Source organism: Paenibacillus rhizoplanae (genome assembly GCF_042684125.1).
GTDB classification, from domain to species: Bacteria; Bacillota; Bacilli; order Paenibacillales; family Paenibacillaceae; genus Paenibacillus_AQ; species Paenibacillus_AQ rhizoplanae.
This window is the reverse complement of record NZ_JBHUKY010000019.1, coordinates 230,687-286,790: the sequence shown is the minus strand read 5'-3', so window position 1 is coordinate 286,790 and position 56,104 is coordinate 230,687. Positions and strand designations below refer to the sequence as shown.

General features: G+C 52.7%; 54 protein-coding genes, 2 pseudogenes and 1 riboswitch (2 of these 57 cut by a window edge). Of the genes and pseudogenes, 27 read left to right on the top strand and 29 right to left on the bottom strand.

Annotated elements, in window-relative coordinates; translation table 11 throughout:
• Positions 1–561 carry the 5' portion of a TetR/AcrR family transcriptional regulator gene (locus tag ACFSX3_RS09045; RefSeq protein WP_036722827.1) on the bottom strand. It extends 24 nt beyond the left edge of the window, so the window shows 561 of its 585 coding nt (coding positions 1–561); the start codon lies at positions 559–561; its stop codon lies off the left edge, out of view.
• A 218-nt stretch (positions 562–779) separates the two neighbouring features.
• On the opposite strand from ACFSX3_RS09045, the pseudogene ACFSX3_RS09040 reads away from it, so the two are divergent.
• Positions 780–1,888 (top strand): annotated as a pseudogene (locus ACFSX3_RS09040) (NADH:flavin oxidoreductase).
• Between the two features lie 112 nt (positions 1,889–2,000).
• On the opposite strand, the gene ACFSX3_RS09035 reads toward ACFSX3_RS09040, so the two are convergent.
• Together ACFSX3_RS09035 and ACFSX3_RS09030 are read right to left on the bottom strand one after the other, a co-directional pair.
• Positions 2,001–2,747, bottom strand: a complete 747-nt coding sequence (locus ACFSX3_RS09035) for a nucleotidyltransferase family protein (RefSeq protein WP_209986811.1) — start codon at positions 2,745–2,747, stop codon at positions 2,001–2,003.
• 15 nt (positions 2,748–2,762) lie between these two features.
• The gene (locus tag ACFSX3_RS09030) at positions 2,763–3,440 is read right to left on the bottom strand and encodes a TetR/AcrR family transcriptional regulator (RefSeq protein WP_209986812.1); all 678 of its coding nucleotides are present in this window, start codon (positions 3,438–3,440) and stop codon (positions 2,763–2,765) included.
• Positions 3,441–3,636: 196 nt separating this feature from the next.
• On the opposite strand from ACFSX3_RS09030, the gene ACFSX3_RS09025 reads away from it, so the two are divergent.
• Complete coding sequence (locus ACFSX3_RS09025; RefSeq protein ID WP_209986815.1) at positions 3,637–4,437, top strand: SDR family NAD(P)-dependent oxidoreductase; 801 nt, start codon at positions 3,637–3,639, stop codon at positions 4,435–4,437.
• Positions 4,437–5,570 (top strand): SMP-30/gluconolactonase/LRE family protein, encoded by a 1,134-nt coding sequence (locus tag ACFSX3_RS09020; RefSeq protein ID WP_209986818.1) that lies wholly within the window; start codon positions 4,437–4,439, stop codon positions 5,568–5,570. The genes ACFSX3_RS09025 and ACFSX3_RS09020 overlap by 1 nt, the downstream gene beginning before the upstream one ends.
• Positions 5,571–5,649: 79 nt before the next feature.
• Here ACFSX3_RS09020 and ACFSX3_RS09015 read toward each other — a convergent pair.
• Together ACFSX3_RS09015 and ACFSX3_RS09010 are read right to left on the bottom strand one after the other, a co-directional pair.
• A pseudogene (locus ACFSX3_RS09015) lies at positions 5,650–5,830 on the bottom strand (helix-turn-helix domain-containing protein); the annotation flags it as partial.
• Positions 5,831–6,099: 269 nt separating this feature from the next.
• The gene (locus ACFSX3_RS09010; protein WP_209986821.1) at positions 6,100–6,915 is read right to left on the bottom strand and encodes a DNA-binding protein; all 816 of its coding nucleotides are present in this window, start codon (positions 6,913–6,915) and stop codon (positions 6,100–6,102) included.
• 165 nt (positions 6,916–7,080) lie between these two features.
• On the opposite strand from ACFSX3_RS09010, the gene ACFSX3_RS09005 reads away from it, so the two are divergent.
• Positions 7,081–7,431: a helix-turn-helix domain-containing protein gene (locus tag ACFSX3_RS09005; RefSeq protein ID WP_209986825.1), complete on the top strand. Its 351-nt coding sequence runs from the start codon at positions 7,081–7,083 to the stop codon at positions 7,429–7,431.
• The gene (locus ACFSX3_RS09000; RefSeq protein ID WP_209986827.1) at positions 7,421–7,780 is read left to right on the top strand and encodes a helix-turn-helix domain-containing protein; all 360 of its coding nucleotides are present in this window, start codon (positions 7,421–7,423) and stop codon (positions 7,778–7,780) included. Before ACFSX3_RS09005 ends, ACFSX3_RS09000 begins: the two co-directional genes overlap by 11 nt.
• A 131-nt stretch (positions 7,781–7,911) precedes the next feature.
• Here the strand turns inward: ACFSX3_RS09000 and ACFSX3_RS08995 are convergent, their stop codons facing one another.
• From ACFSX3_RS08995 to ACFSX3_RS08975, 5 genes are all read right to left on the bottom strand, one after another.
• Complete coding sequence (locus ACFSX3_RS08995) at positions 7,912–8,841, bottom strand: copper amine oxidase N-terminal domain-containing protein (protein WP_379254435.1); 930 nt, start codon at positions 8,839–8,841, stop codon at positions 7,912–7,914.
• 65 nt (positions 8,842–8,906) lie between these two features.
• On the bottom strand, positions 8,907–10,634 hold the full coding sequence (locus tag ACFSX3_RS08990; protein ID WP_209986829.1) for an Imm51 family immunity protein: 1,728 nt from the start codon (positions 10,632–10,634) through the stop codon (positions 8,907–8,909).
• Between the two features lie 234 nt (positions 10,635–10,868).
• On the bottom strand, positions 10,869–11,378 hold the full coding sequence (locus tag ACFSX3_RS08985; protein WP_173134092.1) for an SRPBCC domain-containing protein: 510 nt from the start codon (positions 11,376–11,378) through the stop codon (positions 10,869–10,871).
• Positions 11,379–11,401: 23 nt separating this feature from the next.
• Positions 11,402–11,722 carry an ArsR/SmtB family transcription factor gene (locus ACFSX3_RS08980; protein ID WP_209987492.1) on the bottom strand — a complete coding sequence of 107 codons (321 nt, stop codon included), beginning with the start codon at positions 11,720–11,722 and terminating at the stop codon, positions 11,402–11,404.
• A 104-nt stretch (positions 11,723–11,826) separates the two neighbouring features.
• Complete coding sequence (locus ACFSX3_RS08975) at positions 11,827–12,285, bottom strand: Lrp/AsnC family transcriptional regulator (protein WP_209986833.1); 459 nt, start codon at positions 12,283–12,285, stop codon at positions 11,827–11,829.
• Between the two features lie 177 nt (positions 12,286–12,462).
• On the opposite strand from ACFSX3_RS08975, the gene ACFSX3_RS08970 reads away from it, so the two are divergent.
• Complete coding sequence (locus tag ACFSX3_RS08970) at positions 12,463–13,635, top strand: serine hydrolase domain-containing protein (protein ID WP_209986836.1); 1,173 nt, start codon at positions 12,463–12,465, stop codon at positions 13,633–13,635.
• A 23-nt stretch (positions 13,636–13,658) separates the two neighbouring features.
• Positions 13,659–14,885, top strand: coding sequence for an MFS transporter (locus tag ACFSX3_RS08965; RefSeq protein ID WP_209987495.1), 1,227 nt, complete (start codon positions 13,659–13,661; stop codon positions 14,883–14,885).
• A 797-nt stretch (positions 14,886–15,682) separates the two neighbouring features.
• Here ACFSX3_RS08965 and ACFSX3_RS08960 read toward each other — a convergent pair.
• Together ACFSX3_RS08960 and ACFSX3_RS08955 are read right to left on the bottom strand one after the other, a co-directional pair.
• Positions 15,683–16,528 carry an anti-sigma factor gene (locus ACFSX3_RS08960; RefSeq protein WP_209986839.1) on the bottom strand — a complete coding sequence of 282 codons (846 nt, stop codon included), beginning with the start codon at positions 16,526–16,528 and terminating at the stop codon, positions 15,683–15,685.
• Entirely contained in the window at positions 16,521–17,102 is a 582-nt protein-coding gene (locus ACFSX3_RS08955; RefSeq protein ID WP_209986842.1) for an RNA polymerase sigma factor, read from the bottom strand. The genes ACFSX3_RS08960 and ACFSX3_RS08955 overlap by 8 nt, the downstream gene beginning before the upstream one ends.
• Before the next feature lie 202 nt (positions 17,103–17,304).
• On the opposite strand from ACFSX3_RS08955, the gene infC reads away from it, so the two are divergent.
• Positions 17,305–17,820: a translation initiation factor IF-3 gene (gene infC, locus ACFSX3_RS08950; protein ID WP_209986845.1), complete on the top strand. Its 516-nt coding sequence runs from the start codon at positions 17,305–17,307 to the stop codon at positions 17,818–17,820.
• A 458-nt stretch (positions 17,821–18,278) separates the two neighbouring features.
• Here infC and ACFSX3_RS08945 read toward each other — a convergent pair whose 3' ends face one another.
• The 4 genes from ACFSX3_RS08945 to ACFSX3_RS08930 form a co-directional block, all read right to left on the bottom strand.
• Positions 18,279–18,860 (bottom strand): GNAT family N-acetyltransferase, encoded by a 582-nt coding sequence (locus ACFSX3_RS08945; RefSeq protein ID WP_209986848.1) that lies wholly within the window; start codon positions 18,858–18,860, stop codon positions 18,279–18,281.
• An 82-nt stretch (positions 18,861–18,942) separates the two neighbouring features.
• Positions 18,943–20,649 carry an ABC transporter ATP-binding protein gene (locus ACFSX3_RS08940; protein ID WP_209986851.1) on the bottom strand — a complete coding sequence of 569 codons (1,707 nt, stop codon included), beginning with the start codon at positions 20,647–20,649 and terminating at the stop codon, positions 18,943–18,945.
• Between the two features lie 324 nt (positions 20,650–20,973).
• Positions 20,974–21,441: a tetratricopeptide repeat protein gene (locus ACFSX3_RS08935; protein WP_209986855.1), complete on the bottom strand. Its 468-nt coding sequence runs from the start codon at positions 21,439–21,441 to the stop codon at positions 20,974–20,976.
• An 86-nt stretch (positions 21,442–21,527) separates the two neighbouring features.
• Positions 21,528–22,766: an ATP-binding protein gene (locus tag ACFSX3_RS08930; protein WP_209986859.1), complete on the bottom strand. Its 1,239-nt coding sequence runs from the start codon at positions 22,764–22,766 to the stop codon at positions 21,528–21,530.
• A gap of 225 nt (positions 22,767–22,991) precedes the next feature.
• Between ACFSX3_RS08930 and ACFSX3_RS08925 the strand changes: the two genes are divergently transcribed.
• The 3 genes from ACFSX3_RS08925 (at position 22,992) to ACFSX3_RS08915 (ending at position 25,501) form a co-directional block, all read left to right on the top strand.
• Complete coding sequence (locus tag ACFSX3_RS08925; protein WP_209986862.1) at positions 22,992–23,789, top strand: AIM24 family protein; 798 nt, start codon at positions 22,992–22,994, stop codon at positions 23,787–23,789.
• 184 nt (positions 23,790–23,973) lie between these two features.
• Positions 23,974–24,582, top strand: a complete 609-nt coding sequence (locus ACFSX3_RS08920) for a type IV toxin-antitoxin system AbiEi family antitoxin domain-containing protein (protein WP_209986863.1) — start codon at positions 23,974–23,976, stop codon at positions 24,580–24,582.
• 121 nt (positions 24,583–24,703) lie between these two features.
• The gene (locus ACFSX3_RS08915) at positions 24,704–25,501 is read left to right on the top strand and encodes a nucleotidyl transferase AbiEii/AbiGii toxin family protein (RefSeq protein WP_379312811.1); all 798 of its coding nucleotides are present in this window, start codon (positions 24,704–24,706) and stop codon (positions 25,499–25,501) included.
• Between the two features lie 83 nt (positions 25,502–25,584).
• Here the strand turns inward: ACFSX3_RS08915 and ACFSX3_RS08910 are convergent, their stop codons facing one another.
• Together ACFSX3_RS08910 and hprK are read right to left on the bottom strand one after the other, a co-directional pair.
• The gene (locus tag ACFSX3_RS08910; RefSeq protein WP_209986866.1) at positions 25,585–25,869 is read right to left on the bottom strand and encodes an alpha/beta-type small acid-soluble spore protein; all 285 of its coding nucleotides are present in this window, start codon (positions 25,867–25,869) and stop codon (positions 25,585–25,587) included.
• A gap of 72 nt (positions 25,870–25,941) precedes the next feature.
• On the bottom strand, positions 25,942–26,859 hold the full coding sequence (gene hprK / locus ACFSX3_RS08905; protein ID WP_209986869.1) for an HPr(Ser) kinase/phosphatase: 918 nt from the start codon (positions 26,857–26,859) through the stop codon (positions 25,942–25,944).
• A gap of 148 nt (positions 26,860–27,007) precedes the next feature.
• Here hprK and ACFSX3_RS08900 point away from each other — a divergent pair, with 148 nt between their 5' ends.
• From ACFSX3_RS08900 to ACFSX3_RS08890, 3 genes are all read left to right on the top strand, one after another.
• Complete coding sequence (locus ACFSX3_RS08900) at positions 27,008–28,669, top strand: histidine kinase N-terminal 7TM domain-containing diguanylate cyclase (RefSeq protein ID WP_209986872.1); 1,662 nt, start codon at positions 27,008–27,010, stop codon at positions 28,667–28,669.
• A gap of 89 nt (positions 28,670–28,758) precedes the next feature.
• The gene (locus ACFSX3_RS08895; protein WP_209986874.1) at positions 28,759–29,688 is read left to right on the top strand and encodes a phosphotransferase enzyme family protein; all 930 of its coding nucleotides are present in this window, start codon (positions 28,759–28,761) and stop codon (positions 29,686–29,688) included.
• A 123-nt stretch (positions 29,689–29,811) separates the two neighbouring features.
• Positions 29,812–30,843 (top strand): S-layer homology domain-containing protein, encoded by a 1,032-nt coding sequence (locus ACFSX3_RS08890; protein ID WP_209986877.1) that lies wholly within the window; start codon positions 29,812–29,814, stop codon positions 30,841–30,843.
• Between the two features lie 61 nt (positions 30,844–30,904).
• Here ACFSX3_RS08890 and ACFSX3_RS08885 read toward each other — a convergent pair whose 3' ends face one another.
• Positions 30,905–31,411: a GNAT family N-acetyltransferase gene (locus tag ACFSX3_RS08885; protein WP_209986879.1), complete on the bottom strand. Its 507-nt coding sequence runs from the start codon at positions 31,409–31,411 to the stop codon at positions 30,905–30,907.
• Between the two features lie 131 nt (positions 31,412–31,542).
• On the opposite strand from ACFSX3_RS08885, the gene ACFSX3_RS08880 reads away from it, so the two are divergent.
• Positions 31,543–31,911, top strand: a complete 369-nt coding sequence (locus tag ACFSX3_RS08880) for a DUF1304 domain-containing protein (protein WP_173134153.1) — start codon at positions 31,543–31,545, stop codon at positions 31,909–31,911.
• Positions 31,912–31,948: 37 nt separating this feature from the next.
• Here ACFSX3_RS08880 and ACFSX3_RS08875 read toward each other — a convergent pair whose 3' ends face one another.
• The gene (locus ACFSX3_RS08875) at positions 31,949–32,770 is read right to left on the bottom strand and encodes a methyl-accepting chemotaxis protein (protein ID WP_209986882.1); all 822 of its coding nucleotides are present in this window, start codon (positions 32,768–32,770) and stop codon (positions 31,949–31,951) included.
• A gap of 204 nt (positions 32,771–32,974) precedes the next feature.
• On the opposite strand from ACFSX3_RS08875, the gene ACFSX3_RS08870 reads away from it, so the two are divergent.
• The gene (locus ACFSX3_RS08870) at positions 32,975–33,682 is read left to right on the top strand and encodes a DUF4386 domain-containing protein (protein WP_209986885.1); all 708 of its coding nucleotides are present in this window, start codon (positions 32,975–32,977) and stop codon (positions 33,680–33,682) included.
• Here ACFSX3_RS08870 and ACFSX3_RS08865 read toward each other — a convergent pair.
• The 3 genes from ACFSX3_RS08865 to ACFSX3_RS08855 form a co-directional block, all read right to left on the bottom strand.
• Positions 33,639–34,235 carry a Crp/Fnr family transcriptional regulator gene (locus tag ACFSX3_RS08865; RefSeq protein ID WP_209986887.1) on the bottom strand — a complete coding sequence of 199 codons (597 nt, stop codon included), beginning with the start codon at positions 34,233–34,235 and terminating at the stop codon, positions 33,639–33,641. The genes ACFSX3_RS08870 and ACFSX3_RS08865 overlap by 44 nt on opposite strands.
• Positions 34,236–34,318: 83 nt before the next feature.
• Entirely contained in the window at positions 34,319–35,266 is a 948-nt protein-coding gene (locus tag ACFSX3_RS08860; RefSeq protein ID WP_209986890.1) for a helix-turn-helix transcriptional regulator, read from the bottom strand.
• Positions 35,267–35,300: 34 nt separating this feature from the next.
• A complete protein-coding gene (locus ACFSX3_RS08855; RefSeq protein ID WP_209986894.1) occupies positions 35,301–36,677 on the bottom strand; it encodes an amino acid permease in 1,377 nt (458 codons plus the stop codon).
• A 134-nt stretch (positions 36,678–36,811) separates the two neighbouring features.
• Positions 36,812–36,891: riboswitch (glycine riboswitch) on the bottom strand.
• A gap of 252 nt (positions 36,892–37,143) precedes the next feature.
• Between ACFSX3_RS08855 and ACFSX3_RS08850 the strand changes: the two genes are divergently transcribed.
• The 5 genes from ACFSX3_RS08850 (at position 37,144) to ACFSX3_RS08830 (ending at position 44,272) form a co-directional block, all read left to right on the top strand.
• The gene (locus ACFSX3_RS08850; RefSeq protein WP_379254415.1) at positions 37,144–38,121 is read left to right on the top strand and encodes an ABC transporter permease; all 978 of its coding nucleotides are present in this window, start codon (positions 37,144–37,146) and stop codon (positions 38,119–38,121) included.
• Between the two features lie 15 nt (positions 38,122–38,136).
• A complete protein-coding gene (locus ACFSX3_RS08845) occupies positions 38,137–39,051 on the top strand; it encodes a carbohydrate ABC transporter permease (RefSeq protein WP_209986896.1) in 915 nt (304 codons plus the stop codon).
• Between the two features lie 70 nt (positions 39,052–39,121).
• The gene (locus ACFSX3_RS08840) at positions 39,122–40,717 is read left to right on the top strand and encodes an ABC transporter substrate-binding protein (RefSeq protein WP_209986899.1); all 1,596 of its coding nucleotides are present in this window, start codon (positions 39,122–39,124) and stop codon (positions 40,715–40,717) included.
• Between the two features lie 186 nt (positions 40,718–40,903).
• Complete coding sequence (locus ACFSX3_RS08835) at positions 40,904–42,640, top strand: sensor histidine kinase (protein ID WP_209986902.1); 1,737 nt, start codon at positions 40,904–40,906, stop codon at positions 42,638–42,640.
• A 6-nt stretch (positions 42,641–42,646) separates the two neighbouring features.
• On the top strand, positions 42,647–44,272 hold the full coding sequence (locus ACFSX3_RS08830; RefSeq protein WP_209986905.1) for a helix-turn-helix domain-containing protein: 1,626 nt from the start codon (positions 42,647–42,649) through the stop codon (positions 44,270–44,272).
• A gap of 213 nt (positions 44,273–44,485) precedes the next feature.
• Here ACFSX3_RS08830 and araA read toward each other — a convergent pair whose 3' ends face one another.
• Genes araA through ACFSX3_RS08815 form a run of 3 tightly spaced genes read right to left on the bottom strand, consistent with a single transcriptional unit; the run spans position 44,486 to position 48,262 of the window.
• On the bottom strand, positions 44,486–45,910 hold the full coding sequence (araA, locus tag ACFSX3_RS08825; protein ID WP_209986908.1) for an L-arabinose isomerase: 1,425 nt from the start codon (positions 45,908–45,910) through the stop codon (positions 44,486–44,488).
• A 39-nt stretch (positions 45,911–45,949) separates the two neighbouring features.
• A complete protein-coding gene (locus ACFSX3_RS08820; protein WP_036722865.1) occupies positions 45,950–46,645 on the bottom strand; it encodes an L-ribulose-5-phosphate 4-epimerase in 696 nt (231 codons plus the stop codon).
• 3 nt (positions 46,646–46,648) lie between these two features.
• A complete protein-coding gene (locus ACFSX3_RS08815) occupies positions 46,649–48,262 on the bottom strand; it encodes a xylulokinase (protein ID WP_209986911.1) in 1,614 nt (537 codons plus the stop codon).
• A gap of 281 nt (positions 48,263–48,543) precedes the next feature.
• Between ACFSX3_RS08815 and ACFSX3_RS08810 the strand changes: the two genes are divergently transcribed.
• A complete protein-coding gene (locus tag ACFSX3_RS08810; protein WP_209987499.1) occupies positions 48,544–49,644 on the top strand; it encodes a GntR family transcriptional regulator in 1,101 nt (366 codons plus the stop codon).
• A gap of 125 nt (positions 49,645–49,769) precedes the next feature.
• Here ACFSX3_RS08810 and ACFSX3_RS08805 read toward each other — a convergent pair whose 3' ends face one another.
• The 3 genes from ACFSX3_RS08805 to ACFSX3_RS08795 all read right to left on the bottom strand — a co-directional run bounded on the left by ACFSX3_RS08805 (position 49,770) and on the right by ACFSX3_RS08795 (position 52,720).
• Positions 49,770–50,513, bottom strand: a complete 744-nt coding sequence (locus ACFSX3_RS08805; protein WP_209986914.1) for a hypothetical protein — start codon at positions 50,511–50,513, stop codon at positions 49,770–49,772.
• 111 nt (positions 50,514–50,624) lie between these two features.
• Complete coding sequence (locus ACFSX3_RS08800) at positions 50,625–51,998, bottom strand: sensor histidine kinase (RefSeq protein ID WP_379258529.1); 1,374 nt, start codon at positions 51,996–51,998, stop codon at positions 50,625–50,627.
• Positions 51,999–52,021: 23 nt separating this feature from the next.
• On the bottom strand, positions 52,022–52,720 hold the full coding sequence (locus ACFSX3_RS08795; RefSeq protein ID WP_209986917.1) for a response regulator transcription factor: 699 nt from the start codon (positions 52,718–52,720) through the stop codon (positions 52,022–52,024).
• A 197-nt stretch (positions 52,721–52,917) separates the two neighbouring features.
• Between ACFSX3_RS08795 and ACFSX3_RS08790 the strand changes: the two genes are divergently transcribed.
• The 5 genes from ACFSX3_RS08790 to ACFSX3_RS08770 form a co-directional block, all read left to right on the top strand.
• Positions 52,918–53,175: a GlsB/YeaQ/YmgE family stress response membrane protein gene (locus ACFSX3_RS08790; protein ID WP_173134188.1), complete on the top strand. Its 258-nt coding sequence runs from the start codon at positions 52,918–52,920 to the stop codon at positions 53,173–53,175.
• Positions 53,176–53,307: 132 nt separating this feature from the next.
• Positions 53,308–54,024, top strand: coding sequence for a lantibiotic protection ABC transporter ATP-binding protein (locus ACFSX3_RS08785; RefSeq protein ID WP_209986920.1), 717 nt, complete (start codon positions 53,308–53,310; stop codon positions 54,022–54,024).
• Positions 54,017–54,745: a lantibiotic immunity ABC transporter MutE/EpiE family permease subunit gene (locus tag ACFSX3_RS08780; RefSeq protein WP_209986923.1), complete on the top strand. Its 729-nt coding sequence runs from the start codon at positions 54,017–54,019 to the stop codon at positions 54,743–54,745. Before ACFSX3_RS08785 ends, ACFSX3_RS08780 begins: the two co-directional genes overlap by 8 nt.
• A 1-nt stretch (position 54,746) precedes the next feature.
• Positions 54,747–55,505: a lantibiotic immunity ABC transporter MutG family permease subunit gene (locus ACFSX3_RS08775; protein ID WP_209986926.1), complete on the top strand. Its 759-nt coding sequence runs from the start codon at positions 54,747–54,749 to the stop codon at positions 55,503–55,505.
• A 29-nt stretch (positions 55,506–55,534) separates the two neighbouring features.
• Positions 55,535–56,104, top strand: the 5' portion of a protein-coding gene (locus ACFSX3_RS08770) for a response regulator transcription factor (protein WP_209986929.1). Its footprint extends 93 nt past the window's final position; only the first 570 of its 663 coding nucleotides appear in the window; the start codon lies at positions 55,535–55,537; its stop codon lies beyond the right edge, outside the window.

The following is a 56,104-nucleotide window of genomic DNA, read 5'->3' as shown; positions in this document are numbered from 1 at the left end:
GCCCGTGATCAGCGGCATTACCCGCTCCGCCAGTTCGGAGGAAGACTCTGATCTTCCCTCCAGATTCCAGCGGTAGGTTACGCCATATAAGGACCAGCTTAGCAGGGTGGCGGCAGTTGCAAGCGGCTTCGAATCTGTAGCCGCAGCTGATCCGGAGATCAGCTGCAGGATAAGTTTCTCGAGATGCAGCTTAATATTCTCCTCAAGCAAGAGAGCTACAGAATCATATCTTTTGAAACAGCGGTGGCTGTTTTCATGATAATTACATAATGCTACTATCAGCTCTTGAAGCGTCTTCTCGGTCAATGGTCCTTTGGCATCGACTTTATGGAGGACCATATTCGTAAAGGCATCTAACAAAAAGGCTTCGAACAGCGCATATTTATCCTGGAAATGGGCATAAAAGGTGGTCCTGTTAATCGTAGCTGCTTTGGTAATGTCGCCGACGGTTATCGAGTTGAAGTCCATGATATTCAATTGCCGGACGAAGGCATCCAGAATTAATTGACGGGTCCGAATCACCCGCGGGTCGTTCGGATTGGGGGGAAGTATGCCAGCCATCCAAGGAGCGCCCCTTTCAGAAGAGATTATAATCCTCTTATTATAAACATGTGCTCTGTACACAACAAATAGGATCTGCCAATACGACAGTTTTTCCGGCTTCTAGCTTAAGCAACAACTTGGGCAGTTTGTTGGTTGAAGGGAGGATTGGAGCTTGTTACTATTGCATTCATACCCCGCTTTGAGAATAATCATTCAACCTACAGGAGGCGTTAACCATGGCTAAACAACAGGAGCAAATCCATTCACTGGAGACCTTATTTGAACCGTACACGGTTCAACAATTAACTATACCCAACCGGATTGTAATGTCACCGATGGCGCGTGCTTTTTCACCGGAGGGAGTACCGGGTGAGGATATGGCAGCGTATTACCGCCGCCGTGCTGAGAATGGGGTGGGGCTAATCATCACCGTTGGTATGATTGACCATCCGGCAGCAAGCAGTGATCCGGGACTGGCTAATCTCTTTGGTGAAGCCGCTCTGAACGGCTGGCGTGAAGTCGTCAGACAGGTTCATGAGGCCGGCGGTATCATTTTTCCGCAGTTGTCACATATGGGAATGATTCGGTCCATGGGTTCCCAGCCTCACCCGGATGCACCATCAATCGGGCCATCAGGACTCGACATGCAGGGGAACAAGATAAGCGGGCCGATGACAGAAGAAGAAATTGCCGGGGTCATTCAGGCCTATGCCGATGCGGCAGTGAATGCACAGCAAGCTGGCTTCGACGGAATAGAGCTCTCCGGCGGTCACGGCTGTTGATTGACCAGTTCTTCTGGGAAATAACCAATCAGCGGACGGACCGCTATGGCGGCGATTTCCTGAAGCGTACCCGGTTTGCAGCCGAAGTTGTCCAGGCCGTCCGCGCTGTAGTCGGACCGGATTATCCGATTTCCATCCGGTTGTCCCAGTGGAAGATGGCGGATTACACGGCGAAGCTGGTGGATACACCGGAGCAGCTGGAGCAATTCCTGGATGTGCTGGTACAGGCAGGGGTGGATATTTTCCACATCTCGACCCGCAGGTTCTGGGACCCGGAATTCGCGGGCTCGGAGCTGGGTCTCGCCGGATGGGTGAAGAAGCTTACCGGGAAGCCGACGATTGCCGTTGGTTCCGTAGGCATGGACAATGATCCCGCTGAAGGCGGGGATGCAGACCATCAAGGGATGGAGGAGCTGCTGAAGCGGCTGGACCACCAGGAGTTCGATCTGGTAGCGGTTGGACGCGCACTTCTGGGTGATCCGGCATGGGCGAAGAAAATCCGTGAAGGCAGGTTGGAGGAAATTCAAGCCTTTACTCCAGAGGCGGCGGCCCAATTGTACTGAATCATAGATAATCTCCAAGAACTGCTCTACTCCCCTTGCTCTGCCAAATAAAACGCACGGGAATGAGAAATTCTCTCTGTACCCGTGCGTTTTTTTTGATTATTAACCCAGATCACTCTGCCTGTTTCCCCAGCCTGGCCCGCATCTGCGCATAGGCCTCCGGGGTGCCGACATCATCAATCGTCCCCTCCGTATAATAGGCCCGCATCTCCTGGCGGGAATGCAGCCACTCGGGGAAATAACTCGGCGCATCCGGGTTGCCCCCCTCAGCCAGATAACGGGAGAACAGCGGCAGCGTAGACCGTTTGTAGATGTACAGCGCGAATACGCCAATGTTCGAGCGGGGCGCCTGCGGCTTTTCCTCTAGAGATAAGACCCGCATCTGCGCATCCAGCTCCGCCACACCGATACTGCGAAGCTCAGCCGGATCATCCACCTTACGGACAAGAATACAGTCGGTACCCACCTGATGAAAATACTCCAAATACCCCGCAAGGCCGAATCCCAGCACATTATCGCCTGCCAGAACCAGCAGATCCTCCTGCGGCTGTTCCCGCTCCAGCACAAACTGGATATCGCCAATCGCGCCTAACCGGCCCTCAGGAGAAGAAGTGCCATCGTTCAGCACCCGAACCGGCTTCAAGCCCTGATACTGCTGCTGCCACTGTTCAAAAGCATGGAAGAAGCGGTCATTCGTCACAATGAGAATCTCCGAAATCTCCTCCAGCACCTCCAGCCGGGCGGCCAGCAGATCCAGGATCGTCCGGCTCCCCTGAACAGGCAGCAGCGGCTTGGGGGTATCCCGGGTTAACGGATAGAGGCGGGTGGCATATCCCGCTGCCAAGATTAGTGCAATCATCCCTTGTTCGCTCCTCTACTCTGGCTTGGATGCGGCAAACAAGGACTCGGACAGCAGCCTCATTGTTTGTCTGTATATGGTATGGGCCGCCTCCACATCACCCAGGAACCCTCCCATATACAGGTGGATTACACCGTGCAGCGATGCCCATATGGTGCTGACGAGGGTCCCGGTCTCTTCCTGATCCGAGATCTGTCCTTGCTCCTGGGCAGTGCTGATTAGAACCAGCAGGCGGTGTATGGCGGTCATCGTCCCCTGCATACTCTCCGCATCCGGCTTGAACTCGGCAAAAGCCCCTCCGAACATCAGCTTATAGTAGCTAGTATAGTCCTGTCCGAACTGCCAGAACGCTTCGCCCAGATCCAGCAGATGCCGCAGCAGATCTGGCGACGGCGGCACCTCTTCGAAGCGCTGGGCCAGCAGCTTGCAGCCTTCCAGATACAATTGCTGGGCCAGACCCTCTTTATTGACAAACAAACTGTAAATGATCTTGGTGGAACAGCCCATTCTTTGCGATACTCTGCGCACAGTGACGGCCTCCGGCCCCTCTTCCTGCAGAATCGCAGCGGCCGCATCCACCACAAGCTTACGGAGATTCTCCGTATTTTGCAGACGGGCTTCCTGATATGTTTTTAATACCCGCTCCGTTGAGGGTGCAGGTTTGTCTTCGCTACTGATAAGAATCACCTTCATTCGGTTATCATGTTATGGACCAGCAACAGAGTTGCCGGGTTCTAACAGGAATTCTAAACATTTGAACATAGGTTGTCAATTGAACCCTCGCGCTGAAAAAAAAGGAGTTGACACAGGCGCGTCCTTTTGGTTACTATGATTCACATAGGAAACAGTGTTACCAAAACAAAACATTGTACCAGAAGGAGTAGAACTTATGAATATTAAAGGAAAATGGTCGTTGATCACCGGGGCCTCTTCGGGAATCGGCGAACAGTTCGCAAGACAGTTAGCCAAGGAAGGCAGTCATCTGGTGCTGGTAGCCCGAACCAAAAGCAAACTTGAGGCGCTCGCATCCGAGTTGACGCGCAGCCATGGAGTCCAGTGCCGGGTTATTCCCCTGGATCTATCGCTCGAAGGCGCTGCCGGAGAGCTGTACCGTCAATGCCAGCAGCTTGGCCTGAGTATAGATCTGCTGGTTAACAATGCGGGCTTTGCCACCCACGGCCTATTCGAGGAGGTCTCCGGCGAACGGCAGCATGAAGAAGTGATGCTCAACGTCACCGCTGTAGTCGATATGACACATTTATTCCTTCCCGGCATGCTCCACAGAGGGGCAGGCGCGGTGATCAATGTCTCGTCCACCGCAGGCTTTCAGCCGCTGCCTTATATGGCTGTGTACGGGGCGACCAAAGCCTTCGTCTTGTCCTTTACCGACGCCCTGTGGTGGGAGAATCGTAATCGCGGCGTTCAATTCTTCGCCCTGTGTCCAGGCTCGACGGAGACTAACTTCTTCAACGTGGTGGGTACGGAGGATGCCTCTGTCGGCGGCGCGAAGGATTCGCCGGAGCGGGTAGTAGCCCTTACCCTGCGCGCTATGGCCAGAGGGAAACAGTACGTGGTTCCGGGACTCCGCAATTACCTGAGTGCCCAGATTACCCGGTTCATGACCCGCAGACAAAGTCTGCGGCTGGTCGGAGGTATGCTTCGCCCCACACAATCTAAGGAGGATCTATAATGTCCACAGTAACCAATCCACGTAAACGTTCCACCGGTCAACACATCCGCAGATGGAGCTTTGTCCTGCTCGGGGTCATTGTGCTGGGAATCGCCGGATTCCTGCTGATTCCTGCCCCGGTGGAGCCCGCTGTATGGTCTGCACCTGCCGCGCCTTCTTTTGAGACGGAGGGTCCCTGGAAAGAGAACCCTAAGCTTAGCTCCGCAGAGCTTGTGACAGACCGCGCGAAGTTCCCGGAATTTATCACTTTTGATGCTACGGGGCGGATTTATACAGGCGACTCTGACGGCACAATCTACCGGGTGGCCTTCGATGCGGAAGGCAAAGCGCAGCCGGCCGAAGTGTTCGCCGAGACCCAGGGAACCCCTAACGGGCTGAAATTCGATGCGGATGGAAATTTGATTGTGGCGGATATTCAGAAGGGGCTGCTGTCGATTGACAAGGATGGAAAGATTGAAGTGTTGGCCACTGAAGTAGATGGAGGACCGATCTATCTGGCGAATGAGCTGGACATCGCGCAAGACGGATCGATCTATTTCTCCGATACCTCTAACTATGGGAAGGTCATGTTCAAAGAGATCGCCGAGAACAAACCGCATGGACGATTGTTGAAATATGATCCGCAGACCAAGCAGACAACCGTTCTGCTGAAGGATTTGTATTTCGCCAACGGAGTCGCATTGTCTGCCGATGAAGATTTCGTGCTTGTTGCTGAATCGTACCATTACCAGCTGACCCGCTATTGGCTGAAGGGGCCCAAGCAAGGCACCTCTGATCTTTTTGCGGAGAATCTGGCGGGGTTCCCGGACAATATCACCCGGGATGCTCAGGGACACTTCTGGGTAGGGGTATTCACGACCCGTCTGGCTTTTGCCGATTACATGCATAGTCACCCCTGGGTAGCAGCAACGATGTCCAAAGTTCCGCAGTCCCTGTTGAATGGAGCAAGTGCCCCGGTGAAGCACGGACTAGTCGCAGAATACGGACCCGAAGGAGAGCTGGTGAACAGCTGGCATGATCCGGAAGGAACCTTGTATGGCATCACCACTGCCGTAAGCCACGGGGAGTACTTATATCTCGGAACCGCACCAGGCGGCAGCCAGGGAGTTCACCGGGTGCTTTTGAAGCCGTAAGATTGTTACATTAATCCACTCTGCTGCCGGGTTTGAGGCAGTCCAAATAGCAGCCCTCTCCGGCAGGAGGGGCTGCTTTTTATGTAGAGTTACCTTTTAAAATTTCTCTTAACACATTTGTAGCTAATCGAACGTTATCGCTGTTGGACTCACGAAGCATGAATCAGATTAACGCCTAAGGTCTCAGCAATTTTGGATAAATTCAATAGCGATACATTCTTTTTGCCCCGTTCGATTTGTCCTATATAGGAAAAATGAAATTTTTTAGGATAATTATGGTAGAATCGAAGGTGAACGGAGGAGAACCATGAAACGATTCCTTGCCTCAAAAACTTTTCTAATCACATCTATTCTGTTCAGTCTGCTATTCATTGTGAATCTGACTGCAACACCTGACGACACATCCATAGATATTGTACTCAGCATCCTCAAATCTGTCTTAGCAGGAGTGATAAGCGGATTCTTGATTGGCGGATTGATCTTTCTTTTACGGAAGAAGAACAAGATTTGAACCTAACTCCACATGCACTCAAACAATTTGACCAAGGCACTCCTGTAACAATCCATGATATCCCCCGGCCTGTTCGTCTGTCAGCCCTTCCCGCAGTGCTTCGAACAACGCCAGACAGCGCTTGAAATTCCCGTCATGCCTGGACTGGTGGGCCAGCCTTAAAGATTGCATTGTCCAGTCCAGCCCCTCCTGCAGTCTGCCTGCCCGTCTATGATATAGAGCCAAATGATAACAATAGCTGAAATAATGCGAGAGATTATCTGCATCTTCATAGTCCCCAAATCCGGCACTCTGCTCCGCGAACCTATGCAGCAGATCGTCCACATCCAGCCTATAATGCACCGCAGCCTGCACAATAGTCCCTAATCCCGGCAACAGCTCTTCAGGATTATCCTGCAAGAACTGGGTATACCCCTCCAGAAACTCCATCCTGCCGGACAAAATCTCCACGATATACAGGTTGGCACGGGCCAAATACCTGAATTCCTCGGCAATCTCCTCCCCTTCTCCCCCTAACTCCTCCATCCAGCCAAGCTCGGCATAGCAGTATATCGTCTCTCTTGCCTCGTCATACTTCTGCTGTTTCTGATAGGCAATGCCCTGCATCAGATGACTGAACCCGAAGTAATACACAAGCGGACGCTGCGTATCCACAAGTGGTACCGGAAGCCCTTTAGCCTTGTGATACTGCCGCTCCTCATAGATACACTGCGCGAAACTGTAAAGAATACCCGCCGTGTTCAGCATCTTGTCCCAGTCCTCTAAACGATATGCCATTTCCAGCATTTCAACGATAATGTCCGGGTTAAGTAATTTCAGAATGGAAGGGCGCATGGATGGGGCCTCCTTTTATATCCATTTCCAATTAATTGTATAGCCGAATATATATTTGGTCAATATAAATAGTACATTTAAGTACTAATATTATATAAATTACTTTGTCTTTGATTATCTGTAATGGTTAACATACCTCTTCTAACCTTAAGTGGAGGTGATCCCATGAATTTACCAGAAAGTGTTGGAAGTCGGATACGTGAGCTTAGAAAAGCAAAAGAATGGACCCAAGAACAGCTGGCGGAAGCTGCATCACTTCACTATAGCTATATAGGCGGGGTTGAACGTGGAGACCGTAATATTTCTTTGGAGACACTGGAGAAAATAATAGCTGCCTTCCAAATTCCCGCTGAAGAAATTTTCCGTTTCGAGGATCATACCGACCGCCGTAAGGCGTTAGATGAACATATGACTCTGATTAGCGGTAGGAGTACATACGAAATCGAAGCGCTCACCAAGATCAATCGGGAAGTGATGGCTACACTGGATAGCTCTGAAAAAAAAGATGACAGATGAGTCCAAATCCGAGCTTGTAAAAAGAATCGGAGAGCGCATTCGGAAAATACGCAAAGAAATGAACCTATCGCAAGAGCAGCTTGCCGAACGGTCAGGTTTACATACGAATTATGTGGGACAAGTTGAACGTGGAGAGAAGAACCTCACGCTTGAGACTCTGGAGAAGGTAGTTGGCGGGTTACACATATCGTTGGAGGAATTGTTCCGCTATATTGGACCCATGGAGCAAAAGGATGCTCTTAGTCAGATTATAGAGTTGCTTGTTGAACGTTCGTCAGTAGATCAGGAGATGGTACTCCGTATATTAATCTCTATTTTGGAGTGGGAGGACAAGAAGCATACTCTTTAAAAACACTACTCGGACTTTAACGCAATGCCATAAAGTGTTCCTTTCTCAGTTGGCTGGGCGTCGCAGACACCCAGCCTTACATTCCCCCTGGAGTCAAGGCAATCTCAGGACGGCCACCATAGAATCACCCATTATTGTTCCTCTGGAATATCCACAATAATATAATTTTCCTTCAGCTTAGGTTGAGGAACCTCGGCTTCTTTATAAATAACCTCATTCCAATTCTCCTTATTCATCAAACCATACCCCGTGGAAGTGATATGAGGCATCCAGCGAAAGCCTGCGAATGTCGTAGCTGTAAAATCCGGTAAGGAACCATTCTCCTGCGTAAGGGAGCGGTTGATGAAATACAGGTTCTCTTGCTTGCTGGCCTTGTCGCCAGTAAGAGCTTGCCACTTAAGGTAAGCTGTATTCTTCGTCAATTGATAATAACGGATTACATTATTATTGACCTCGATGAACCGGTCTTTGGTCTTTGCCGGAAAATAATATTGGAGACTGGCGGTCTCCACAGAGGGTTCAAAGTCCTCCGTGAGCTGTGACACTCTGGGAAGATTAATCGCAGCATTCCTTGCCGTGCTTAACTCGCTGCTCTTCAGATCAGCCAACAATTTCGCGCCTGGTTTTGACACAAATGCCGTTTGGGTGTTGGGATTCCAAGTTACGGAACCGTCCAGAGCTTCGGCAACAAAACGTAAAGGAATCATGGTCTTGCCATTATGAATAAATGGAGCAGCGCTTAAGGACACAGAGGCTCCATTTTTCAGTGCTGTTCTATTATTTATGGTCAACTGCAGGCTGGTGCCGCTCCCCTTCACCGTTACCTGCTTAGTCGTATTATTCCAGGCAAACGTTAACCCGCCCAAGCTTTGGAGTGAAGTCAGGCTAAAAAACACCTGATTATTCTTATTAAGAATATCTTTGGTCTCTAAATCGTTATTATTCACAACTACTTGTGTTCCTTTTGGAGCCGGACCCGCTGCGGACGCCGTATGCGCTACCGGTGCCAGCAGCGCAGCACATAGAATAACAGATGAACCTAGGAGTAACTTCCTCATCATCACAACCTCCTGAATTTTACATTCCTTTATAGTAGAGACGCAAAAAAATCCAAAAAGTTCCTAGTCTAATCCAGCTCCGCACGTGAGAACAGATCGCGGATGAGCGCGTCATCCTCGCAAGCCTGCTTGAAGGCAGTCGCAAAGGCGACAAGTGCATCACTGTCGGAAGAATAGGCGCAGAACATACCCGCCTCCGGGTCAAAGTGGATTATGCCTGCCATCTCAGGCATCTTTTCCACCAGGAATACCGCTGCCAGCGAACCCCAATCATACCCGTTGCCCTCGAAGCCTTCCTCTTCCCGCGCTGCAAAAACCTCGGCCTTGTAGCTGCCGGCGTTCAGGATTACCGACTTCCCGCTATCCTGCTCTACTATAATGAAAGGCTTCAGATCCACAGCATCCGCGATTTCTGCCTGCTTCAGCTTCTTCAGCAATTGTTCCTTCGCCTCATCCGTGAACCGGAGCGCCCCCTCCGTCTCCACGATCATTCCCTGCCGGACCTGGTCATCCAGCCAGTCCGAGATGAAGCCCGGGGCATATCCGCCTGTGCTGAATTCACCGCCGAACGCGATCATTTTGGAATACACCTCAAGATACTGGTCACGGCTCGTATTCGGGTAAGCGCTGGTATAGAGCCAGAACTGGAGATCATACATCAAGGTGGAGCGTTCGTCCATGTGAAGAGAGAAATGGCCCTTCTCCTCTACGATGGCGGTGCAGATCTTGCGGATAATCCCTTCTATACCGTCCACTTCCGTAACCTTATCGCACAGCTCCTGAAGCAGCGGAGAGAACGGCGCGGACGCTACCTTCTGCAGATCCTCCTGCTTATCCTCCTCCGAGGTATCATAGACCTCCTCGTTCACCAGCCCGCGAATGAAAGTCTCATAGTCCGGGGCCAGGAAAGTAATCTCATAGTTGCTCTCCTGGTCCACATGAATCACCTCAGGTTCCCCTTCCGGGCCGCAGTGACGGTAATCCAGCATGATGACATCATGTCCCGCGGAAGGACAGTCGCCGAAAACCACGCCGATATCGGGGTAGCCCCACTCCTCAATCATGAAGCGGCTGCCCAGCTCCCCGCAGAGGGAATAGCTTTTGTCACGGCCGATCCCGGCAATTCCCGAAATGGCGACATGATCTGCTGACCAGGAAGTGGGTTCATTCACCGGAAAACACGTATTGAGCGGAATCCCGCCGTTATGCTGCTTCATCATGGCGATGTAAGAGGCCGGCAGCTTATAACCCAGTTCCTGCTCCACAGAGGCAATCAGATCGTCACTGGGCAGCGGGGACACATACTCCTTCAAGGCATAATCACTGTCCTCCCAGAAGTCCGCGCAATAGTCGAGGAATGCACCAAGGTCTCTACCGCCACCCTCTCTATTCACCTTCAAGGCCTCCAGCGCTTCGGCGCGTCTTGCCTGCTCTCTTATCTCACGCCGTGCGCCTTCCCGGCTCCACTCCAGCATTCTCGCAGTATCCCCGTCTCCCGGCTCCAGCGCCTCCGCACGTTCAAACGCATGAATAGCCTGCTCATACTGCTTCAGGTGATAGTAGGAATATCCTATGCGGAATTGCCACAGCGGATCATCCCCGCCTTCCTTGGAGATGCTGAGCAGGTGCTCCAGCGCCTCCCCGTATTCACCCAGGTTATTGTAAGCTCTGCCTAATTGGCCGATACACTCATAATCTCTTGCATCCGGCGGAATCTCCAGAATACGGTCCACAATCTGCTGATATTCATCTTCATCATGCCAACGCTTCACCTGTTCCAGCAACGCCTCATCCATGCCTTTGGCCCCCCTAATTGGACACTGCAAAACAAGCCTGTCCCCTATTCCGAAGGACTGCTTATTGTCAGTATACTCGCTATTACCCATTCACCGGAAAAGCACAAGTAGAAACGGCTACACCTTCTTTTAAGGTGAACCCTATAACGGTCCATCTCAAAAAGAGGCCGCCTCGGCCGGACACCCGGCATCAAGACAACCTCTCTATGAACGTTCAGCCTATATTCCTTCAAGTTACTGAATGGATTGCAGGTGCTCTTCGAGCCGGTCCCAGGTTTCGGTGATCCCTTGCTCCATCCCCATATCCATGACCGTCTTAAGCGCTTCCTCCGAATCATACTTCGACCGGCTGACCAGCTTCGTCCCGCCCTCAACCTCTTCGAACCTCATACTGACCAGTGTGGACGGCATCCCTTCCGTCTCATTGCCTTCGGCATCGGAGAAGTAATCGGTATAGTCGAATCTCTCGCCATCGACAATCTCATGGTAGACGCCCTTGCCCCAGGATTCCATTCCGAAGAATTCCCCCTGCTTCTCATCCACACACTTCATACAATAATGCCAGATGCCGCCCGGACGAAAATCAACAGTGCAGAAGGGAACAATCCAGCCGCGCGGGCCCCACCACTGCTTCAGATGCTCTGCCTCAGAGAATACTTTGAATACCAGCTCACGCGGGGCATTGAATACACGTTCCAGAACCAGCTCAAGACCTTCTACCCGGGAAATCATTGTGCCAGACATTCCTAATCCCTCCTGATAGTCATTCATTTGTCTTCGGACTGCAGCTGCCGCAGATAGTCATCCAGATTGTCGAAGCGTTCATTCCACAGCTTGCGGTAAGCTTCCAGCCAGGCATCCATAGCCTCCAGCGGCTCCGTACGCAGCCTGTAGTTCCGGCGGTTAGCCGCCGCTTCCACCTCAACCAGTCCGGCTTCCAGCAGCACACGCAAATGCTTCGAGGCCTGAGGCTGACGGAGCGCGAGCCGCTCGGCGATATCGCCTACGCTCATAGGCCCGTCCTTCAGGATCTCAACCATCCGCAGGCGGGTAGGCTCAGCAAGTGCGCTAAATGTCGTTGTGTCCATCATTTCCATATTCCTTTTATTCAGCCTTTTAGTATCTGGGTACATTCTCAATATAGCTTATCAGGAATATTCCCGTCAAGGAATATTATTAGGATTGCTTATCTCTATTTAAGCAGATTTTCACCTACTTCTTCCAGCGAAGGAAGGAGATTCTTATGATCTATTGGCGATGACATAACGATCAGAATCGTATAATTCCCGTATTTATCACACTGATTCCCAAACTCCTCAAGACCCTGTGTAGAGTCGGACATGACTTTTAACAGATAATTGTGTTCTCCGCTGATGCGGTAGCACTCTACGACATCGGGATGGGCACGGCAGAAGTCCACAAAAGCATGACACTCTCTGGAGTGGAAAAGGATATAAGCTGCCGCCTGCTTCCCGATCTTCTCCGGCGAGATAATCGTCCGGTACTCCTTGATCACCCCGCTTTCCTCCATACGCTTAACTCTTTCCGTTACTGCTGGCTGAGACAGACCTACGCTCTTCCCCAGCTCTGTCATAGAGATTCTCGCCTGATTTTGCAGATGGAACAGAATTTGCTTATCAATAGAGTCCATTGTTGACCTCTCCTTTAATTTTAAGATTATTTATTTGAAATCCCTTAACTTTAAATGTATAAGGCGGATTTTAACGTTAATGGCTCATGTATTCAAGTCAATTTATTTTATATACTTAACTTACAATAGTAAAGCAGAAATAGTTACTGCTTTAACTGTAGCGAAAGGATGTTGAGTATGCTCTATTCGAACACCATGAACCCTAACCGTCTCCCGGAACGCATCAACAAGGTCATTGACAAGACATTAACAGACAAGCGCCTGGCAGGTGTTGTCATAAAGGTAGCATTAGACGGGCAGCTCATCTATAGCCGTGCTGCTGGTTATGCGAGCCGCGAGCTAGACCAGCCTATGCGGGAGGACGCCTTGTTCCGGCTCGCCTCGGTATCCAAACCGTATACTTCTACGGCTGCTTTGATTCTGGTGGCCCAAGGACGCCTGAAGCTGGATGACCGTGTAGACCGGTGGCTGCCGGGCTTTCAGCCACGGCTTGAGAACGGAGAGACTCCAGCAATGACAGTCCGTCACTTAATGACACACACTGCCGGTCTGACCTACCGCTTCTTTCAGGAAGAAGGCGGTTCCTATGAGCAGGCTGGCGTATCCGATGGAATGGATCAGTCCGGTATCACGCTTGAAGAGAACCTGAAGCGGCTCGCGTCTGTTCCGCTTCTCTATCATCCTGGCACCCAGTGGAGATATTCTATCGCAACAGATGTGCTGGGAGCAGTGATTGCTAACGTTAGCGGAAAGACGCTCAGTGAAACGGTCCGCTCACTTATTACTCGCCCCCTCGATCTGACGGATACCAGCTTCGTTGCCGTGGACCCGCAGCGCCTGGCCTCAGCTTATGCCGATGATGTTCCCGGACTGCGGCTAATGGAGAATCCGGACAGATTGGCCTTTGTAGAAGGAACGGCAGGCTTCCACCTTGCCCCGGACCGGGCGTTAGACAGCACTGCCTATCCATCCGGGGGAGCCGGGATGGTCGGCAGTGCGGGAGACTTCCTGCAGCTGCTGGAGACGTTGCGCAAAGGCGGTGCGCCGCTATTGCCGGAGTCTCTGGTCCGCGAAATGACGGCCAACCAGATTGGCGATCTGCCCATGCCCTTCTGGCCGGGACGGGGTTTCGGCCTCGGGATGACCGTCCTTAAAGATCCTGCTGCCGCCAACACTGCGGAGTCCCTTGGCACTTGGCGCATGGGCGGCACCTATGGCCATTCGTGGTTCGTCGATGTCAAGCAGCGGCTAAGCGTGGTAGCCTTCACCAATACCGCACTTGAGGGTATGTCGGGTCCGTTCACGGTTGACCTGTGCAATGCCATCTACGGCAGATTGGACCCGTCATGAACAACACCAATAAGACCATTGCGATGAGCAGCGGCACAATTGCTTCTCCGCAGCAAAGCCCCACTCCCCCTGTTCCAGAGCGTCTTCCCTGGGCTGGATTGATTGCTCTGGCAATGACCGGGTTTATCTGTATTCTGACGGAGACGATTCCCGCCGGGCTCCTCCTTCAGATCAGTACGGGTCTTGGAGTAACGGAGGCCATGGCAGGTCAGCTTGTTACCCTCTATGCCCTGGGCTCGTTACTCGCCGCCATTCCATTGACCACAGTAACACGCGGCTGGAGGCGGAGACCTCTGCTGTTACTATGCATCCTTGGCTTCCTCGTATTCAATACCGTTACTGCCGTATCTTCGAGTTATCCTCTGACCCTTGCGGCCCGTTTCTTCGCGGGTGTGTGCGCGGGTGTCCTGTGGGGAATGATCGCAGGCTATGCACGGCGCATGGTACCGGAGCAGCTTAAGGGACGGGCAATGGCTATTGCAATGGCGGGAACACCGCTGGCCCTGGCGCTCGGAGTCCCTGCCGGAACATTCTTGGGTGACCTTGCAGGCTGGCGTAATATTTTTGGAGTCTTGTCGCTGTTCGCTCTGCTGCTAACCCTTTGGATACTCTGGAAGCTGCCGGACTATCCGGGAGAAGCTGCGGATAAGCGGCTCCCGCTAAATAAGGTGTTTACAAGCCCCGGAGTGCGGCCGATCCTGTTTGTCGTGCTGGCCTGGGTACTGGCCCACAATATCCTGTACACCTATATAGCACCGTACCTTACTCAGGCTGGACTATCCGGGCGCGTGGATCTGGTGCTTCTTATTTTCGGGATTACAGCGCTTCTTGGCATCTGGTTAACAGGCGTGTGGATTGATCGTCATCTGAGGCTGCTGGTTCTGATTAGCCTGACTGCATTTGCGCTGGCATCTGTTCTGCTCAGCCTTGGAAGCGGCAAGCCTGTTGTAATCTATCTAGTAGCTGCTGTATGGGGCTTAACGTTCGGGGGAGCAGCCACGCTGCTGCAAACAGCCATTGCTACAGCTGGCGGAGAGAGTGCAGATGTAGCGCAATCCATGCTTGTAACCGCATGGAATCTGGCCATTGGCGGAGGCGGTATAGCCGGTGGAATTCTTCTCGAAACAACGGGCGTTGTATCCTTCCCATGGGCGTTGTTTGTCTTGCTGGCCCTTTCGGTATGGATAGTCCGGCGCAGCAGAACGCATGGATTCCCTCCCGGAACTGAGGATATCCAGCGCAATAAATAATTCCAATCCAATAAATGTAAGGCAACCTCACCATTCTCGTTCATCTGCTCCTGGTACCATCCGGTAAAATGAGGTGAGGTGCACTTATACACTTCATTGCCTCATTTGGCCCGCGTCTGCTGAATTCAGGTGCACTTATGCTCTTCATTGGCACATTTAGCTCGCGTCCGCTGAAATCGGGTGCACTTATACACTTCATTGCCTCATTTGGCCCGCGTCTGCTGAATTCAGGTGCACTTATACACTTCATTGCCTCATTTGGGCCGCGTCCGCTGAATTCAGGTGCACTTATACACTTCATTGCCTCATTTGGCCCGCGTCAGTTGAATTGAGGTGCACTTATACACTTCATTGGCTCATTTGGCCCGCGTCTGCTGAAATGAGGTGCACTTATACACTTCATTGCCTCATTTGGCTCGCGTCCGCTGAAATCAGGTGCACTAATACACTTCATTGGCTCATTTGGCCTGCGTCCGCTGAATTCAGGTGCACTTATACACTTCATTGCCTCATTTGGCCCGCGTCTGCTGAATTCAGGTGCACTTATGCTCTTCATTGGCCTCATTTGGCCCGCGTCCGCTGAATTCAGGTGCACTTATACACTTCATTGGCACATTTAGCTCTCGTCCGCTGAAATCAGGTGCACTTATACACTTCATTGGCTCTTTGGCCCGCGTCTGCTGAATTCAGGTGCACTTATGCTCATATAACACCTCATATTACACAAAAACAGCCGGGAGCCCTCCCGGCTGTTCTGCTTGAATAGCGGTAGATTCCGCTATCTCTCCACACCGCTGCTACCCCTTCTTAATCGGCGCTGCGAGAATCTTCTTCCCGCGCGGGGTCTCTCCCGCGCCATCCGGCTCCAGCGTAACGGCGATGGTATCATAAGCCTTCGGGTCAAACGAATAATACAGTGCTCCGTTTCCGCCCTGTGAGATGAAGGTGCCCGCATTTACCGGCGAGTCCCCTTTGATCAGCCATACCTGATAGACCTCGGTGCCGGTAAGCTCCGGCAGATCTTCTGCCTGAAGCACAAGGTGGGTGCCGGTAGGGTCTGCGACAATCGTTGCTGTGCCCTTGGCGGTAATTCCCTCTCCTGCCGGGCTAAGCGCTACCGTCTCATTCACCTTAAGCCCCTGGAGCGGTCCTGTGCCGGAGGCCAGCTGCTGCTTCAGCTCCGCTACATTTCCGCGCAGCTGGCCAGTATAGACCACCAAGAGCAGCACAGCAACAGCCAGTCCAAGGCTTAGGAACCCTCTGAAGCGGGTTCTCTTGGGCTCCGGGATGCTGAACTGGGGCAAGCCCTGCTCTGCCTGAGGAGTCTTCGCCGGCTCACGATCCGTAGCCCGCTCTGCAACAGGCTGAATATTCAGGCTGGTCTCCGTTCGGGCTGCCGGTGCACCCGCATTCCCGGACTCCAGTACCCGTGACAGGATGCGATCCTTCATACCGGAGGGCGGGTCTACCGGCTCAGAGGCAAGCGGAAGATGGTTAAGTACCTGCTGGTATTCCTCTACCAGCTCCCTGCATTCCGTGCATTTTGCCGCATGGGCAGCGAATTGCTGCATTTCCTCTGCCGTCAGTGCGCCCAGCGTATATAATTCGGCCAATTCACAGAGTTCCTCATTGTGTTCACTCATGCGCATGATCCCTCCTTCCCCAGTGCCGTAACGATTTGTGAAGCTGCTTCATCGCCAGCCGGACTCTTCCCTTGACCGTTCCCAGCGGGATAGCCGCAAGCTGTGCTACCTCCTGCTGGGTATAGCCCTGATAATAGATCATATCCATTACTTGCTGCTGGTCGCGGCTTAATCCCAGCAGCGCCTCTCTGATCTGTTCCCCCGCCATCTGCAGCTCAACGAGATCTTCGGTAAGCGTGCTGTGGTCCTGAACCTGCTCCAGATTCCCGGAATCGCCAGATTGACGAGGCAGCCTGGCATCCCGCTTGCGGAGATAATCGATCGCCAGATTGCGGGTCACTGCGAACATCCAGGTGAGCAGCTTACCCTTGCCGAAGTCAATCTGCCCTGCATTCTTCCACAGGCGCAGGAACAGCTCCTGCATAACCTCCTCAGCAGCCATCGAATCCTTCACGATCTGGTAAGCAAAGCTATAGATGACCCGTTCATACCGGTCATAGAGCAGTTCGAGGGCATTCGAGTCTTTCTGTGCAATAAGCAGAATTAACTGCTTATCGTCAGCTGTGTCATTCAATTGCCATCCCCCATTCAACAGAAAATATAGTAGTGCCAGTGGTTCCATGCTGAAAAACCTGCGTCCACTGAGTATAACCGCTTTGCACAGTCGTCTCAACCTGCCGGCCTGACTGCTGCGAGCATCCGGCAGCCGTTATTGAAGCCCTGCCCGCTTCCATATATGATAGCTATATCATATCCGCAAAGGGAGGAACATTTCCGTGGCCGTACTGATTAATGAACAGATTAAGGCAGCCGAGGTCGAGCTGACCGGGCTGAAGGGCGAGAAGCTCGGCACCGTATCCAAAAGCGAGGCGCTGTCCAAAGCCAGAGCCGCAGGGGCCGACCTGGTCTGCACCTCGCTGATGAGCAGCCCGCCGCCCTGCAGCCTGGTCGCCAAGGGCAAAGGCAAGGCTGCTGCGCAAGCTGCCCGCAAGGGCAGTACCAGCCGCCCGCAACAAGGCAGCGGGAGCAGCCAGGAGAAGGTGAAGGAGCTGCGCTTCACCGCCCATATTGAAGAGCATGACTACGACACAAAGCTGCGTCAGGCGGATAAGCATCTGCGCTCCGGCAAGCCGGTGCAGCTCGTTGTGAAGTCCTCCGGCTCCAAGGAAGCCGCCGCTGCGAAGGCAGTGCTGGAGCGGCTCGTGGCCGATCTGAAGGAAGCCGGAACCAAGGCCTCCGGCCTGCAGACCAGCGGCAAGGGCGCACAGGTTAGAGTTAATCCGCATACGTAAGTTGTCTTATCAGGGCTCATTGTACTTTGTACATTAGCTGACCCCGAAATGGGTTAAACAATTGATTCTGTTGTACTCTGTACAGCAGAATCGAGAAAAATCAGGGTTTTCGGGCAGAATTCACGAAATCCATTGTATAAAATACAACAGACGATCATTTAGCTTAGCAAATTGCGAATTCTATTGCAGAAAATACAATCAGTCTACATAACTGCTACAATGCCGCATATAGCAACGGTCGGAGTCCTGCCCATACCTAACAGGTGCCATCCTAAAAGGACGGCACCTGTTATTACAATACGGCTAACAAAGCCGTAACCTCTGCTCTAATTGCTAATCTAATCCTCTAATCCTCTAATCCCTAATCTCTAACCTCTCATCTTTGATCTTCCGATCATCTTCCGCCCGTCCTCGCCCATACCTCTTATCGCCCACCCATCCGCTCCCTTAGCATATGGTCATTTCCCGCCATGAAGCCGCTCCAAAAACCGCTCCTTCGTCAGCACATGCAGCAGCTCACCGTTGCAGTCCTCATAATCGCCAGTCAATCCGGCCAGCTCCTGCTCCATCCGGAAGCCCAGCTTCTGGATTACCCCGAGCGATGCGGTATTGAGCGGATCTGCCTTGGCGTATAACTGCTCCAGTCCGATCACATCGAAGGCGTAGTCCGCCAGCGCCGCAGCAGCTTCGGTGGCATAGCCCCGGCCCCAGTGTTCACGCCCGATCAGATAATACAGCTCCGCATCCGGCGCCCTGAACTCCAGCACGCCGACCCCGCACCAGCCGATCAGCTGGCCGGTCGCCTTATGGCAGATGGCGAATGAATACTTGAACGGCAGCTCGAACGGCGTATGATAGCTGAACATCAGCCAGCGGAACATCCCCTCGTACTCATGCAGCGGCATGACCTCCATATGCATGAAGGCCAGCACCTCCGGGTTCTGCATCAGCTCGAACGAAGCCATCAGATCACTTTCCATATAGGGACGGATGATTAACCGCTCTGTTTTGAGCTTCATCCTGGACAATGCCAGATTCATAATACACGTAACCTCACCTTCAAGTTCTATCTGCCACCCAGCATAATTCAGGCACAGGATAGTCCACAAGGTAAAAGATAGTTTAATCCGTTTGCCCCCTGCCGTTATTCCACAGCGTACTGAAGGACGGGCAGTCCCGGAGCAGGGAATCGAAATCCCCTTCCCCCGCCAGCCTGCCTTGCTCCATGACCAGAATCTGGTCCACGCCGCTGATGAAATTCAGCCGGTGCGCGATAATAATGACCGTCTTATGCCTGAACTCCGCGAACACCGTCTCCATCAGGCTGCGCTCCGTAATATTATCCAGGGCCGATACCGGCTCATCGAGGATGATCAGATTCCGCTTTTGCAGGATCGCCCGGGCAAAAGCCAGCCGCTGCCGCTCCCCGCCCGACAGCTTCAGCCCGCGCTCCCCAACCCGCGTCTCCAGCTTCTCCGGCAGCTCCAGCACCTTCTCCTTCAGGTGAACCTTGTCCAGTACTGCATACAGCTCTTCATCCGGGACCTGCTGCTCAAACACCATGTTGCCCCGGATAGTGGTGTCGAAGATCGGACTGTCTTGCGACAGATATGAGATGTGATCATAGTAGCTGTCCAGACTCAGCTCATCAATATCCGTGCCGTCTACCAGCAGCTGTCCGCCGCTTTTTTTGAGCAGGCCCGTAATCAGCTTAATGACCGTTGACTTGCCGCTGCCGCTTAAGCCGACCAGAGCCACTGAGGTTCCGGGCGCGACTGAGAAGGACAGCCGGTCCAGCACCTGCACCTCTCCGTAGCTGAACGATACGTCCTTGAATTCGATGCTGCCCTGTAGCTGTGCAAGCGCCTTGCCCTGTTCCAGATTCCGGTCCTCGGGGGCATTCAGGAATGCCTCGAACCGCTGATAGGTCACCCGGTTCAGCTTATAGCCGACGAATAATACGTTGAAGATGGCGATTGGCGTATAGATTTTCTCAATGAACATGAACAGCGCAACCATGACCCCGATAGAAGCCTGCCCGGAGACCACATTCTTCACGCCATACAACAGCACAATCACCTTAATGACCGTAATGAATAATTCGAATAAGGCGAAGAAGGATTCATGAATCATCTGCAGCTTCGCACTCTGCCTGATGATCTGCTGTGCCGCCTTGTTCAGTCTGCCGATTTCCTGCGCGTACTTCTTGTTGGTGCGGAAGACGACCAGCTCCATGAAGCCGCGGACCCCATACCGGGACATGGCCTCCTGCTGCATAAGCACCGATTCCTTGATCCGGTAGAGAACTTTCAGCAGAACATTCGTTAACAGGAAGATGACCACGTACCCGCCCGCAATCACCAGCATAATTCTGAGGTCATAGTAGCTGATGAAGAGCAGGCTGAAGAGGATGGTGGGCAGCAGCTCATGCAGCGTCTTCAGGATAAAAGAGAACAGAATGCTGTTCCCGGCCGCCGCGCCGTTCTCAATCACCTTGATCATCTGGCCTGTGCCCATGTTCTGATAGGCGGAATAATCCATTCTGGAAATTTTGGACAAGGCCATAATCTTCAGTCTTTCCGTGATGCTGTTCGATAGATAGGCGCTGGGATATTCATCCGCATAATTCAGCAGGACATTCAGGCCGAGCAGCAGCCCGTAGAGGACAACCCCATATAGGATTTCACGGAAGCCTGTTCCCGCCACCGCCTGATCCAGAATCCGCTGAAAGACAACAATACCCAGACTGCTTAAGAGCTGAATGGCACAGCCGAGAACTATATACAGAGCGGCCCACCCTCTGAGGTGGACAAGACATTTCTTTAACATGATAATAATCTCCAATCTTATACATAAGAGTATGGCAAAAAGCCGGGAACTCTCCTCGCACCCCGCGCCAAAGACTCCTGCCCCGGCAGTATAGTCTTCAAGCGGAATAACTCAGTGTCCCGGCTCACATAGAATGACCTTCCAGGCACCGTTCAAGAATCCAGTTAGCTGTGACCAAGAGGACAGACCTCCCCCTTGGTGGCTGGTACGCGTTCTACCCAGCCCGATAACTAGTTCCTTGCAACGGTACGGAATGGCATCCATTTCACCTCTTTGATAAGATTGACTCTCATTGTATGCTTCGGCCAGACTGGCCGTCAAGCCCTAGTGCTTAGTCTCTTTTGCCGCATCCGAATCCGCATCGGGACTGGCATCTGAAGCGGAATCCGCTTCGGCAGCTTCTTCTCCATCCTCGCTATCCTCGTCCGCAGCGGCCAGCGCCGCCTTCTCACTGCGGCTCCATTCCAGGAATTCGATGGTATCCTGATCCTCAGGGTCCAGCTTATTCGCCCTCTTGAACGCCTTGATCGCCTGATCGTACTCGTCCAGATAATAGTGGGCGTAGCCGACACGGAAATGCCAGAGCGGGTCTTTTTTACCCTTGTCCACTGCCTTATTGAACCATTTAAGCGCTTCCCGGTAGCGGCCCAGATTGTTGAGCGCCCGGCCCAGATGTACCGCCAGTTCTTCATCGATCAGCGGTGTCGGCACCTCTTTGATGCGGGATACGATCTCTTCATATTCGTCCGCCTCATGCCAAGCGTTCAATTGCGCGATTAATTCTTCTCTCATTACCCATAGCCTCCCGGTTAATCATTCCAAGTTCTCTTAGAGATACTTTATCATTTTCACACCAAGTTTCCCACTATTGCCGTGCGCTAGGCCGGGATAATGATCTGGAAGACGGTTCCCTTGCCCTTCTCGCTGGTGACCTCAATACGGCCCTTGAGCTTGTTAATCGTGTTATAGGCCATGACCATTCCGAGCCCCGTCCCGTCCGCCTTGGTGGAGTAATACGGCTTGCCCAGGCGCGAGATCTCATCCTTCGTCATTCCGACACCGGTGTCGCGGATGGTAATGATAATATTCTGTCCGCTCGCGAAGACAGCAATAGACAGGACCGCATCCTCCACCCCATCCATCGCTTCAATCGCATTCTTGTACAGATTAATCAGGCATTGCTGCATCTCATTACTGTCATAATGGGTGCTAAGCGGGTTGTTGAAGCTGAATTCAACCGCAACCTTGTGGATCGTGGCATACGGCAGGATCACATTCTTAGTGTATTCACATTCAGCCATCAGGTTGGAGTAGACCCGGCTCTCCGACTGCGGCTTGGCAAAAGACAGATAATCGCTAATAATCTTCTCCGCCCGGTTCAGCTCAAGAAGTGACAGCTCAACATACCCCTTCTCCTCCGGAGTGAGGTTCTTGGAGAGATTAAGCAGCTGGAGGAATCCGCTGGTCACAGTTAACGGATTGCGCATCTCATGGGAGACGCTGGCCGCCAGCTCACTGACCACATTCAGCCGCTCCGACTGCATGATCCGCTCACGGTTCCTGAGGTTGGTAAGGATCTGTTCCAGCAGGATCATTAGGACTGCCATGACCACCGCATGCGTAGTTAAGGCATAGAAGGCAAGCGTCCAGAACTGGGTATCCAGCTTATCCATGATCTGCCCCAGGATGATCAGATAACAGCCCATAGTCAGGACCACGATGAAGGTAGCCCACAAGATCCGTCCCTTGGGCTTAGAACGGAGAAATCTGGAGCTTAGGGAAGGAACCAGAATGAGGACTGCTGTCGAAAAAAGTAAAGATTGGACGGTTCCCTCACCGCCTATGTAGAAACGGTACACATTCAGAATCACATATAAAGGCAGGGTATGTTTGTACCCTCCATACAAGGCTGCAATCACAAACGGAACATACCGCAGGTCAAAGATGAACCCGGTCTCCAGCCGGATCGGCTTGGCGATACACAGGATCATGGTGGCGGCGATGAGCAGTACAAGAATCTTATGATTGTAGGCGTGGGGCCTGTTCTCGAAGAAAATCAGAAATATCAGCACCGGAAACAGCATAAACAAAAAATTGAGCAGTAACGTCTCAAACAAGGCTAACTTCCTTTCGGTTCTAATGCTGGTGTCAAGAGATACGTTTGTATTCTGAGCACTACACCTAGAACATTACGCTAACCTGATAATAGAAGTAAAGGAATTATTGTATGCGTTTTTTTCCTCCTGAAATCAAGGATACCTGCGAGAAATGTCGAATACGTATGCTTTGAAGGCATGATGCACAGTATTGCATAATAATAGCTACTGAAGGAGCGGGTATCCATGGCTTTTACCATTAATAACCTGAAAGACAATTCCAATGTTGTCATTAAAGAGCAGCTAGGCGGCTTCAGCATCATCGAATACAAAGAGGATCTCAGCACCACCACCCGCTATGAAGCGGAGACCAACTTCTTCATGAGCAAAAGTAATATGCGCAACAAGCAGCTGATGATTGAGCTGAATAACAATGAGGTGATGCTGAGCGCCGGGGCCATGCAGTATATGATCGGCAATATCGAGATGACCTCCGGCATCAAAGGCGTAGGGGGACTGATGCGCAATATGCTATCCGGGGCGGCAACCGGAACCAGCGCAGTCAAACCGCTCTACAAGGGAACCGGAACCATCCTGCTGGAGACCACCTACAACTACCTCTGGCTGATTGATGTGGACAACGACCATATCGTGATCGATGACGGCATGTTCCTCGCCTGTGAGACCACGCTGGACATCTCCGTGGCAGCACGCAAGAACATCTCCTCTGCCGTCCTCGGCGGTGAAGGGCTGTTCAATCTGAGCGCGCGCGGCAAAGGGATTCTGGCCCTCGAAGCTCCCATTCCTTCCGAGGAAGCCGTTGTGGTCGAATTGCAGAATGATGTGCTGAAGGTGGACGGTAACTTCGCCCTCATGTGGTCCAACTCCCTGGACTTCACGGTCGAGAAGTCAGGCAAGACCCGTCTGGGCTCCGCCGCCTCAGGCGAAGGCCTGGTCAACGTGTACCGGGGGACCGGCATGGTCTGGCTGGCCCCGCTCATGAATTACAGAAACAGCCTGCTTCAGGGCGGACCTACTGCTTAATTCCGAAGCGTGGCTCCCGGGTGCTTGATTTCATACCCTATGACATTGAACGAAATGTCTTAGGGTATTTTTCTGCTTTTACGTCCAAGTGCAGAACTTTTCGTGAATAACTAGAGGAAAACAGCAAATATTATCGAATATCTTAGAATATCTATCTTAAGCAATTGTGAATGGAGGTGAGTTCATGAACGAGCAGATTGTGACGAGGGCGATGCGAGTTCTAGAGAAGCATAATGGTTTTGCCCGAACGAGAGATTTCTTAGAAGCAGGGATATCCCCTTATTATGTGAAAAAGCTGGAATCCATCGGTGAAATTGAACGGGTAAAACAAGGAGTTTATCGGCTTGCGAGCGCGGGAAACGAACCAATAAGTGAAATGCTTGAAGTGTCACGGCTGGTTCCCAAAGGAGTCATTTGCCTCCTCTCCGCCCTATCCTATTATGAACTGACCACATATCATCCTTGGGAATATCAAATTGCCATTCATCGTGGAGGAAAGAAACCGAGGATTCCAGACTATCCGCCCATTAAAGTTATGTTTTTTGCAGAAGCTCAGTATAAAGTAGGAATAGACCATATTAATATAGAGGGGGCCACCGTTAAAATCTACAACCGCGAAAAAACAATTTGCGATATCGTGCGATACCGTGAAAAGATTGGGATAGATTTGATGAAAGAGGGTTTGAGAAACTACCTTCGATCTCCTCATAAAAATATAACGAAATTAGTTTCCTTTGCCGATCAGTTGCGGATACGGACAGTTTTGCAAAAATATCTCGAGGTGTTGATCTGATGAGTGATATTAAAAATATCCCTGCCTCTGTTGCCGAACGTTTAAAAAATATTGCCAAGACCTCAGGAAAAGCATTCGATACCTGCTGCTCCTGTACTTTCAAGAGCGCTTCTTATACCGCTTGTCTATATCGGATTATCGGGACAAATTCATCTTAAAGGGAGGGCTGTTTCTATTCTCGCAAACTCAGCTCAAGGCGCGTCCAACTAAAGACGTTGATTTTCTCGCCAGACAGATTGCAAATGAGCTTGAAATTTTAAGAGATTCATTTGTGACAATTTGTTCGATTGACGTTCCTTTAGATGGAGTTGAATTTCAGCTGGACAACATGACAACGGAGAGAATTAAAGAGGATGCCGATTATGAGGGGGTAAGAATCAAGGTAACGGCGCTTCTGGGGAGAATGAGAAAGAGCCTGCAATTTGATATCGGATTTGGCGATGTCGTAGTTCCTAAGCCGCAACTTATTGAATATCCGGTTCTGCTTAAGATGGAAGCCCCGCAGGTGCAAGCCTACTCGAAGGAATCCGTCATTTCCGAAAAGTTCGAAGTCATGATTACATTATCTGTCATGAACAGCCGAATGAAGGATTTTTATGATATTTATACGCTCCTGAGCACCAATGATTTTGATGGGCGTGTACTGTATGAGGCGGTGTATGAAACCTTTCAGCGTCGTGGGACAATCTTGGAAAAGGATCATCCTTTGTTTCAGACTACATTTGCTGATGATGACAGCCGTTTAAAGCAATGGTTGGCATTCATCAATCGTCTAGGTATAGAGGAACCGCTCACGTTTCAGGATTTGATGAAATGTCTTGTTGATTTCCTGGAGCCAATATATCAATCATTGATTCATGGCGATGAGTTTTTTGGACAATGGAATTACAACCTAAGGGTTTGGCTTAACCGGCACTAAAATAATTAGATCCCTTCAACAATTAAAAAGGGATCTCTTGAGCATGGATATAGATATGAATCTGAATGTTAACCCACTTCATTCTAAGACTTCTGCTTACCCGCCAGCTGCTCCTGTGCCAGACGCACCATCTCACGAACCATGGAACCTCCGATGCGGCCGCCAATCTGTCCGGCCGACTCGGTGGTCAGATTGCCGTTATTTCCGGCCTGCAATGGGATGCCTAGCTCTTTGGCTACCTCGTATTTCACATCGTCCGGGTGATTGGGATCTACGTGATATCCTTCCTGCCTCATAACCTCCGCTTTGAACGTCTGCATTCCCTGGGCGGACCCTGGTACAGCATATTGTCTGCTTCTTCTCGCCATTTACGGACTCACTCCCTTGCTGTCTTTCCTCTAAGTTGCCCAGGAGTGTGGGCCTTCATTCCCTGTCGTTCCTTAAGACTGCATCCCGTCCTCAATCCGCTGCATGAATTCTTCCACCGCGCTGTAGCCCAGTTGCTTGAGATACCAGTTGTTCGCAGCCGCTTCAATCAGACCGGCTACATCGCGGCCCGGCTGAAGCTGGACTTCGATATGCGGGATCTGCACCCCGAGATATTCGGTGAACTGGGGCACCAACTCCAGCTCATTATTGAGCGAATTCTCCTGCCAGGGGGCAAGCTCAATATCGAGCACGATCCGCGTCTCATCCTGGAACGCCCGCCGCCCGTACTGCCGCACAACGTTGATCAGGCCGATGCTGCGCAGCGCCAGGAATTCACGCGTGGTCTCATTATGGGTCCCGAGGAGGGTCGCCGGACCCAGCTTCTTCAGCACCACAATATCATCAGCCACGAAGCGGTGGCCCCTGCGGATCAACGTATGCGCCGTCTCGCTCTTGCCAATCCCCGACTTGCCCCGCAGCAGGATGCCGATCCCCGATACGTTAACGCATACCCCGTGGATCGACAGTTCCGGCGCCAGCGTCTTCACCAGGAAGCTGTCCAGCTTAGCGATGAACTCGGTGGTCACCTCCGGCGTCCGCAGCAGCGGAATGCCCTCCTGGTCACAGAACAGCGTCAGATAAGGAATCTCCTGCTGGCCGCTGGTCACGATGAAGCACGGCGGATGGTATTTGACGATGTTGCCGATATGCAGCATCCGCTCCTCTACACTCAGCGTTAACAGGTAGTTGATCTCTTTACGTCCAAGGACCTGCACCCGCTCCATCGGAAAAAAATCAAAATAACCAACAAACTCCAGACCTGGTCTGTGCGTCCTTGAACGAGTGATGTTCCGGTCCATCCCGCCCGCTCCGGCGAGCACCTCCAGCTGGAATTTCTCTACAAGACTCTGCACGCTAATAGACTTCATGCGGTCCCCTCCCAATCCAATATTTTCCGATAGATTTATCTAAAAATCTTGTAATCTGCACACGCTAATTATATATTAAAAACAATATATAAGACCTTAGACCCACAAAAATCAATAAATACTATTAAAATCAAGAAGGTGTAATATATTGGCCTTAGCCTCTTGGATTGACCTGATTATGTGCTTCCTTCTGTTCCTGCTGCTCATCTATATCGTGGCTACGGTCACCATTACCAAGCTGCACAAGGTCTATTTAGCGTTCCATTTCTCCATGCTGATCTGGCCCTACTGCCAGTTTGCCATAAGGACCGTCGATGATCCTCTCTATCAGCTCTTTTATGTGAAGCTTGCGTTCGTGGATGCTTCTCTGCTGGGTCTGGGTTGGATCTTCTTCACGATTCTGCTCGCAGGACAATCCCAACTCCTTACTAAAAAAGTAATGGCCGCGCTGCTGATCCCTGCAGTCCTGACCTCCCTTGGAGTGGTGCTCAATCCTTATGGATGGTTCGTCCGTCCGGTGAACGGCGGATATGTGGAGCGGATCTACGGACCTATTTTCTGGATCAGCATGACCTTTCTAGTGATTAATGCCCTCGTGTCCATGTATGTCGTATACGTGGCTCTGACCTCTAATCAGGCCGCGAGGATCAAGAATCAGGTTATGTATATGCTCAAAGGCATTACGGCGTTATTCGTCTTCCTTATGATCGATGTCCTTCTCAATGTCATTCTGGACGACTATCTGCCGGTAATTCCGGGCTTCACTTCACTGGGTATAGTGGTGTCAGCCACGTTCTTTGTGATCACGATCCACCAGGACAAAGTGTTCGATATCGTAACTATCGCCCATCAGGATATTATCAATACCATGGAATACGGAATTCTTGTCCTGGATGATCAGGAGCAAGTCGTAGAGATCAATCATTCCCTGCACCCCTATATCCCGCTTGTGACCGGTGCGACGTTCAACATGAGCAGCTATCTGCCGGATGGCCCGCCTATGGAGATTGAACCCTTCCTGCAGAAATACCGCGAGTATCCGCTGGAGTCGGCTGAGGTTGAAATTCTGCATCCTCTGATCCAAATGGTTGTCAGTATTCATGCAGCACCGATTATGGTGAGCGGCAGCAGGGTCGGACGAATTGTTACCTTCCAGAATGTTACTGAGATCCGGCGGCTCATCGATGAGACGAACCAGCAAAATCTCATCCTGAAGGAACGCAACGACTCGCTGGTGAAGGTGCAGGCGGAGCTGTTCCAGTCGAACGGTAAGCTCAGGAAGCTTGCGATCACCGACAGCCTGACCGGCTGCTACAACCGGCATTTTCTGATGCAGCAATTGGAGCAGGATGTGCTACGGGTTAGCGATACCCGGACACCTTCGACTATTATACTGATCGACATCGATTTTTTCAAAAAAATCAACGACCAGCACGGCCATCTCGCCGGAGATGTGGTCCTGTGCAGCACGGTAGAGCTGCTGCAGCGCAGCCTGCGGCCTTCCGATATCCTGGCCCGCTACGGCGGAGAGGAATTCATCATCTATTTGCCGGATACGAATGGAGCCGAGGCGCGGCTGCTGGCCGAACAGCTCAAATCCGAGGTTGAACACAACACCATCCGCATCGATTATATCGATGAGCCTGTGTCCATCACCATCAGCCTGGGGCTGCTCAGCATCGCTGAATTCAAGATCCCGCCTGCCATGGATGCGACCACCTACCTGAACGAACTGTTCAAGTCTGCCGATAAAGCCCTGTACGCCGCTAAGCATCAGGGCCGGAATCAGATTGTTGCGGCGGAGGTATAATTATAACTAATCTTTCTCTATACATCTGTCTTTCTCCCATAGGATAATGAATAGCAGTTGGAGCCATTAATAAAAGGGGACGCTGCTAGATGAACCATGATCATCTTATCCGTGAGATTAACAAATCCTATTTGTTACGTATTGAGCAGATCAAGCTTCACCGGGAAATGATTGGCTCGGTTTATTTTGCAGAGGGCGGGGGTAAGTGTTATGTGCTCAAAATATACCGCAGCTTCAAAACAGCCGATGCCATGCAGTCTCTTCGAATTCTTGACTATTTGCAGACTCATTCCTTTCCGGCTGTGACGGTCCTGCGGACTGCCAGACACAAGAACCACATTCTTCTTGAAGCTCAGGAGGGCTGGCTTACCGCTGTGCTCTACGACTATGTAGAGGGTGACAATCCTGATGGACTTGCCGAAGCGCAGCTTATCGGTCACCAGACAGCCGAGCTTCATAAGCTAATGCACAACTACCCTGAAGAACAACTGATTCACCGGACAAAAAATGAATATATTGATGATTATCTCTCTATTATGAGCGAACTGGACTGTGATTCAAATTCCATGGCTGCTCTTGAACAATATGGAAATGAATTGTGGGGCCGTATGTCCAAGCTCCCACAGGGCTTTTGCCACGGAGACCTTCATACAGGCAACATGATTAGGGACTGCCACGGGCAGTATATCTTTATGGATTTTGATGATGCCTCCGGCGACTATCCCGGCATGGACGTGGCATACATGTCAGACGCTACTCATTTCAATCGATATCACGACACAATGTATGATGCTACTCAGCGTTTATTCGAACGCTTTTATACCGGGTATTGTACGGTAAGAACCCTGAGTGACAATGAGGTCTACGCGATTTTCGACTTCATTGCGGTAAGGCATTATCAGATTATATCCCGCATTGTCCGCTGCCAGGGCCTACAGTCTGTATCGAAAGAATTCTGTGATGAGCAGTACGGATGGCTTATGAGATGGCAGGAGATTTGTATGAGAAAACGGCACTAGCCCAATGCGGCCAGTGCTTTTTTATATGATTTTGATTATTTTATTTTTGCTGGAACCTTTTTGACTAAGCCGCCGTCTATGATCACAATTAAACCACAAACTACTCTTGCGAGGTGACTGGACATGAAGAATGCATTCAAGATGATAACCCTATCCGCAGCCGCCGCTCTGGCGCTCAGCTTCACAGGACAACAATTCGCCTCGGCCGCAGCCTTCAAGGATATCGATAACGTGCAGGATAAAGACAAGATTATCGCGCTTCAGAACAGCGGCCTGATTAAAGGCATCAGCGCAGATCTGTTCGGCCCGAACCTCAGCATCACAGCAGCCCAGGGGGTGCAGATGATCGTGAGTGCGCTTGATCTGAATCTGGATACGATCCGGTTCGTGAAAGAGCCGCATGCCACCGACTATTTCAAGAACGCGAGTGACTCCGCCTGGTACGCACAGGCGCTGATTATTGCCGGTGTGCACGGCTTGGACCTGCCGGCAGATCTGAAGCCTGGTGAGAAGCTGACCCGCGAAGAGTTTACCTACCAGCTCATTGATGCGATGGAGAACACGAACCGTCTGCCGATGATTAAGCCAGTGGTGGTGGAGTATGCCGATCAGGATCAGGTGAAGGCAGACTACTCCGGTGCCCTTCAGCGTGCGCTGAATTACGGTGCCCTGAAGCTGGATGGCAGCGGCAAGCTTAACCCGAAACAGGAGATCACCCGTGCGGAAGCGGCAGTAGCCATCAGCAATGCACTGGCCTATCTGAAGGCACATCCGGCACCCGGTGCGGTGAGCGGGACGATTACCGCAACAGAAGCCGTCCAGTTCATCAAGGACGCTGCCGGACCTGAGGTGAATATTCAGATCAAAATCGATCCGAATATGAGCGTAACCCGCGAATCGTTCACCTATCTGCTGATTAACACGCTCCAGACCAGCGCCCAACTACCGATGATCAAGCTGATCCCGGTAGAGATCAAGGATAATGACAAGATCAATACCCTGAACTCAGGAGCCATTCAAACCGCGCTTGCCCTCAAGATCGTGAAGCTGGATCAAGACGGAAGCTTCCGTCCGCAGGACGGCGTCACCAGCGCTGACGCAGCGGCAATGGTCAGCCAAGTGAAGGCCATCCTGAGCGGAAAGTCTGCGAAGTAAGCTACTAACTCTTCAGCTTTGCCCCTTCTGCCGACAAGGCGGGAGGGGCTTTTGCTGTATTTTACAGCATCAGCACCATCAGATCCTCATCCAGATACTCACTGCCTAGCTTCATCGCCTTCGGCTCTGTGCCGTAGCGGATGAATCCCAGGGATTCGTAGAGTCTTTTGGCCGGAACGTTATTGGAGGTTACGGTCAGCGTCAGCAGCTCCAGCCCCGGTGCGGCCTTCGCCCGGGCAATCAGCTCCAGCATCAGCGCGCGTCCCGTGCCATGTTTACGGGCATCCGGATCTACATATACTGCATAGACATGAGCTTTGTGCTGAATCTTGGGCCTGCTCTCCCGGAACAAGGTAGCCATTCCCGCCAGCCTCTGCTCCCCGTCCAAGAAGGCGCCCAGGGTGAAATGCCCGTCCGAGGGGTCCAGCTTGATCCGGGTCGTCTCGGTGGATAATTTCACTTCCGATTCATAGGAGCTAAGGAACGCTTCAGGGTGCTGCTGCAGCGACTGCAAACGAAGCGCCCGGTAGCTTTCGGCGTCCGAGGGGGCCAGTGTTCTGATGTACATTTCCTTCCTCCCTTACAATATGGATGCAATAAATTGACAAAAGGCAAATATTTGGTTATATTTAGGTTTGTAAAATTATATTTTGCGCAATGTAAATTCCTATTCCTATCACTTGAAAAGAGGGACTCGTTATGATGACTGTAAGTTTAATTCTTGTAGCCTTAGTAGCACTAGAGCATGTGTACATACTTGTACTGGAGATGTTTCTGTGGACCACCCCGAGAGCACAGAAGGCATTCGGAACCTCCCCTGCCTTCTCCCGGGAGACGAAGTCGCTTGCTGCCAACCAGGGCTTGTATAACGGCTTCCTGGCAGCCGGTCTAATCTGGGGCCTGCTGCATCCGAGCGCGGACTTCGGGTACCAGCTGCAATTGTTCTTCCTCATCTGCGTGGCGGTTGCGGCGATCTATGGCGGACTCACCTCCAAGAGATCCATTCTGCTGATGCAAGGACTCCCGGCCTTCCTGGCGCTGGCGGCCACACTGATCGCACATCTGTAAGATTCGCGGGCCTATGCAGGCAGCTTCCACACTTGCCTCACAGCTTCTGCGCGAACTGGTTCAATTGCTCCGACATCGCCCGGATCTCCTGAATGAAGCTGGACATCTCTTCCGTTGAAGCTGCCTGCTCTTGCCCCACCGAAGCAATCTGACCGATGGATTGGCCGATTCCCTTCATCGCTGTCTGGATCTCCCGCAGGGTGTCCCGTATCCGCTGTGCGGATTGCTCGGTCTCCTGTGAGAACTTGCGGATTTCTCTGGCGACAATGTCGAAGCCCCGGCCCTTCTCTCCGGCATGGGCGGCCTCAATGGCCGCATTAATTCCAAGCAGATGCGTCTGGTCGGCAACCTTCCTCAGGACGGCCAGCACATCATCGCTTTTTTGGACACTTGCAGCAGTGGTCTCTGACTGGGCCAGCAGCTTCTGTGAGAAGTCGGCCAACTGGTTAGACCCGTCCGCTACCTGCACGATCCGCGCATTAGCCTGATTCAGGGACAGTGTCATCCGGTCGGCAATTTCCCGCAGCTCGGTCTGTCTGCGCACCTGAATGCAGACCGCCCCGCAGACACGTTCATCCTCTCCATGTACCGGAAGGACCGTACCCACAAATTCGTATCCATAATACTCTTTGGGAACATTGGCCCTTGAGTATTCATCATTTTTCAGTGCATGATACAGAGGTTCGTCTGCGTGAATAATCTGCCCGGCGCTAATCCCCAGATCAATGGAATCCCCAGGGTAATAGACGAGAAACTTCTCAGTGTCACAGACCGCAACCGACAGATCATAAGGAAAAGCAGCTTTCAGGATGGGTGCCAGATTCACTATATCTTCAAGGGAGCGTACGATGTTTTTCATAGGTGCGGGTCTCCTTTTATTCAGTTTGCTTCATTGCTCAGCAATATCCTAAACTAAGGTTCGACATTTTTTGATTGCTATCCTTTATTCAATTCTTAATATTTAAAATTAAACATTCCCCTCTTATCTTAAGTCAATGAACCCCTGCCCGCCGACCCCGTACAATGTAACCACCAATTAATATCTAATCAGGGGGTTATACCAATGTCAGCAACAGTGGCACGTACCGGGGGAATCTCACTCATTGTAATGGCAATTGCCGCCGCATTCTCGTATGGATATATTCATGGAAGTGTTGTGGTGAATGGGGATGCCGCCGCTACCTTCGCCCGTCTTCAGTCCTCTCCTTCGCTGTTCAGGGCCGAAATCCTCGGGTGGATCGTAATCATCGCCTGTGACGTTGTGGCTGCCTGGGCGTTATATCAGGTTCTGAGGCCTGTACATCCGGGTCTATCCCTGCTGGGGGCCTGGCTGCGCCTGGCTTATACGGCGGTATTGGGGGTAGCTGTGTCGAGTCTGATCGTGGTTTCCCTGCTTACAGGAGGAAGTGCACCGGAACTCTCCGGCTTCACCATAGGACAATTACAGGGGGAGGTTATGCTTGCTCTTCAGGGATTCGAGGCGGTATGGTCGGCGGGGCTGATTCTATTCGGCGGGCATCTGCTCGTGGTAGGATTACTTGCGGTTCGGGCGGAGAATATTCCGAAGCCCCTCAGTGTATTGCTGCTGCTGGCAGGCTTCGGTTATATGGCATTGCATCTGTGCAGCTTACTCGTGCCAGAATATACGGGGTTCATCCAGATGGTGAAGTGGATATTTATACTGCCGATGACCGCCGGGGAGCTGGGACTCGGGATATGGCTGCTGTTCAGAATTCCGGCTCCGCGCGTTCACGCTGCAGCCGCTTCTTAATCCGGCTTAGGGACTCCGGGGTCATGCCGAGATAGCTGGCCAGCTGATGCTGGGGGACGCGGCTGATCAATCCGGGTCTTGTCTGCATCAGTGTCTTCAGACGGTCTTCGGGGGAAGCGGCCACAAAAGCAGCGAATGCCTCCTGCATCTGACCGAAGTTCTCCTCGATCATCCGGCGGGTCATCCCCTCCAGCTGCGTATGCTTGGCGTACATGGCCTGCTCCGTATTCAGCGCGCCGACAACCAGTACGCAGTCCTCCAGACAGGTCAGGCTGTATTCCGAAGAGGCATCCTCCTTATGCGCATTGAAGATCGCGATGGCCTGCTCCTCTGTATAGAAGTTAGAGGTGATGTCGCGGCCTGTAATGTCCACGCTATGCTGCCGCACGCAGCCTTGTAACACGAAATAGCACTTCCCGGGAACCTCCCCCTGCCTGAGCAGAATGGTTCCCTTGCTGTATTCCTCCACCAGAATCTCATCCAGTATGGCCTGCTGCTCCGCTTCACTGAGAGTGGTCAGGCGGGTCATATATTGGCGTAACCGGTGCTTCATGTTGGTAACTCCTCACCATGGATTCTTCAAACGGTCCATCTGTAGCAGATGACGGCTGTGTACATCTCGATCACTACGTTATGTCAGTAGCGTTCCATCATTCCCGCCGCTTCCGCCCGCACAAGCTTCCGCAAGGCTTCCGGCTCCAGGACAACCGCCCCTGCTCCCCAGCCAAGCACCCATTGCAGCAGGTCCTCGGGCTGGCGCACGCGAAAGGTCATAAGTCTGCCGTCAGCCTGGTCCTCCACTGCCTCCAGATAAAAGTTACCCGATTCAGCCGCCTTGCCCGCGATCTCCGGCTGAACCAAAATGCGCACGCGTACATGGCGGTCATCCTCCGGCTGGTACTCATGCAGATCGAAATCCGCAGGCGCCTGAAACCTGTCATCCAGAACGGTAAGCCCGCTCATTCTGGATAACCGGAAATGACGGATCTCCTGCCGCAGTCCGCACCAGGCGACCAGGGTCCAGGCGCCTCTGTTCAGGACTAGTCCATACGGCGAGGCCGTTCGGACACTCCGGTGACTTCCGTCAGCTTCCTGTCTGCCCTTCGTATACCCGAAGCTGATCTTCCGCTGCTCCAGAATCGCGCGGCGGATCTGCTCCATGTACTCCTTCTCCTGTCCTTGCAGCTTATCTTTACTGGTACTCAGCAGCAGGATGCTCTGGCGGAGCCGGGCGGCATTCTCCTTGACATCATCCGGCAGAATCGCTTCAATCTTCCTGCCTGCTGCAGAGGCCCGGTTACCATACTCCGTATCGAACCGCTGCTCCACGAAATCCGTTCCGATCAGCAGGGTCACTGCCTCCTCCGCTGTGAAGCTGACCGGGGGCAGGAAATACCCTTTTACCAGCGAATATCCCTGACCTGTAGCTCCTACCACCGGCACTCCAGCTTCACTAAGCGCTTGGATATCGCGGTAGATGGTTCTTACGCTAGTCTCGAAGACGGACGCCAGATCCTCTGCCCGTACGACCCCTTTGCGCTGCAGCTCCAGTACGATGGCTAACATGCGGTCTGTCTTGTTCATGCGGCGGCTGCACCCTCTTCATTCTGAAATCAGTTTATGTATTGATTATACTGATTTCCTGATCACTTTTCTCCTTACGGCTTCTGATGGAGTACAGAACGAACAGCAGAATGAACCAGAGCGGAGTGAACAGCAGCGCCGGACGGGTCTCATCGGCAAAGAGCATGATCACAAGAATGGCAGCAAACAGCGTCAGGACGGCATAGTTCATCACCGGGGTGAATGGCGCTTTGAATTTGGAAGTGGCATGTAAGTCCGGGCGGTTCCTTTTGTACTTGATATGGCAGACCAGCACAACACCCCAGACCCAGATGAAGCAAATGGCGCTGATCGTAGTCACAATGCCGAAGGCCTGACCCGGAATGAGCTTGCTGAGCAGTGCCCCGGCAGAGATCACTATAGTAGAAATGAATAGGGAATTCGCAGGTACATGATTCCGGTTCAGCTTGCCGAGCTGAGGGGAGGCCTGATTCCGTCTGCTCAGATTGTAGAGAATCCGGCTGGTCGAGAACATCCCGCTGTTGCAGGCGGAGGCCGCCGAGGTTAAGACCACGAAATTGATAATCCCCGCAGCAACCGGAATCCCGACCAGACTGAAGGTTCTCACGAACGGACTTTCCGCCGCGCTAAGCTGGGTCCAGGGGTTAATGCACAGCAGCACGAAGAGCGCGCCTACATAGAAGAACAGAATCCGCAGCGGAATTTTGTTGATCGCGGACGGGATGTTTTTCTCCGGATTAGCCGTCTCCGCTGCCGATACCCCCACCAATTCCACGCCGACATAAGCGAACACCACCATCTGGAAGGAAAATAAGAAGCCCTTCACCCCGTTCGGGAACACGCCCCCGTGCTCCCAGAGATTGCGGACCGACACTGAGCCTGCATCCGTCTTGAACTGGGTCACCAGCAGGACAATGCCCAGGCCGATCAGGGCCAAAATCGTAACCACCTTGATCAGAGCAAACCAGAATTCGAGTTCGCCGAAGCTTTTGACCGTGAGCAGATTGAGCCCAAGCAGAATGATCAGGCAGATCACGGCCGGCACCCACTGCGGAATATCGAACCAGTACTGCACATAGACGCCCACTGCAATCACATCGGCCATCGCCGTCATAATCCAGCAGAACCAATAGGTCCAGCCCGTAATGTACGCCGCACGCGGCCCCAAGTAATCCTCAGCAATGTCTGTAAAAGATTGATACCCCGCCTTCGAGAGCAGCAGCTCCCCCAGCGCCCGCATCACAAAAAACACGGCAATCCCCACGATCAGATACGTGAGCATAATGGAAGGCCCGGCCTGCTGAATCGCCTTGCCTGAGCCCAGGAATAATCCTGTGCCGATCGTACCTCCGATGGCGATAAGCTGGACATGCCGGTTCGCCAGCTCTCTCTTTAACTCTGTCTGTGCCATACTGTTTCCCCCTTAATGAATTCAACGCTGAAAATACGCAAAAAGGAGACTGGATATCATCCAATCTCCCGGTTCATAAGAAGTTCCAAATAAGCTTCTGCAGCGGCGGCTAATCCGCACGGCAAAAACAAATCCGGTACTCTTCTGTCCTTCTGCCTGAGATTGTGAACCCTTCGGCGCTGCGGTTCCCCGCAGTCTCTCCAGAAGCTGCTCCTGCTATAGTGTGATCCATAGCAATCATAGCTCTTGTACTGTATTAAATTGGTGATGCGTTAATGCATTCCGATATTCTAACATACTACTTGCAATGTGAGCAATCATCTGTGAAAAAAGTCTCAATGCTTAGCAGGAGTTTTGCCCAATGAAGTCATTTTTGAATAAACAGGGTCATTTGCAAGAGAGAATTCCGTTCCTCCGCTCTACTATAATAAATTCATCCAGAACAAGTAGAGTGAGGTTAGAACTTATGGCAAATCCTGCACCACAAGCTATGAAGACCAAGCTAGCGACACCGCCCCAGAGCCGTTTCGGCCGTCTGCTGCACAATATCGTGCGATACCGGGTGCTGCTGCTGATGCTGCTGCCCACATCGATTATCTTTTTCATCAACTGCTATATTCCGATGTTCGGATTATTCATCGCCTTCAAGAACATTAACTACATTGACGGCATTATGGGCAGTCCTTGGGCCGGGCTGGATAACTTCCGTTTCCTCTTCGCCACCTCCGATGCTCTGCGGGTAACCATTAACACCGTTGGCTATAATGTGGTCTTCATTATCTCAGGCCTCATTCTCTCCGTCTCGCTGGCCATTGCAATCAATGAGGTGCGGGGCAAGCTGGCTTCGAAGTTCTTCCAGACCGTGATGATTATGCCGAACTTCCTGTCCATGGTCGTGGTCAGCTTCATCGTCTATGCCTTCCTGCACCCGGAGTACGGCTTCCTGGTCAAGCATATTCTGCCAATGTTCGGCTACTCCTCGGTGAACGCTTATATGCATCCTAACGCATGGCCTTACATTCTGTGGATCACCAAGATGTGGCATTCTATCGGGATCGGCAGTGTCATCTACCTTGCAGCCATCACCGGCATCAGCGAAGAATTGTATGAGGCTGCGGTGATGGACGGGGCCAGCAAATGGAAGCAGATCACCAAGATTACCCTGCCGCTGCTTACGCCGATCATGGTGATTCTCACGATTCTTAATATGGGCGGCATCTTCCGCTCTGACTTCGGGCTGTTCTACCATGTGACCCTGGACTCCGGTGCGCTGCGCTCGACTACGGACGTCATCGACACCTATGTCTACCGGGGCCTGATCCAGCTCAACGACCTGGGGATGTCCTCAGCGGCGAACTTCTACCAGTCCATCGTCGGCTTCTTCCTGGTCATAGGCGCGAACGCTCTGGCCCGCAAGCTGAACCGCGATACGGCTCTTTTCTAGAAACGGAGGATTCTAATGACTACTGCATCCCGAACCAGCGCTTACGCCAAGGGCTCTACCACCGCCCAGATTATACTTCATGTGTTCTTCATCGCCTTCAGCCTGGCGTGTATCCTGCCGATCCTGCTCATTGTTGCCATCTCCTTAACAAACGAGAAGACATTGACGCTGCAGGGATACAAATTCTGGCCCGATCATATCGACGCATCCGCGTATCAATATCTGTTCAAGCATTCGGAGACACTAGTTAAAGCGTATGGCGTCAGCCTGACCGTTACCCTTATCGGGACTGTTCTGGCCGTGCTGCTGATTGCGCTATATGCGTACCCGCTTTACCGGAAGGATTTTCCTTTTAAAAAGACATTCAATTTCTACCTGCTGATCACCATGCTGTTCTCGGGAGGGCTTGTCCCCTTCTATCTGCTGTACGTGAACTATCTCGATCTGAAGGACTCGCTGGTTGCACTGATTCTGCCCGGCCTGTCCAATGCCTTCTATATCTTCATTACCCGCACCTTCTTCCAGCAGACGATCCCGGAGGAGATGATTGAATCCGGCAAGCTTGACGGGGCCTCGGAATGGCGGATATTCTTCCAGCTTGTGCTTCCGATCTCCCTGCCTGTTCTGGCTACAATCGGTCTGTTCACTACACTGATGTATTGGAATGACTGGTTCAACTCCATGCTATTCATTAATGACACCGACAAATTCTCCTTGCAATACGTCATGATTCAGATGATCCGCCAGGCGGAATTCTTCAAAACCCAGCTTGCAGGCAGCGGTGTCGCCCTGATGGTACAAGAATCCGTTCCGACCGAAAGTCTGCGGATGGCTATGGTCGTGCTGTCGATTGGTCCGATTCTATTCATCTATCCGTTCTTCCAGAAGTACTTCACCAAGGGCCTTACTATAGGGTCAATTAAAGGTTAAGCGGTCTGACTCTGGCGTAAATGCCGGTTAGAATATATGATCTAATTATCATTCGAGGAGGTTCATACAAATGAGAACAACAAGAAGCTCGGGCACGGTGCTTGCCGCTCTGACTGCCGTGATACTGGGCATTACCGGATGCGGCGGGGGCAATTCAGGTGCATCCGCCCCGTCCAAGGCAGAATCGACAGCAGCAGCTACAACAGCAGGCACGGAAGGCAGCACGAATCCTGACACCTCAACGTTCCGGAAGCTGAAAGTTTACACGGTCGGGAATTTCCCGCAGAATGATACCAAGGCAGTTGTAGATGAGATCAATAAGTATCTCAAAGAGAAAATCAACGCCGAGATTGACTTCCAGGGACTCCCTTGGTCCTCATGGGCCGAGAAGATGGCACTGGCCTATCAATCCGGTGAACAGGTCGATCTGACCTTCGCCCCCAACTGGGCCGACTTCGCCAATAACGTAGCCAAGGGCGCGTTCCTTCCGCTGGATGATCTGTTAGCCAAATATGGACAAGGCATCAAGGATACCCTTGACCCCCGCTTCCTTGACGGCGGAACCGTAGACGGCAAAATCTATGCGATTCCTACCAATAAAGAAATCGGCGAGAGCCATACTATTATGTTCCGCAAGGATCTGGTGGATAAATACGGATTCGATGTGAACTCGATTGAGACGCTGGAGGATCTGGAGCCATGGCTGCAGACGATCAAGGAGAAGGAACCGGCCATCGCGCCCATCTGGCTCTCCGGCAGCGGCTCGGATACCCTGGGCTACTTCGACAAGACCAAAGAGAGCATGAAAGAGAACTTCCGTTATGAGCTGGTGGCCGGCGCTCCTGCCGGGATCGTCCTTGATACCAAGACCGATAAGATGGTGATCAGCTCGATGGAGTCCGACACCGCAATCTACCGGATGAAGCTCTACGGCGACTGGTTCAGCAAAGGCTACATCAATAAAGATGCTGCAACGACCAAAACCAGCACTGAAGACGCTTTCAAGGCAGGCAAGACCTGGATGAAATTCGGCTCAGACAAACCGGATTCCGACAAGGAAGATTCCATTGCCACCGGCATTGAGCTGGTGAAGCTGAAGGGGAATGAACCCGAGATCAGTACAGCCAGCGTCAGCAACTCCATGATGGCCATCGGACGCACCTCGATTGATCCCGAGCGGACCATGATGCTGCTGAACCTGCTGCACACCGACCCGGTTCTGGTCAATCTGATTGATTTCGGTGTGGAAGGCAAGCAGTATGTCAAGGTAGAAGGCAAGGACAACTTCATCAAGCTGCCTGACGGCATTGCTACACGCGCCGATACAGGTTGGGCACCTGGAATTGAATGGATGTTCGGTAACCAGAGCCTGACCTATCTGTGGGAAGGCGAAAGTGCCGACAAGTGGGAGAAGTTCAAGGCTTATAACGAGAGCGCCCATAAGGTGAAGTCCTTCGGCTTCAACTTCAATACCGACGCTGTCAAAACACAGGTCTCTGTGGTCAGCAATATTATCAAGGAATTCCGCCCGCTGCTGGAAACGGGCAGCCTGGGAGTAGACAAGGTGCTGACGGAATACAATAATAAGCTGAAGGCTAACGGCATTGAGGATATCCGTGCCGAGGTTCAGAAGCAATATGATGCGTGGAAAGCCAAACAATCCTAAACAAACAAGTGGAAACGACTATGCCGTCCTTTTAAGGACGGCACCCGTTTCAGCGAGAAATATAAGGATAAGTTGTGTTGTGGAACATACAAATTCTTATATTTTAAGCTAAGGGGAAGGACGGATGCCGTCCTTCCCCTTTCCTGCCGCTCAGGCTGAATGTACCTAAGGATAAGGGGGAAGACTGTGAAACTATCATTGCGATTCAAAGTGAGTGCCCTTGTCTTGCTGCTGGTCACGCCGCTGTTCCTCTTTCTCTCCTACACCAATCTCTATTCGACCAACATTGTCCGGGAGAAGGTGGCGAAGTCTGCCTCGGACACGTTGACCCTGCACTTAGGTACACTCGATGAGCTGCTGGAGCAGACCAGCCATTATCTGCTGCGCACCGCCAATGAGAACATGCTGCTGGAGCTCTATTCGGACAGCGGGCCCGACAGCGTCAATTATTATCTGTCCATCCGCAAACTGATGGACCAGTGGTACAGCGATGTCAGCTACTACACCATTATCCGCAGTGTGTTCGTCTACCATCAGGAACGGGATGAGCTCTTCCTAAGCAGCCAGAGAGAGTATTACCAGGAGAAGGAGGTCATTACCTCCGGGCTGTCTTCACACCTCAAGGCCCCTAATCTTCAGGCCTCCCTGAAGTGGGAGACTGTGACCCTCGGCGGAGAGCCGGTGCTATTCAAGGTGCTGCCGGACAAGAGCGGACGGCTTCTCATGGGGGTACTGGTCAGCATTGATTCCCTGGCCCAGCCCCTGACCCAGCTGGAGTCTACCGGAGGAAGCGGACAGGTCGGCGTGATCGATAATGACGGTAAATTACTCTGGGGCCAGTTCGCCAGTGAAGATCTTGCGCTCATCCGCAGCCAGCTTACTCAGCCTAACCCTCGTGCGGATGCCTCGATTCGCCTGAGTAACGGCAATTCGTATCTGCTGATTGACAAGCCTTCGCAGTATTCCAATCTGAATGTCTTTTTCCTGCTGGATGAGAAGTCGATTCTCGACGAGCTACCGATCTTCCAGCGGATCATCAAGGTGATTCCCTTCGCCATTATCCTCGTAATGGTTATCCTGCTGGCTCTGCTCAGCAGACTGGTGTTCAAGCCTATCCAGCAATTGACCAGCGGGATGCGCATCCTGGGGAAGGGACAGCTGGAATACCGGCTGAAGGACGGCAACAGCAGGGAGTTCCAGATCATTACAATGCAATTCAACCAGATGGCCGAGCAGATCGGCAATCTCAAGATTGATGTGTATGAGGAGCAGATGAAGGTGCAGCAGGCCGAGCTGAAGCATCTCCAGGCGCAGATCAATCCCCATTTTTTCATGAATTCCCTGAATATCGTCTTTCATCTGGTAGAGCTGAAGCAGTATGCGCTGATCAAAAAAATGATTGGACATCTGGTCTCCCACTTCCGCTTCATTATGAATACCAATGACGCCTGGATTCCGCTGCGCGGCGAGCTGGGTCATATTCAGAATTATATCGAGATTCAGATGGTCATGTATCCGAACAAGCTGTCTTATGAGGTGCAGCTTCCGCAGGAGCTTGAGTCAACGCTGATACCGCCGCTGCTGATCCAGCCCTTCGTCGAGAATGCCATCAAGCATGGATTCATCAACAATTCGAAGCCCTTCAACGTTGGCATAACAGTCAGTGAAGAAGCCGGGGAGAGCGGCAACTGCTGCATTGCCATTCAGATCCGCGATTCCGGGCCGGGCTTCTCCACGGTTCAGCTCGACATGCTCAATCATGGCGTATATGAGCGCAAGCCGACAGATCGCCATCTGGGAATATGGAACGTATACAGACGCATGCTGATGTTCTATAACAACCGGGCACGGCTTACCTTCCACAACGCTCCAGACGGAGGCGCGGTTGTGGAAATCAGACTACCCGTTCAAAAGGAGCTGTGACGTTCAATGTACAGAGTTCTAATCGTTGACGACCAATACTTCGCCTTGCTCGGCCTCCAGCAGGGGGTGGATTGGAGCGCGCTTAGCGTGTCGGATGTCTGTCTGGCGGAGAACGTGGATCAGGCGATTGCTGTTCTTGAACAGCAGCCCGTAGACCTGCTCATCTGCGATATCGAAATGCCGGGCAGAAGCGGCCTGGAGCTGCTGGCCTGGGTGAAGCAATCCGCTCCCGGCACGCTGACGATTATGCTGACCTGCCATGCCGATTTCGAGTATGCCCAGCGCGCGATTTACCACGGAGCCTTCCATTACCTGCTCAAGCCTGTAGACTATGAGGAATTGATGAAAATCTCCCGCGAGGCGCTCGCCGAGATCAGCAAGCAAAGAGAGCAGCAACAGTTCGAGGCCCTAATTCAGAAGTACCGGAGACAGTGGGAGCATCAGCTCCCCCTGCTGGTGGAACGGTTCTGGCAGGATATTCTCAGCCAGCGGGCGGCGCCCGTGCTGGAATCGCTCACCCTTCCGGCGAACACCTACAATCTGGACCTGCAGCCCGGGGACCGCTACTTCCTTGCCCTGCTGGGGCTGGAGCAGTGGAAGGAGAACCTTAGCGCACGGGATGAGACGATTATGGAATATGCGCTGCGCAACATGGCCGATGAGCTGCTGCTAAGCGGGCTGGAAGGCACTGTGCTGCAGGATCAGGTAGGGCATAATCTGGCGGTCATCTACGTCCGGGGCGATATAAACGCCGTCCGGCATACGCTGGAGCAGAATGGCCGCACCTTCCTGGACACCTGCGAGCGGCTGCTGCATTGCTCCCTGTCCATCTACATCAGCGCGGGCGTCCCCCTGTCCGGAATCATGAGCGCTTACACGGAGGTCACGGAGCGGGAACAACGCAACCTGAACCGTTCGCGTCAGGTGTTCGGACCGGAGGATCAGGCGTATGGCCGAGATCAGCCGCTTGCGCCCCTGCCTCAGGCAGCGCCTATGCATATCTTCGGAGAATGGGCGACCCTGCTGGAGCTTGGCGAGCTGGAGGAGCTGGAGCGCCGCGTGACGCTATGGTTCTCGGGCATTGAGCCTGGCCGCTGGACAAGTGAGCTGCACCGTCAGCTTATCCACGGCATCCTGTTCATTGTACACACCGTTCTCGCCAAAAAAGGCTTATCCGCACACGCCTCAGCCGAGCTGAAATCGCTGATGGATAAGGAGAATTATCCGAAGCAGTCCGCTTCGCTCCAGCATTGGGCGCTGGAATGCCTGCGATCCGTAATGCGCTTATTGCAGACAAGCAATAACGTATCCTCGGCCACAGTCGCCAAGATCCGGCAGTATATCCGCTCCCGCCTGAGCGAAGAGATCACCCGCGACGAACTCGCAGCCTATGTCTACCTGAACCCGGCCTACTTGTCCCGGCTGTTCAAGAAGGAGACCGGGCTATCGATCTCCGATGTGATTATTCAGGAACGGCTGCAGAAGGCCAAGCAGCTGCTGGAGGAGACCGAGCTGAAGATCACCGATATCGCCGAACAGGTCGGCTACACCAGCCTCGGCAGCTTCTCCAACCTGTTCAAGCGGATCGTCGGCGCAACGCCGCAGCAGTACCGTGCGCGGAATAAGAAGTGAGGGCGAGGGCGGGGCTATTGGGCACATGAACCGCTACGTTGGCATATTCAGCAGACAAACCGCTGCGTCTGCCCATTGTGATCGGTTTTTCGATTACATTAGCTCACAAACCGCCGCTTTGGCGTATATTCAGAATCAAAAAGAGCGAAGAGACCTAAGGCCTCCTCGCTCTTTTTAACATCAACTCGCTATTTACTTTGACAAGTGACTCAATTACTTAATAATCACGTATTCCAGACCCACAAGCTTGGCGTAGGTAACGATCTGATCGGTCGTCAGGTTCAGCGATACCACGGTATGATGTCCGCCGCCGTTCTCGATCCAGGCTCTGACTCCGTCCTGGAAGTTAGGCTTCACCTGCCACAGTACACGGGCTACCGGAAGATTCGGAGCCGGAACGGTTGGCTCGAACGCAGTAACTTCATTAATCAGCAGCTTGTAGTGGGTGCCGAAGTCGGCCATGGATACCACGACACCTTCGCCTGCCTTGCCGTCGAAGACGAGACGGGCAGGGTCTTCCCGGTCGCCGATTCCCAGCGGGGACACAATGATCTTCGGCTGGTTGCTGGCCAGGCTCGGATCAACCTCCAGCATGTGGGACTGGAGAATCGCTTCCTGTCCGGCAGCCATTTCGTAAGTATAATCCTCCATGAATCCAGTGTTCAGGTTGTGGCTCATCACCTTCATCAGGCGGTCCAGGGCCGCAGTCTTCCAGTCCCCTTCACCGGCGAAGCCGTAGCCTTGGGCCATCAGGCGCTGAACAGCCAGACCCGGAAGCTGCTTCATGCCGTGCAGGTCCTCGAAGTTAGAGGTGAAGGCATTGTAGCCGCCTGCATCCAAGAAGCGCTTAAGGGCAATCTCGTAGCTTGCCTGCACCTTCACACTGGCTTCCCAATCTTCCTTGCTGTACGTGCCATAATCAACGGCATACAGCTTGGTATATTCTGCGAACAGGGCATCGATCTCTTCCTGCTTCACTTCATTCACATAGGCTACCAGATCGCCGATGCCGAAGTAGTCCACGGTCCAGCCGAACTGGATCTGGGCTTCTACCTTATCGCCTTCGGTAACGCCCACGTTACGCATGTTGTCGCCGAAGCGGGCTACCTTGATATTGAAGCCTTCGTTATACGCTACGGCAACGTCCATCCACTCGGCAATTTGCTTCTGGACTTCAGCACGTTCCCAGTATCCTACAACGACCTTATTCTGCTTCTTCAGGCGGGCATTGATGAAGCCATACTCACGGTCACCATGGGCAGCCTGGTTCAGGTTCATGAAGTCCATGTCAATGGTTGCCCAAGGGATGCTCTCATTGTACTGGGTAGCCAGGTGCAGCAGCGGCTTCTGCAGCAGCTTCGTGCCGCGAATCCACATTTTGGCCGGGGAGAAGGTATGCATCCAGGTGATTACACCGGCAACCTCATCACGATAGTTCACTTCTTTCATGATGGAGGTGATTTTGTCTGCGCTAACGGCCAGATCCTGCAATACCAGCGGATAAGGAAGTACCCCGCTGTTGTTGAGCGCATCGGTCATTTCCTGGGCGTGAGCCTTCACTTCACCGAGTGCTTCTTCACCGTACAGGTGCTGTGATCCTACTACAAACCAGAATTGCTTGTCGCTTACTGTTGACATATCATTCATCCTCTTCTCTATGAGTTTGGTAAAAGTCAGTTACTTCTGTCCGTAATACGCGTCCTTGCCGTGCTTGCGCAGATAATGCTTGTCCAGAATCCGCTGCGGCAGCTCCTCGGCGAACGTATTCAGCTGGCGGGCGAAGTGGTTCATCTTGGACACTTCCTCCAGCACGACACTATTCATCACAGCGGCGTGGGCATCCTTGCCCCACGTGAACGGCGCGTGGCCCTTCAGCAGAACGCCGGGAATCGCCATCACATCCAGCCCCCGCTGTTCAAAAGTCTCAATGATCACATGCCCGGTCTCTGCTTCATAACCGCGGTCAATCTCTTCCTGTGTCAGGAACCGGGTGCACGGTACAGAACCATAGAAGGTGTCTGCATGTGTCGTCCCCATAACCGGAACATCCAGTCCGGCCTGCGCCCAGATGGTTGCCCACGTGGAATGCGTATGCACGATGCCGCCGATCTCGGCGTAATGCTTATAGAGTACAGCATGGGTCGCTGTATCCGAGGAAGGCCGCATCTCTCCCTCCACCACATTGCCATCGAAGTCCACAACGACCATATCGCTCGGCTTCATCTTGTCATAGCTGACTCCGCTAGGCTTGATAACGAACAGACTGCTCGCCCGGTCCACCGCGCTCACATTGCCCCAGGTGTATTTGACCAGCCCGTGCTTAGGCAGCTCCAGATTGGCCTCGTACACCTCTTCCTTCAGTTGCTCCAGCATGTTTTAATTCCCTCCGTTCTCTACGAGATGATCTACAGCGGCCTGCTCAATCGCCAGACCCGCCGTGTAGCGTTCCATGAACAATCCAAAGCCCTTCACATCTGCCGCAACCGGATGAATGGTCTCGCCTTCGATATCCTTGAAGACCTTCTGGTCGAGGAAATCATCCAGACGCTCCTGCTGCGCTCTGTTCTTCATATAAGAAGCCAGAATCGCCATGCCCCACGCGCCGCCTTCTCCGGCTGTTGCCATCACAGAGACCGGAACATTCATCGCAGCAGCCACGATTCTCTGTCCGACAACAGGCGTCTTGAACAAGCCGCCGTGCGCCAGAATGCTGTCGATGGACACCTGTTCCTTCAAGGTCAGAATATCCATGCCAATCTTCAGGGCGCCAAAAGCGGAGAACAGATGCGTCCGCATAAAGTTGCCCAGCGTGAATCGGCTCTCCGGCGAGCGGACAAACAGCGGCCGTCCCTTCTCCATCCCGGTGATGTTCTCACCCGAGAAATAGCCGTAGCTAAGCAGCCCGCCGCCATCGGCGTCTGCCTCCAGCGCTTTGTTGAACAGAACACTGAATAACTGCGCCGGATCAGCCTTGAAGCCCATCGCCTCCGAGAATTCCCGGAACAAGCTGACCCAGGCATTGATATCGCTGGAGCAGTTGTTGGCATGCACCATCCCCACCGGACTGCCATCCGGGGTAGTCACCATGTCAATCTCAGGGTATACCGCTGTAAGGTCCTTCTCCAGCACAATCATGGCGAATACAGAGGTGCCTACAGAGATATTGCCGGTCCGTTTGCGCACACTGTTCGTAGCGACCATTCCTGTTCCGGCATCGCCTTCCGGAGGACAGAGCGGAATGCCTGCCAGCAGGTCCCCGGACTCATCCAGCAGTCTCGCTCCGGCTTCCGTTAATACACCAGCCTGCTCGCCTGCAGCGTAGACCTTGGGCAGAAGATCACTCAGCTTCCAAGGGTAATTCTTAGCGGCAATCAGCTCATCGAACTGGCTGACCATAGCCGGGTGGTAATCCTGTGAAGCTTCATCTATAGGGAAGACCCCGGAGGCATCGCCAATCCCGATCGCCTTGCTGCCGGTCAGCAGCCAATGGATGTATCCGCCCAGCGTCGTTACGAACGTTGCCTGCGGAACATGCTCTTCCCCGTTCAGAATTGCCTGATACAGGTGGGCAATGGTCCAGCGCTCCGGAATATTGAACTGGAACAGCTCTGTTAATTCCTTGGCCGCCGCACCGGTTGTAGCATTACGCCAGGTCCGGAACGGAACCAGCAGCTCGCCCGCGCTGTCAAAGGCCATATATCCATGCATCATTGCTGAGAATCCTATCGAACCGACAGTAGTAAGCGTAACCCCGTATTTCTGTGCAACCTCCTGCTTCATCTCGCGGTAAGCCGCTTGCAGCCCCTTGATGATATCGGTGAGGGGATACGTCCAGTACCCGCCTTCCAGCAGGTTCTCCCACTCGTAGCTTCCGGATGCAACCGCCCTGAATCCCTGATCAATCAGGATGGCCTTGATACGTGTGGACCCAAATTCGATACCCAGTGATGTCTCTCCCTTAAGTATCGCTTGCTTGATGTTCTGATCCATGCCCACGTTACTCCTCTCTGAACCAAACTGTGTTACTTACGAATCTAAAGAATGCGCTTCCTTTATGAACAGGTTTAGTATATTTTTTGTTCGTACATTTGTCAACAATAGATATAAGATATACCTACAAATTTACCGGAAAATCACCTGTATTTTACGTGAATCATGATATATGGTAGACACCGGAGGATATTAAGCTTATATTCAAGCTATAATATGTACGTACAACTACAGAATATTTCTCATTTTATATAAGAACAACTATGAAAGAAGTGACCCGTGTGAGAACCAAGTACCAGATCATATTCGATGAACTCAAAAGCAATATCCTGTCCGGCACCTACAGTGTGGGCGAACAAATCCCTACGGAATCTGCGCTGCAGGAGATGTACGGCGTCAGCCGCCAGACCGTGCGGAAGGCCATTCTGGAGCTGTCCAACGAAGGGTTCCTGCGGAGCGAGAAAGGCTCTGGCACCTATGTCAGCCACCAGTTCCGGTCCAAATCCGGGAATGGCGCGGGCAAACGGACCATCGGCGTAATAACCACTTACCTCTCCGATTATATTTTCCCCTCCATTATCCGGGGGATTGAAGGCAGGCTCAACGAGGACAACTATTCCCTGCTGCTCGCCAGCACCAATAATGATGTGGCCCAGGAGAAGAAGGCGCTGGAGATGATGCTGTCCTTCGGGGTAGACGGGCTGATTATTGAGCCTACGAAAAGCAATCTGTATAACCCGAATATCGCCTACTACCTGTCGTTCAAGGAACAGGATGTCCCGTTCATCATGATTAACGCTTATTATGAGGAGCTGGAGGTGCCGTTCTTCTGTCTGGATGATGTACAGTCCAGCTATCTGGCGACCCGGGAACTGATCTCGAAGGGGCACACCCAGATCGGGATTATTGCCAAAATGGATGATCTCCAGGGCAAATACCGTATGAAGGGCTATATCAAGGCGCTCGGCGAAGCCAAGCTGCGCTTCCACCCGGAGCAGGTGCTCTCCTTCGATACGGAATCGAAGCAAGCGCTGTCGGCCAATCTGGAGCAATTCCTTACAGATAACAGAGAGGTGCTGACCGCTATCGTCTGCTATAACGATGAAGTGGGGCTGGAAGTCGTCAAGGTGTGCCGCGAGCTTGGGATCTCAATTCCGGGAGAGCTGTCGATTATCGGGCAGGACAATTCCTATATTGCCAAGAACGCGGGGATCAAGCTGACGACGCTGACCCACCCCCAGGAGAGAATGGGCCGCGACGCCGCCGAATGGGTCATTAAGAAGCTCCAGGGTAAAAAAGACCTGAAGAACAGCACCTACTATCTGCCCGAGCTGGTAGAGGGGGAGACGGTGCGGGTGCTGGAGCCAGCTCCTGCGGAATAGGATAGTCCGCCCAAAAATAAGCTTAAGCTACACAGACAAACAGCCCTGACCGCTTCATGACCATTAGAGGCCATGAAGCGGTCGGGGCTGTTCTTTTTTCAATCCGGCTGAACCGGGGGACCTGCTTAGTCCATCAGCGTAGAGATGCTTATACTTTCAATCTTAGCGCCCTTGACATGAAACAGCATGTAATCCACATAGTTGCTTGGGGCGAACCGGTAGTCATCCTCTTCCTCAGGTGCCCCGTCTCCGGTCAGCTTGCCTTCGGGATAGGCTTTTTTGAGTGTGTCCAGGCTGTCTCCGACCTTGATATTACGGACCGTAGTGTACTTTGGATCGGTAATCTTAATGCTGAAGATGTAGAACTGCTTGCCATCACCCGAATCAATCGTCTTAATCTCAAGGCCCGGGAAGGTATACGTGTTCTCTGTTCTGCCGATCAGGGTATCCATATTCTTACCGTCATCCAAGGAATACGTGTGCGATTTCTTCGCCGTTGCCTTGCCCAGCATACTCTCCAGCTTAGCATCATCCACAATGTCGGAGAGGGCGATGGTGTGATCCTTATGGACAAAAGCCAGCTCCTTCAGAATCACATTCCCTTCCTTCTCAATGGTTCCCTCCTTGATCGCCTCGGAGCTGCCCGCTGAAGCCGCTGGGGTTGGCTCGGCCGTAGCAGCTTCAGTCGCCGCAGGCTCAGCAGCAGGGGTAGCCGAAGCTTCCGGTGCCGCTGTGGACACCGCTTCAGCTGTAGGTTCTGCCGAAGGGGTGGCCGCCGGAGCGGCCGAATCGGACTGGCATCCGGCCAGAAGTGTCATTAACAATACTGCGGGCAGCAGCAGCGCTGCCGGTTTTTTAAATGTTCCCATAAGTAATCCCTCCATGAATGTACGCGTTTGGCGCGTTGTTTGTTTGGTATGAGGTTAGTATACGAAAACCATTTATTAGTGTAATAACAGAGTTGTATCAGTCTTGTAACGTCAACTAAGCGGCAGATGGATAGAGACGGTGGTTCCGGTTCCGAGCTGGCTCTCTATGCTGAGGTACCCGCCGAACTTCTCGGCGATCTCCTTACAGATGGACAGCCCCAGCCCCGTTCCGCCTGCCGTGCTGGTATTCCGTGCCCGGTAGAAACGTTCCTGGACGCGGGCAATTTCATCTGGGCTAATGCCAATCCCCTGATCGCTGATCTGCACAATGGCTTCCTGCTCTCTGATCATCACTTCAATGGTTATCCGGGTGCGCGAATTGGAATACTTCACGGCGTTGTCCAGCACATTGGCTATGGCATGGGACATCAGTACCTGATTCACATAGACGAAGGCCGGCGGCCCCTGCCGGATCATAAGCTCTATCCCCTTACTATCCGCCTTAGCCTGCATTCCGGTGGCTACCTGCTCAGTCAGCCCTGCCAGATTGATCTTCTCGGTATCGATGCCGTCCGGGCCGGCCTTGTCGAAGCGCGATAGCATGAGCAGCTCATTGACCAGCCGGGTCAGGCGGTCCGATTCATTCACCAGATGGAAGTAAATCCGCTGCAGCTCCTCATCCTCGTCCTCCCCTTCGTACAAATATTGAGAGAATCCCTTAATCGCAGCAAGCGGTGTCTTCAGCTCATGGGATACGTTCGAGACAAACTGCTTCTGATACTGGATATAGTCACTGAGCTGAATGCCCATCCGGTTCAGGCCCGCCGCCAGCATGCCCAGCTCATCCTTCCTGTTCAGGTGCACCTCCCGGAATTGCTGGTTGGAGAAGCTCTCTGTGGCGCCAAGCAGGTATTTGATCGGCTTCGTCATATTGCGGGCAATGAACAGGCTGGAGAGCGTAATCAGAATAATGAACCCTCCCGCACCGGCGAACAGGATATAGCGGATCTGGTCCATCATCGTATAGAAATAAGAGACATCCTCCACGAACTCGTACACATAGCTGTTCTGATAATATTTGTCTTGGATCGGAACCGCGAAGTACAGCAGGTGATCCTCGGAGACCGTGTAAGCATAATTACCCTTGAGAGCTTTCTCGATATTCCCGGGAAAAATGACGGGGGTCTTGTTATTGATCACAATTCCGTCAACGGCAAGCCCCAGCAGCTTCTGGCTGCTGTCGTAGATGCGCACCTCCTTGACGGAGGCTTTTAACGTCTCCAGCGCGCTTCTCGCCACCGCCTCCATCTGCCCGGCATCCACCTCTTGTTCGTGCCTGGAGAGCACCTCCCTGAAGGACATCTCGCCCAGATCTGCCTTCTCCATCATTTGCTTCTCTATCGTTACGAAGCTGAAATAGTCAATCGCCTTATTAACCGAAATTATGATAACGGCAAAGGACAGCACCGAGAACAGCAAATACATTAGCACCAGCCGGGTCGCATATTTCAGGCAGAGCCACCTCCCAGCTGATAACCGAAGCCGTAGACGGTCCTGATATATTTCGGATTCTCGGCATCATCCTCCAGCTTCTTTCTTAAGCGCATAATCGTCATATCCACGCTGCGGCTGTCGCCCATGAAGTCATAGCCCCAGACGATCTCCAGCAGCTCATCCCGGGTATAGATTTTGTCCGGACGCTTCAGCAGCGTCTCCAGAATCCGGAATTCCTTGGCTGTCAGAGCCACCGGAACGCCGCCTTTCTGCACCACCCGGGTCTCCAGATCGAAGGTCAGCTCCTCATGAGTGATCCGGGTATCTTCAGCCTCTGCAGGCAGGCCGCTGTTCTGGGCTCTTCGGAGCACCACCTTGATCCTCGCCAGCAGCTCCCGGTTATCGAACGGCTTGGTCATGTAATCCTCGGCCCCCAGCTCAAGCCCCAGTACCTTATCTATAATCTCATTCTTGGCCGACAGCATAATGACGGGAACCGCCTGCCGCTTAGTAATCTCCTTACACAGGTCATAGCCGGAGCAATCGGGCAGCATCAGATCCAGTACCACCAGATCCGGCTGAAAAGCATCCAGCGCAAGCAGTCCAGCGCTCCCGTTCTCCGCTGTCCGCACCTCATAATTCTCTCTGCGGAGCACAAGCTCAATCAGATCTCTAAGGGCCGCTTCATCATCGATTACGAGAATTTTGTTCATCCGATCCCTCCTCCTTCTAATATTAACAGCGCGAGAGAACATTAATCTCTCTGTCACCGTTCGAACCCCCGCGCCAGCCGATTGTGTTCGGTTTTCAGCCCTGTTAGAGCTTGGAAAAAATTAACCTTCGGCAGATGGTTCACCTATTGCATTTTCCAACATACCTTGAATAAACCAACTAGAAAGGGGACAAATCAATGTATCTGCTCTGGGTAATCATCATAGGGGGACTCATCGGCTGGCTAAGCGGCAATCTAATCGGGCGTGATGTTCCGGGAGGCGTGCTGGGCAATGTAATCGCCGGGTTCATCGGTTCCTGGCTGGGCACCGAGCTGCTTGGTCCTAGGGGCCCTGTAGTAGGTGGCTTCCACATTGTTCCGGCCATTATTGGCTCCATCGTTGCATTACTGATCTTCTTTGCCCTGGCCCGCGGCGGCGCCTTCCGGCGTCGTTAATCCTTCCCGCCAGCTGCTGCAAAGTCAACACAGAGCCCCTCCTGTTCACCCAGGCAGGGGCTCTGCCATGTCATCCTTACAGAATCCTTAGAATCTGCCCTTAGAGTATAGGGAGAGAAAGGATGATATACTATGCAGGAACATATTCTGGAAATACAGAATCTATGTAAAAGCTTCAAGCGCCAGACAGCCGTCAACAACGTATCATTAACAGTCGCACGCAATTCAGTCTACGGGCTGCTCGGTCCAAATGGTGCAGGCAAATCGACCCTGCTCAAAATGGTTACCGGGATGCTGCGTCCTGATTCCGGGAAGATCTGCTTCCAGGGGCAGGAATGGACCCGGAAGGACTTAAGCCGGATCGGCGTATTGATTGAAGCACCGCCGCTGTACGATAATCTGACCGCCCGGGAGAATCTCAAGGTACGCACGCTGGCCCTCGGACTGCCGCAGTCGCGTATTGAAGAGGTCCTTGCTGTTGTCGACCTGACCGCTACCGGAAAAAAACGCGCCGGACAATTCTCCATGGGGATGAAGCAGCGGCTCGGCATCGCCATTGCGCTCCTCAACCAGCCGGAGCTGCTGATTCTGGACGAGCCGACGAACGGGCTGGACCCGATCGGGATTCAGGAGCTGCGGGAGCTGATTCGCTCCTTCCCGGAGCAGGGAATCACCGTCATTCTGTCGAGCCACATGCTCTCCGAGGTGGAGCAGACAGCCGACCATATCGGCATCATCGCAGGCGGCGTGCTGGGCTATCAGGGGGCGATCTCCCCGGATCAGGATCTGGAGGCGCTGTTCATGCAGGTCGCAGCCGCCCACCGGAGGGAGGGTGCCGCCCATGCTTAATATCGTTAGCGCTGAACGCCTGAAATGGCGGCGGACCTTCATCCCCAAGCTGGCCTGCCTCGCCCCTGTATTCACATTGCTCTTATGCGCTGTTCTGATGGGCGGCAGCTTTTTTCAGAGCGGGTCTTATAACTGGTGGTACACGATGCTGTTGCCCGGTGCGCTGAGCCTAACTTGTTCGCTGGCACTACAGAAGGATGCGAAGCTGAAGTACCGCGGATTGCTGGCCCTGCCGGTTGCACCGGGAACGCTCTGGGCCGGGAAAATTATCGCCTGCGCGTATTGGCTAATGGCTGCGCTCCTCCTGTTCTTGATTGGCGTTACGGCAGGAGGCCTGCTGTTCGGTCAGACCATTCCGCTGTCCAGCAGCCTCGCGGGCACAGCGCTGATCTTCCTCACCTTCCTGTGGCAGATCCCGCTGTGCCTGTTCCTGGCTGTACGCCTCGGATTATTCGCCGCAGTGCTGCTGAATCTGTTCGGCAATGTGATGGGCATTCTTGTCTTCAATAGCGGGGGCTTATGGGATTACATGCCCTATACGATTACCTTCAGACTCATGTGTCCGGTGCTCTCCATCCTGCCGAACGGCCTCCCTGTCCCGGCGGATAGTCCGTTAAGGAACACAGACATGATTCTTCCGGGTACGCTGGTCTCCCTCGGATGGTTCGCCGTCCTGTGGCTGCTTAGCACCCTATGGTTCCGCAGACAGGAGGCGAAGTAGCATGAAGGCACTGCCGGGTCTGCTAAGGGCCGATCTGCTCAAAATGCAGCGCACCCCGTTTCTCCTGATCCATCTGCTGACCCCGCTGATCGGGGCCGGCCTGTTCCTGGCCTATTATTCCATCTCTGCTGCGAGTGAAGCGGGCAAGGTGATGGCGTTCATGCAGGCCATTGCCTGTGCCTACCCTACTGTGATCGGGCTGGTCTGTGCGATGACGGCGGAGCAGGAAGCCGTTGCCGGGCGGTTTCAGGGGATGCTTGGCCTGCCTGCGGGCAGGACAACAACCTTTTTTAGCAAGCTGCTGCTCCTGCTGGGTTTCAGCCTGGGGGCTGTCCTGATCACTTTCACCCTGTTCGGCACAGGCTTCAGCCGGGTCCTCCATCAGGGCAGTCATGGACTGCTCTTCTACGGTACAGGAGCGGTCATTATCTTCGGAAGCAGCCTGTTTCTGTATCTGCTTCATCTCACAGTCAGCCTGCACTTCGGACGGGGAGCATCCATCGGGATCGGGATTGCGGGGAGCCTGATCGCCGCCCTGATGCTAACTGGTCTCGGCGATGCTATGTGGCCTTATATCCCTTTTGCCTGGGGAGCGCGATTCGTCTCACTGTGGGCCTTCGCCCATACAGGCCATTCGATATCTCCAGCCGTATCTGGACAGACTGCCGGACTGTGGGTCTGTATCACCGCAACAGTAATGCTGGGCCTCCTAAGTGTATTATGGTTCCAGAGGTGGGAAGGCCGCCCGGCGGATGACTAGACTCCAAATGAACTAATGAGGGAATGACTATGGCCAAAATACTTGTGGTAGACGACGAACCCGCCATCCTGTCTCTGATAGCCAACGCGCTCAGTACCGACCGCCATCTGGTAACCACCTTCTCTGATTCCGCGCTGGTGCGCCGGACCGACCTCGGTGCGTATGACTTGATTCTGCTGGATGTGATGATGCCCGGCGTAGACGGCTTCACCCTGTGCCGGGAGATCCGCACGGCGGTGGATTGTCCCATTCTTTTTTTGACGGCAAAGACGCTGGAAAGTGACCTGATGTACGGACTGGGGCTGGGGGCGGATGACTATATTATGAAGCCCTTTGGCATAGGTGCGCTGCGGGCGCGGATCAACGCTCATCTGCGGCGGGAGAGCCGGGAGAAGCGCAACATTCTGTACATGGACCCTGTGCGCTTCAACCTCTCCGGTAAAGAGTTATACACCCGAGAGGACAAGGTCCCGCTGACCAAAAGTGAATATGAAATCTGCGAGTTTCTGGCCCGCCACCGCGGTCAGGTCTTCTCCAAGGAGAATATCTATGAAGAGGTCTTCGGATATGACGGGGAGAGTGATAGCAGTGCCATTACG

Excerpts from the sequence above, each read along its gene's own strand:
- ACFSX3_RS09035 (WP_209986811.1), bottom strand. The coding sequence starts at position 2,747 with ATGATTGCACTAATCTTGGCAGCGGGATATGCCACCCGCCTCTATCCG.
- ACFSX3_RS09030 (WP_209986812.1), bottom strand. The coding sequence starts at position 3,440 with ATGAAGGTGATTCTTATCAGTAGCGAAGACAAACCTGCACCCTCAACG.
- ACFSX3_RS09025 (WP_209986815.1), top strand. The coding sequence starts at position 3,637 with ATGAATATTAAAGGAAAATGGTCGTTGATCACCGGGGCCTCTTCGGGA.
- ACFSX3_RS09020 (WP_209986818.1), top strand. The coding sequence starts at position 4,437 with ATGTCCACAGTAACCAATCCACGTAAACGTTCCACCGGTCAACACATC.
- ACFSX3_RS09010 (WP_209986821.1), bottom strand. The coding sequence starts at position 6,915 with ATGCGCCCTTCCATTCTGAAATTACTTAACCCGGACATTATCGTTGAA.
- ACFSX3_RS09005 (WP_209986825.1), top strand. The coding sequence starts at position 7,081 with ATGAATTTACCAGAAAGTGTTGGAAGTCGGATACGTGAGCTTAGAAAA.
- ACFSX3_RS09000 (WP_209986827.1), top strand. The coding sequence starts at position 7,421 with ATGACAGATGAGTCCAAATCCGAGCTTGTAAAAAGAATCGGAGAGCGC.
- ACFSX3_RS08995 (WP_379254435.1), bottom strand. The coding sequence starts at position 8,841 with ATGATGAGGAAGTTACTCCTAGGTTCATCTGTTATTCTATGTGCTGCG.
- ACFSX3_RS08990 (WP_209986829.1), bottom strand. The coding sequence starts at position 10,634 with ATGGATGAGGCGTTGCTGGAACAGGTGAAGCGTTGGCATGATGAAGAT.
- ACFSX3_RS08985 (WP_173134092.1), bottom strand. The coding sequence starts at position 11,378 with ATGTCTGGCACAATGATTTCCCGGGTAGAAGGTCTTGAGCTGGTTCTG.
- ACFSX3_RS08980 (WP_209987492.1), bottom strand. The coding sequence starts at position 11,722 with ATGGACACAACGACATTTAGCGCACTTGCTGAGCCTACCCGCCTGCGG.
- ACFSX3_RS08975 (WP_209986833.1), bottom strand. The coding sequence starts at position 12,285 with ATGGACTCTATTGATAAGCAAATTCTGTTCCATCTGCAAAATCAGGCG.
- ACFSX3_RS08970 (WP_209986836.1), top strand. The coding sequence starts at position 12,463 with ATGCTCTATTCGAACACCATGAACCCTAACCGTCTCCCGGAACGCATC.
- ACFSX3_RS08965 (WP_209987495.1), top strand. The coding sequence starts at position 13,659 with ATGAGCAGCGGCACAATTGCTTCTCCGCAGCAAAGCCCCACTCCCCCT.
- ACFSX3_RS08960 (WP_209986839.1), bottom strand. The coding sequence starts at position 16,528 with ATGAGTGAACACAATGAGGAACTCTGTGAATTGGCCGAATTATATACG.
- ACFSX3_RS08945 (WP_209986848.1), bottom strand. The coding sequence starts at position 18,860 with ATGAATCTGGCATTGTCCAGGATGAAGCTCAAAACAGAGCGGTTAATC.
- ACFSX3_RS08940 (WP_209986851.1), bottom strand. The coding sequence starts at position 20,649 with ATGTTAAAGAAATGTCTTGTCCACCTCAGAGGGTGGGCCGCTCTGTAT.
- ACFSX3_RS08935 (WP_209986855.1), bottom strand. The coding sequence starts at position 21,441 with ATGAGAGAAGAATTAATCGCGCAATTGAACGCTTGGCATGAGGCGGAC.
- ACFSX3_RS08925 (WP_209986862.1), top strand. The coding sequence starts at position 22,992 with ATGGCTTTTACCATTAATAACCTGAAAGACAATTCCAATGTTGTCATT.
- ACFSX3_RS08920 (WP_209986863.1), top strand. The coding sequence starts at position 23,974 with ATGAACGAGCAGATTGTGACGAGGGCGATGCGAGTTCTAGAGAAGCAT.
- ACFSX3_RS08910 (WP_209986866.1), bottom strand. The coding sequence starts at position 25,869 with ATGGCGAGAAGAAGCAGACAATATGCTGTACCAGGGTCCGCCCAGGGA.
- hprK (WP_209986869.1), bottom strand. The coding sequence starts at position 26,859 with ATGAAGTCTATTAGCGTGCAGAGTCTTGTAGAGAAATTCCAGCTGGAG.
- ACFSX3_RS08895 (WP_209986874.1), top strand. The coding sequence starts at position 28,759 with ATGAACCATGATCATCTTATCCGTGAGATTAACAAATCCTATTTGTTA.
- ACFSX3_RS08890 (WP_209986877.1), top strand. The coding sequence starts at position 29,812 with ATGAAGAATGCATTCAAGATGATAACCCTATCCGCAGCCGCCGCTCTG.
- ACFSX3_RS08885 (WP_209986879.1), bottom strand. The coding sequence starts at position 31,411 with ATGTACATCAGAACACTGGCCCCCTCGGACGCCGAAAGCTACCGGGCG.
- ACFSX3_RS08880 (WP_173134153.1), top strand. The coding sequence starts at position 31,543 with ATGATGACTGTAAGTTTAATTCTTGTAGCCTTAGTAGCACTAGAGCAT.
- ACFSX3_RS08875 (WP_209986882.1), bottom strand. The coding sequence starts at position 32,770 with ATGAAAAACATCGTACGCTCCCTTGAAGATATAGTGAATCTGGCACCC.
- ACFSX3_RS08870 (WP_209986885.1), top strand. The coding sequence starts at position 32,975 with ATGTCAGCAACAGTGGCACGTACCGGGGGAATCTCACTCATTGTAATG.
- ACFSX3_RS08865 (WP_209986887.1), bottom strand. The coding sequence starts at position 34,235 with ATGAAGCACCGGTTACGCCAATATATGACCCGCCTGACCACTCTCAGT.
- ACFSX3_RS08860 (WP_209986890.1), bottom strand. The coding sequence starts at position 35,266 with ATGAACAAGACAGACCGCATGTTAGCCATCGTACTGGAGCTGCAGCGC.
- ACFSX3_RS08855 (WP_209986894.1), bottom strand. The coding sequence starts at position 36,677 with ATGGCACAGACAGAGTTAAAGAGAGAGCTGGCGAACCGGCATGTCCAG.
- ACFSX3_RS08850 (WP_379254415.1), top strand. The coding sequence starts at position 37,144 with ATGGCAAATCCTGCACCACAAGCTATGAAGACCAAGCTAGCGACACCG.
- ACFSX3_RS08845 (WP_209986896.1), top strand. The coding sequence starts at position 38,137 with ATGACTACTGCATCCCGAACCAGCGCTTACGCCAAGGGCTCTACCACC.
- ACFSX3_RS08840 (WP_209986899.1), top strand. The coding sequence starts at position 39,122 with ATGAGAACAACAAGAAGCTCGGGCACGGTGCTTGCCGCTCTGACTGCC.
- ACFSX3_RS08830 (WP_209986905.1), top strand. The coding sequence starts at position 42,647 with ATGTACAGAGTTCTAATCGTTGACGACCAATACTTCGCCTTGCTCGGC.
- araA (WP_209986908.1), bottom strand. The coding sequence starts at position 45,910 with ATGTCAACAGTAAGCGACAAGCAATTCTGGTTTGTAGTAGGATCACAG.
- ACFSX3_RS08820 (WP_036722865.1), bottom strand. The coding sequence starts at position 46,645 with ATGCTGGAGCAACTGAAGGAAGAGGTGTACGAGGCCAATCTGGAGCTG.
- ACFSX3_RS08815 (WP_209986911.1), bottom strand. The coding sequence starts at position 48,262 with ATGGATCAGAACATCAAGCAAGCGATACTTAAGGGAGAGACATCACTG.
- ACFSX3_RS08805 (WP_209986914.1), bottom strand. The coding sequence starts at position 50,513 with ATGGGAACATTTAAAAAACCGGCAGCGCTGCTGCTGCCCGCAGTATTG.
- ACFSX3_RS08800 (WP_379258529.1), bottom strand. The coding sequence starts at position 51,998 with ATGTATTTGCTGTTCTCGGTGCTGTCCTTTGCCGTTATCATAATTTCG.
- ACFSX3_RS08795 (WP_209986917.1), bottom strand. The coding sequence starts at position 52,720 with ATGAACAAAATTCTCGTAATCGATGATGAAGCGGCCCTTAGAGATCTG.
- ACFSX3_RS08790 (WP_173134188.1), top strand. The coding sequence starts at position 52,918 with ATGTATCTGCTCTGGGTAATCATCATAGGGGGACTCATCGGCTGGCTA.
- ACFSX3_RS08785 (WP_209986920.1), top strand. The coding sequence starts at position 53,308 with ATGCAGGAACATATTCTGGAAATACAGAATCTATGTAAAAGCTTCAAG.
- ACFSX3_RS08780 (WP_209986923.1), top strand. The coding sequence starts at position 54,017 with ATGCTTAATATCGTTAGCGCTGAACGCCTGAAATGGCGGCGGACCTTC.
- ACFSX3_RS08775 (WP_209986926.1), top strand. The coding sequence starts at position 54,747 with ATGAAGGCACTGCCGGGTCTGCTAAGGGCCGATCTGCTCAAAATGCAG.